Here is a 57126-nt window from a genome sequence, read left to right on the forward strand (position 1 = left end):
TCACTTATGCCTAAAATAGTACCTGCGTGGGACATCTGTACTCTCCATTAAATGATTCTTCGCAAAATCAGTTTAATGAATGCGGGTGTCCCCCGTTAATGATGAAGAGCCTAGCGCGGCCCGAAGGATGAGCCTCACCCACATACGGGCAAGGCTTAGAAGGGTTAAAACATACGTGTGTAAGAAAACATGGCGCTCCACGCTGTGTCAGAATCTGTGAGTGGGCTGTTTGCCATTCCATCACCATACCAGTTGTGAGCCAGCCCCAATCGCGTCATACCGCCAAGTGCAGGCATCGACACGCCAATACCTAGCTCGTAATTAATACTGTCCTCACCTTCGTAATAAGCGCGCGTAGAGGTGGCCTCATGGCTTTCTACGCCATAGTAATAATCAACATAGTTTTCGTCGCGGTAGTTAATCGCCACACTTGGTTCTACAACCAGTGGACCAAAACGCCAGCGGCGACTCATTCTCGCTTCAAGTTCATAACCCTCTGATTTGCCCAAGGTATCGACCAAGGCTTTCACATGAAAGTTGAGTTTGTCGACGTTAAAGCGCATGCCAACACCAAGATCAAGCGACATGTCTCGGTCATCCATTCCCGCAAAGACTTTACTGTCGCTTTCATCATAACCGGCAAACCGTGGTGAGATTAACGCGCTAAACGCGACATTGTGATAACGGGCAAAGGTGTAATCTACAAATGGGCCGTACACCCTAAGGTTTTTGCTTTGGTAGCCAATAATGGGGATGGGGACCACTCGATTATCGAAACCTTGGTAGATGTCTTGGCTAGTAGCAATGCCTACCCCCCATAGCCAACCTTCTGGGGGCTGAGTTGGCGGTGCTTCATTCGCCATCAATGGGGTGGATAGTGTGCCTGCAACCAGCGTTGCGGCGGCAAGAGAAATACGTCCTAATTTGAACAGGTGTTGCATACTGTGTCCTTGTGTAAGAAGAAACCGATAGGTCTGCTCACAGTACGTGTTAAAAGCTGTAATGGTTGTATAAATTTGTATCTTACAGGGCTAATTTGTAACCAACACCATATACAGACTGGATCACATCTTGCCCACCCAATGCAGATTCTAGTTTTACACGTAGGTTTTTAACATGATTATCCAGTGTGCGAAAACTGACGGTATGGTCGTCGCCGTAGGCTTGCTCCATTAACACATTTCGCGAAATGACTTTGCCAGCGCGGTGCATTAATACCGTTATCAGGTTAAATTCGACCGGTGTTAGTGCAATAAGATGCTCATTGACATAACAGGTTTGAGTTTGTGTATCGATGCGAATTGCGCCGCAATGAGTTGGACTTTGGGGCGCGGGCGATGCTTGGTCCAACCGGCGTAACATATTTTTCGCTCGCGCTGCGACTTCCCTGCCAACAAAGGGTTTACACACATAGTCATCCGCGCCCATTTCTAGCCCAATTAGCCTGTCTATATCATCAATTTTTGCCGTGACCATGATGATCAAGGCGTCAGAAATGGCTTTTATCTGCGGGAACAATACCTTGCCCGACTGCCCCGGCAGCATGAGGTCGAGTAGGATTAAATCGGGTTTGAACCAAGAGAGCGTGTCGATGACGTTGTTGCCATGGAAAACGGACTCTGTTTCGAAACCGGCTTCTTTCATATAGGCAGCGAGAATGCGCGCTATTTTTTCTTCATCTTCAACAATTAATACACGCTTCATCATGTTTTCCTCAATACTGGAAAGGTTATTTCCACTTTCAAACCACCTAATGCCGAGTGAGATAAGGTGATATTCCCCTGATGTGCATCAACAATATTTTTGCAGATCGCTAAGCCTAAACCTGCGCCACCCGAGTGGCGACTGCGAGATTGATCTTCTCTAATCAAGGGTTCTAGCAAAGCCATGGGGTCTAGCGTGGTGATGCCAGGAGCCGTGTCTTCTATAGTGAGGTGTACGGTGTGCTTTTCCTCGGTAATGGCGATGTTGACCTGCCCAGGCGCATCGGTATATTTCAGGGTGTTTTCAAACAAGTTAGTCAGAAGCTGAGTTAAACGCTGCTCATCGCCCTTGATCGTAATTCCGGCCAAACATTGCACGCTAACACGTAAACCCGCATCGGCAAATCGCGGTTGGTATTGGCTCACTAATTGGGCGATAAAATCGGTTAGGTTGAAGCTAGCAAAATGATACCGAAGCGCGCCAGCATCCGAGAGAGCAAGTTGATAGAGGTCGTCCACAAGCGCACGGAGTCGTTGAATTTCTTGGTCAATCGAGAGCAACGCTTCTTGGTTAAACTCTACAATACCGTCTTTTAGCATGTCTATCTCGCCGCGTAAAATAGTGAGTGGCGTACGTAGCTCGTGAGAAATATCAGCAAACCAACGGTGGCGGCTTTGCTGGTTGTGGTTGAGCGTAGCAGACAAGTGGTTCACATCCATCATCAAAGCACCGAGTTCATCTTTGCGAGTCACTTTGTCGTTAACTGAGTAATCGCCGGCTGAAAGGGTATGAAGCCGCTTTGCAATATGTTTAATCGGCCGAGTTACCATAAATGCAATAAGCAGTGATATTCCCAATGCGAGAAGTAACGATACTGCGAGTATTGGCAACAAAGGGCGAAGTGAGTCGAGTAGGTTGTGGTCATCAAATGGGTATCCGTTCAGCCAAACATTGATGTAACCAAGGGTATCGTTTTGCACGCGAATGGGCTGAGACAGGGTTGTTGCCTGTTCATTAAATGAAGCGCCAGCGAGCCGGTTATTCTGCGCATCAATAACTTGTGTATTGTTGAGTGTAAATTCCCAGTCGAACCGAGGTGGTGGTTCGGCGCGTTGGGGAAACACAGGAGGCAAAAATCGGTTACGCGCGTCTTTATTGGGCATACGAGAGAGCAGTTGAGTGAGCGCCGTGTCATCGAATTGCTGCCACGACCGAGGATCGCGTTGGTAGTGTTGTGAGATGACTCGCGCCATATGCTGGAGATGCTGTTGCATTATAGCTATGTTGCGTTGATGAGCACGGTGTTCAATATTGAGTTTGGTGAGTCCAAAAGTGAGAAACAACACCAACAATGTGAGAGTAAACAGTATCACTGCCAGTTTGATACTTATTGATAGACGCATGGAACCAACCTCAAAAAATAGCCACGTACTAGCTTACCGATAAATGTGAGAAAAGAGAGCTAATATCAAGCAGAATTTACAAAACTAGACAAATGTGATGTAGTCGCAAATGTGGCTATGAGTGGTGTGTACAAAGGACAAGCGACACTTTTTACCGCCAAACAATATGTAACTTTTGTGACATTCATGTATAATACGCGGCCCAGAACAACAGTGACTGAGTTTTCAGGAAATGGCAGCTACATTCAGAGTCGAGCAAATTAATTATCCATTCCCCGCTAAGCCCGCGGTGCTTTCTGATGCGCGTAAAGCCGCATTAAAATCTGAAATTAAAGCGTTGTTAAAAGCGCGTGATGCGGTCATGGTTGCCCACTATTACACCGACCCTGAAATTCAAGCGTTGGCTGAAGAAACCGGTGGTTGCGTGGCTGACTCTTTGGAAATGGCTCGCTTCGGACGTGACGCGAAAGAGCAAACCTTGCTGGTTGCTGGTGTGAAATTCATGGGTGAAACAGCAAAAATACTCAGCCCAGAAAAACGCGTGTTTATGCCGACCATGGAAGCCACCTGTTCGTTGGATTTAGGTTGCCCAGAAAAAGAATTCACCGAATTTTGTGATGCGCACCCAGATCACACAGTGGTGGTTTACGCCAATACTTCTGCAGCAGTAAAAGCGCGTGCTGATTGGGTGGTCACTTCTAGTATTGCGCTAGAGATTGTTGAACACCTAGACAGCCTAGGCAAACCGATTATTTGGGGGCCAGATCGTCATTTAGGTTCGTATATCGCGAAGAAAACGGGTGCCGACATGCTGATGTGGCAAGGTGAGTGTATTGTTCACGATGAATTTTCTGCACAAGCTTTGCAGGATATGAAAGCCTTGTATCCTGATGCAGCAGTACTCGTGCATCCTGAGTCGCCAGCCAGTGTAGTAGATATGGCCGATGCGGTTGGGTCGACAAGTCAGCTGATTGCCGCGTCGCAAACCATGTCGAACGAGATGTTTATTGTGGCAACTGACAAAGGCATTTTTTATAAAATGCAGCAGTTAACACCCAATAAAACCTTTATTGAAGCGCCCACGGCAGGTAATGGCGCCACATGTAAAAGTTGCGCGCACTGCCCATGGATGGCAATGAATGGTTTGGAAGCTATTCACAATGCGTTATTGGAAGATGCTGATAGTGCACAGCATGAAATCTTTGTCGGTGAGGAGTTACGTCAAAAAGCGATGATTCCGTTAAACCGCATGCTTGATTTCTCTGCGCAATTAAAAGCAAAGCAAGTCAGTAACGCTTAATAAATCGGCGAACAGGGCGTTTTTTTCTGTAATTGCTTGATTCAGAGCGCGGCATTCCCTACTATACGCGCGCTTGTTGATATCGCATCAACGACGAATTTCAGTTAATTGCTCCACGGCATTTAACTAAAAATTGGAGAGGTGGCTGAGTGGCTGAAGGCGCACGCCTGGAAAGTGTGTTTAGGTTAACCCCTAACGAGGGTTCGAATCCCTCTCTCTCCGCCAAATAAAACAACCCGCTTTTATGCGGGTTTTTTTATATCCGCGCTTCTTTGTTTTGAACATATTGCCGTTTGTTAGGCGCTATTCGCGATAAACATAACACCTACATATAAAGTCGTAATACTAATTGCTCATAGTATTTGAAATGATTTTTTTCTTAACTATTACACGCAATTACAAATTTGTGTCTATATTAATGTTAATTCATTGTTAATGTGTAGAGGTTCTGTGAATACATCCATTCTTCAAGCGCTGATTGTCGCTATTGTTGTTGTCATAGGTGGTTACTTCTCACTTCCTTTTTGGGCTGTAGCGATCACGTGTGCACTTATTTGTATCGCGTGGGGGTGGCTAAATCGCGCCGACGAAACTACTGCACACAAGGATGCTGATTCGCAAATCTCAGGGCACACCAGTGAACACGGCGAAAAGATCAGCCGAGCAGCAAGTGCAATTGCTATTGGTGGCGCTAATGTGTCGCACTTTATGGATAAACTCGCTGCAATGTTCAAGCAGCAAGTGGATAACGTAAAGGAGATTGCTGATCGTATTGCCTTGCTTGAAGAGGGCAACAAAGAACTTATCCACTACGCGAGCAGCGCACAAGAAAAAATGGCAGACGCTGATCATAAAACGCAGTTAAGTAACGAGCAGCTCAACACAATGCTGGGGCAACAAGCTGTACTTATAGAGCAAGTTGAAGACGCCAAAAGCCTATTAGGTAAATTAAACCAAAGCGCGGAGTCTATTGGTTCAATCACCACAACAATTAATCAATTAGCTGACCAAACAAACATGCTTGCCTTGAATGCCGCTATTGAAGCTGCGCGAGCCGGTGAGCAGGGGCGAGGCTTTGCCGTGGTAGCCGATGAAGTGCGAGACCTAGCCAAGAAAACGGCGGATGCCACGCAAGGGATTGACAATGTGTTGTCTGAAATAAACACCTGTAGTCGAAATTCGGTTGACGCAATTGAAAAGGTTGCGATGGCGAGTCAAGCAATGTCGGAGGTTGTTACCACCACCTCTGACATGATCCAGCAAAGCAGTGTAAGCTCAGCCGAAGCAACAGAAGCCATGTTACACATGCAAGACACGGTAAAAGTGCACAATGAAACGAATGGCGGTATTAGTACAAATGCGCTTCAGTTACACGAAAACACACGCTCGCTTGAATCTGATCTCAATGATGTGTCGGAAAAAGTCTTGGCCTTGAGCCACAGAACGGAAGATATTTTTAGGCAATTGCGGCATTTTGAATTGAGTAACCGCAATCGCCTTGTGCAGGATATTGCCCAACAAGCAGCAAGTAAAATTGGTCAGTTATTTGAGCAAGCGATTGCGCAGGGCACAATAACCGAGCAAGTCCTATTTGATTTTAATTACCAACCTGTACCCAATACTAATCCACAAAAATACCAAACGGGGTTTGATAGTTTTACCGACAAATCACTGCCCAGTATTCAAGAGCCCATTTTAGATGCTAACCATTTCATTATTTATGCTGGTGCAGTTGATCAAAACGGGTATTTCCCCACGCACAACAAAAAATTCAGTCATCCTATGACGGGCAATTACGAAAAAGATTTGGCGCAAAGTCGTACCAAGCGGATCTTCGACGATTACACGGGGTCTCGATGCGGCAAGAATACAGAAGCCTTTTTACTTCAAACTTATAAACGCGATACTGGTGAGGTGATGCACGACCTTTCTGCGCCTATTTATGTGCATAACAAGCATTGGGGCGGCTTTAGAATTGGTTACAAGGCCGAAGAGTAAACCGTTGCCAAGAGAGCCTGGTTTACTCGGCTATTTGGGCTATCCGTTGTTGTTTTTCCGTTAAGTGAGACTTTCCGCGCAAATAGTGTTGCCGAAACTGAATAAAGTAGGTGTTGAGATCTTCCGCTGCTTGGTTATCACCCGCCATTTTCAACACTTCTATGCCCACTTCAGCCGTACATAACTGGTAGTCGTGCGCGGCTTCTCTCAGCAAGTAATCTGAGTCTTGTGTGGGCGTAATACCCAATACCGGTAACGCGTGTAAATAAGGGCTTTTGGTAAACATCTTTCTTGCCTCTCGCCACGTGCCATCCAGAAAAATAAACAAGGGTGTTTTTTCATTCTGAGGCACCGTAGATATGCGCAAGTTTTCTTTTACGTAGTCATGCGGAAAAATAACAATGGGCTGATAGCGCGGGTTGTCTATCATGTTGAGTAGTGCTTGTGGCGGGTTGGTTCGCGACCAAGTCCACGCGTAGTTTTCTTCGGCTACGTCGGCAATTAAACGTCCCGTGTTACTAGGTTTGTAGCATTCACCTTTGTACATCAAGAAAGCGACGGCACTTTTCGCACTCGCCATTGGTTTTAAGTCACATAAACACGCATTTTCGGGTAAGAGGCACCCTTCACATCGAACGACTCTACTGCCTCTGGCATAAAAAGGGCGGGTAGATTGTGTTAATTCTTCCAGCCTCAGGGCCATGACTGCATTTTTCACTATTGGAAGGCCTACTTACTTGCGGGAGCGCTATTTTACCGACAGTTCGGGAATAAAGCGAAACAGTTTTATGAGCATAAAATTTTTAATGGTATATGGTTGAAATACCTTACAAAAAAATATTCAAAACAACTATTATTAACATTGTTTGAAAGAAATGCTCAGTGTCACAGGTCTTTTGGTTTAAGCGCGTTAATCAAGTGATGTGCGCCAATGAAAACAAAATTAGGTTGATAGAGGACTCATTATGAAACAAGTGAACAAATCTACAGTTGCCACTGCTTTGGGAGCGGTTGTTATTGGCGCCATGACCAGCACAGCAGCAAATGCCGCGGCTAATCCTTTTGAAATGACCCAACTCGAAGCTGGCTACATGCAAATTGTGTCAGAGGGTAATTGCGGCGGCGATAAAGCCGATAAAGAAGGCAAATGCGGCGGAGATAAAGCCAAAAAAGAAGCCAAATGCGGTGGCGAAAAGGCTGACAAAGAAGGGAAGTGTGGCGAAGGCAAATGTGGTGGTGACAAAGCCGAAAAAGAAGGGAAGTGCGGGGAAGGAAAATGCGGCGCAGAGAAAGACAAAGCCGACAAAGATAAAAAGGCTAAAAAAGAAGGCAAATGTGGCGAAGGTAAATGCGGTAGCCGTGCCTAAATGATGAGTGTTCGTTCTTCGCTCAGCGGCGCAGGCTTAGGTTTGCGCCGTGAAATGTTTGAACAGGTGCTACCACACCTCCCCGAAATGGTCGACTTTTGGGAAGTTGCGCCAGAAAACTGGATACCTTTGGGAGGGCGGTTTAAAAAGCAATTAAAGCAGTGCACGACTCAGGCACCCTTCACAACACACGGGTTGTCATTGTCAATTGGTAGCACCGATCCACTCGACCTACAGTTGGTTAAGTCGATAAAGCACTTTTTGGACGAGCATGACATTGGGTTGTATAGCGAACATTTAAGTTATTGTTCTGATCAAGGGCATATGTATGACCTTATGCCTATTTCTTTTACGGAAGAAGCCGTCAAGCACGTCGCCAAGCGAATTCGCACAGTACAAGATATTCTGGAGCGCCCGCTAGTACTGGAAAACGTGTCTTATTATCTTGCTCCTGGGCAAGCAATGTCGGAGTTAGATTTTATCAATGCAGTGCTTGCTGAGTCGGGTTGTCAGCTACTTCTTGATGTGAACAATGTTTACGTAAACAGTATTAATCACGGTTACAACGCAGCGCGCTTTATCAAAGGGCTACCTTCTGACCGAATTGTGTATGGTCACATTGCGGGGCATTTTGATGAAGCAGACGACTTAAAAGTGGATACCCATGGCGCTGATGTGATCGAGCCAGTGTGGGAGTTGTTAGCACTTGCTTATCAGCAACACGGCGTTTTTCCGACTTTGCTAGAAAGAGATTTTAATATTCCACCGATTCAAGAGCTATTGAAAGAAGTGGCGAAAATAAAACAGATCCAACAAGAGGCTTATCGTGAACAAGCCGTGGATAAGGGGATAGCCTGAATGCCCTTTAAACAGGTACAAGCTGCACTCGCGCAAGCGATTCGTCAACCCCACGAAACGACCTTAGCTGAGCCAGATGCTCGCCGCCGTCTGGCCGTATACCAAGATTTATTCTTTAACAATATCATGGGTTTTGTGAGTAATGGCTTTCCTGTTCTAAAGTCGCTTTATAGCACGCAAGATTGGCGAGCTTTAGTGCGGCAGTTTTTTGTTCATCATTCGTGCCGCACGCCTTATTTCGTTGAGATAAGCAAAGAGTTTGTCGAATTTCTGGCTAATGAATATGACATGACGGCAGCCGATCCTGTGTTTTTGGCTGAGTTGGCACATTATGAATACATTGAGCTTGATGTGAGTATTCGGCGTGCGTCGTTGCCAGATGATTTGCCGCCTTTTTGTACGACTCAACTGAAATCGGGCAACTGGCATTTTTCCCCTCTGGCTGATGTGGTGTCGTATGCTTATCCGGTGCATCAAATTAGCGAAGGGTTCCAGCCTACCGAGAGTACAGGGCAGTATTACTATTTAGTTTATCGCGATAGCCAAGATGACGTGCAGTTTATGCAATTGAACGCCATGACCGCCTATCTGGCGAATTATATGGAATGCGTAAGCCCTGCTGGTTTTCAAACCGTGTTAGATCACATTCAAGTAACTATGCCGAATATGGAGCTGACTGTGCTAACACAAGGCTTAAGTGAAACGTTCAGAGAATGGTCTGAACGTCATATTATTTATTATTCCGATCCTGACAAGCCTTGAACCAACGAGTTTCATAAAGATTCCTGAGCAATTAACCACCAATACGCTATGCTTCTGAGACTGTAGTTGGGTTTTTCCTTACAATCTCGACACGAAACAGTGAGAAGGGCTGTCAATCGAGACACGATTCGATTAACATTTACGGCTTAAAATTTTGACTTTTATGTGATGGGTAGTGCAGATGGCTGATCATGGTAATTTCAAAGAGAAGTACAATTGGTGGTACTTTTTGGGTTCGGTAGTAACCTTACTCGCCTTTCCACTTATGCACGTTATCCTCGGTTGGGTAACCTTCTATTTGTAACGCTCTGTCACAAGATGTAAGGAATAAGGTGTGACCGCAGAGTACATCAAATCAGTAGTAAAAACCGTGCCCGACTACCCCAAGCCGGGCATTATGTTCAGAGACGTAACCAGTGTATTGGAAGATCACAAAGCTTTCAGTAGTTGTATTGCGTTGTTTCTAGAGCATTACAAAGGCCAACAGTTCGATAAAGTTGTCGGTACAGAAGCAAGAGGCTTCTTGTTTGGTGCGCCGCTAGCAATCGAAATGGGTGTGGGCTTTGTGCCGGTAAGAAAGCCAAACAAATTGCCGCGTGAAGTGGTAAGCGAAAGCTATGAGCTTGAATACGGTACAGACACATTGCAAATTCACAAAGATGCCATCAAACCTGGCGAACGCGTGTTGTTGGTAGACGATTTATTGGCCACTGGCGGCACGATTGACGCATCAGCAAAGCTAATTCGTCAATTAGGCGGTATTGTTGAACATGCTGCTTTCGTTATTAACTTGCCTGAATTAAATGGTGAAAACAGACTCACCGCAGCCGGTATTACGTCTTATTCATTGTGCGAATTTGACGGCGAATAAGGATCATATCGCGCATGAGCTATCAGGTTCTCGCCAGAAAATGGCGTCCGGGAAAGTTCAGTGAATTAGTGGGGCAGGAACATGTAGTGACTGCCATCACCAATGCACTTGAAAATAATCGTCTTCATCATGCCTATTTATTTACCGGCACACGAGGTGTGGGTAAAACCACGATTGCGCGTATTTTTTCGAAGAGTTTGAACTGCGATGAAGGCATGGGTGCGAACCCTTGTGGCCAATGCAGTACATGCCAAGAAATCGAACAAGGTAACTATGTCGATTTACTCGAAATTGATGCGGCATCGCGCACTAAGGTGGAAGACACCCGAGAACTGCTCGACAACGTGCAGTACAAACCCACGCGAGGCCGATACAAAGTGTACCTTATCGATGAGGTACACATGTTGTCGAAGCACAGCTTCAACGCGTTATTAAAAACGCTGGAAGAGCCGCCTCCTCATGTGAAGTTCTTGCTAGCGACTACCGATCCACAAAAACTACCGATTACAATTTTGTCTCGCTGCCTGCAATTTAATTTAAAGACACTGTCGAGAGAGCAAATTGTTGGTCAGCTTACTCATATTCTTGAACAAGAAAGCATTCATTCAGAGCCACAAGCACTGAACTTGTTAGCACGCGCTGCTCAAGGCAGTATGCGTGATGCATTGAGTTTAACCGACCAAGCCATTGCCCAAGGCGATAACCAAGTAATCGCCAATATTGTTACTGATATGCTGGGTATGATGGACAGGCATCAGTTGCTCAAGTTGCTTAATGCCGTGGTTGAAAAGCAGCCCCAAGACGTACTTGCTATTGTTGAGTCGATGGCAGAACAGGCACCTGATTATGGCCAGGTATTGTCAGAAATTGCGAGCTTGTTGCACCAAATCGCGCTGACCCAATGGGTGCCCGATGCGTGTAAATTAGAAACTACGTCAGCCCGTGCGATTTATCAGTTATCGAAAAAGATTTCACCCGAGTTAGTGCAACTACTCTATCAAATTGCGTTAACTGGTAAAAAAGAATTACCGTATGCGGCTGATGGTCGAAGCGCGCTAGAAATGACGTTATTACGTATGGTGACGTTCGCACCATCTTCACCCATTAAAGATGGTGAAGCCGTGATCGTTCATCAAGCGTCACCGATCCACCATGTTACCTCAGGGGCTGATGTAACGAGTCAAACACCTTCAGCAGAACAAAAGCAGGCAGAAGCCGCAACTCAGCCTGTTGCCTCTGAGCCAACCGTTGTAGAAAGCTCTCTGCCAGAGCCAGAGCCAGAGCCAGAGCCAGAGCCAGAGCCAGAGCCAGAGCCAGAGCCAGAGCCAGAGCCAGAGCCAGAGCCAGAGCCAGAGCCAGAGCCAGAGCCTCATCAAAATATGTCTTATGATCAAGCGCCACCATCCTATGATGACGATGACGCTTATCACGAGCAGCAGGCCTTAATGCACGAACAAGCTGAACTTGAGCAACAAGCTAATGCTCAGCGGGTTCAGCATTATGGTGAGCCACAACATACGCCTGTGGCCCCACAAGCGACACCAGAACAGCAGCTTACGTCAACCCAAGATATGTTGGCGTTGCGTCAGCGCTTGAAGCGTGGTGCCGGGGAGGCGCCCGAGGCGAAAACAAAAAAGTCTGAAACGTCGGATTTTACTGACGTTTCACGATTTACCAAGCCTAAGCCACCCGTAACATCTAGCCAAGTTGAATCGACGCCAGAAGAGGTTGTCGAGCCGGCTAGTGTAAGGCCATCAACGTCGTCGACAGAGAGTCAGAGAGTTTCAGCTCTCGCGTCTAATACTGCTTCGCAACAAGCACCGATTACGCCGACTCAAAGTAGCAGCAATGATGAGCCACCACCTTGGGTGACAGAAGGGCCAATGGATGATTATTCTCAGGTACCTCAACACAAAGATTCATCCACACATCATGAGTTTGAGCGTGTTGCTGATACATCGGTAGGCATTGATGCACAAAATGCAAATAGCTCAGCACCACAAGCTCAAACTGAATACCGTGAGCCAAATGCGCAAGCACCTAGCCATCAAGCAGAGGATGAGCCAGCCGTAACGCAACAGGTTGATCACAGCGCGTTGCCAGCGTATCTAGAGAATGGCGACAAGTTATTATTTGCTAGTCAAATTGATGATTGGGCCGCCCTTGTTGAGCGCATGCCAGTAGCCGGTTTGTTGAAACAATTGGTGCTGCATTCAGCGTTTACTCGTGATGGCGACAACGTGCATTTAGAGCTCGACCCATCGCAGCAGCATTTGTTGAACGAGAGTACTCAAAAGCAGTTGGAATATGCATTGGTGGAAGTGCTAGGTGAAACGGTATCGTTGAGTGTTACTGTTGGAGAGCCAGCAGAAACGCCCTTTGGTTTGCAACAACAAGTGAACGCAATGAGAATGCAACATGCAAAAGATGTCTTGCAAACTGACGAAACGGTCATAAATATAATTCAAACCTTCGGCGCACAAGTGATCGACGGAACAATTCAACCCAGATAATGCGTCGGCATGTGAGCAAATGCGTTTACCTTGCTTTGCTATCGGTGAATTTTACACGATAATGCTCACATACCAGCAAATTTACAGTTAACAGAGAAGAGAGAATAGCCATGTTCAAAGGTGGAATGGGAAATATCATGAAGCAAGCGCAGCAAATGCAGGAGCGCATGCAACAGGCCCAAGAAGAACTCGCTAAAATGGAAGTCGTTGGTGAAGCTGGCGCAGGCATGGTGAAAGTCACCATGACATGTAACCACAACGTACGTCGCGTAGAGATTGACCCAAGCCTAATGGATGATGACGACAAAGACATGCTAGAAGATTTAGTTGCAGCAGCAATCAACGATGCAGCACGTCGCGTTCAAGAAACCAGCAAAGACAAAATGGGTTCTGTGACAGGCGGTATGCCACTACCTCCTGGCTTCAAAATGCCGTTTTAGTCTGAATCCCTTGTATTTATTGGTCTCTAGCCTCCCGCAAGTGCATGGGGTCAAATAGGGGGCAATAATTATCGCTAACAATTCAGCGATGATACGACATAAAAAAGCCCCCAGTAGTTGGAAATAGCCAACTACTGGGGGCTTTTTCTTATCAAGAGCTTTTTCGTTAATAGGCTTGTCCCAACATATCTGCCATCTTTTGGGCGTATTCTGGGTTATCTTTGGAAATCCATCGGCCATAAATTTTGCTAATCATATCCCAGTTCTTATGCCCCATTTGGGCTGCTAGCCAGGTGGCATCGCATCCAGCGGTGAGTAGCTGACTCGCAAATGTATGTCTTAATTGGTAAGGCGCACGATACGAAATGTTAGCTAGTGTCAAAACTGCTAAGTCAATATTTTTCGTGGTAGGTGGATATGCCAAAGACTTCCTAATCGCTGATGTTTTATCAGGTACTTTAAATTGCAAACGTAAGCTGCCGTTATGAATACTCACGCCTTTGGCTGATTTGATCGCATCTAGAACTTCTTCTGAATACTTCTTCATTACATGTATTTCCTATAATTACCTAAATGAACAAATATCGATTGAAAGGGCTTCAAGATTAGATATGAAGTAAGCTAGGGAAATAAGAAGGATTTTGCGAATAATTTTGTTAAGCAGAAATTTACAGCCGTAGCTTATGCCGATCAGGGTTTCTACTTCGATGTGCTTTCTACATTGCACCGATAGTGAGCTATAAGTTCTCCTTGATTTTGTTTAAATGAAAGTTTTCATGTCTTATTACATTTATTATAAGCCCAATATTTAGGTTGTTTTAATCGCCTAATTTCTTATTGGTATCCGCTTAAGTATAAATAAGTGAATTAAATCATGTGGTTAGTGGCTTTTCATGTGAGTGGCTACAGACCTGAAAGGTTTTTGGGTCGTTGATTGAGACGACTATTTATGAAATTAATATCAGGTATTTACTTGTTTTTTTGAAATTATGAAATTGATGTTGTAAGTTTTCTTTATTTGTTACAGAATTCGTGCCCTAAATCCAATCCAAATCGTGGTGAATACTTATGTCGCAACAAGATACCAATACTCTTAAAAATTTACGTGATGAAAACACAATTCAGGATCGTGCGCTTGTTGATGAATTAGCTGATGCAAAGAAAGAGATCAACGAACTCAAAATGCAGCTAATGTGGATGGAACGTCACTACGAATAACACTTAAATACGGCGTTTAATTGAGTGCTCTCAGGCATTTACGCTAAACCATAAAAGCCCGGTTTTTATCACCGGGCGTTTAAGTTGCTCAGGGGGTAATTGTGCATTGCTGTTTATGAGCAAGTCACCCAGCAGACATCAATTTAAGTACGGCGCTCCGCAAAGTTCTCACCAATAAATATTCGATTTGGGTTTCCCCGCTCAAGGCCCCAATGCTGTTGCCAGCGAGATTTTTCATTGGCATTGAGTTGTTCCTCTTTCAAATTCGCGAGTTTTTGCAGTAACAAGCCTACCGCTATCCGCTTGTTCGCATGCTGACTGCGCTCACTTTCTACTCGTACACTCACGCCTGTTGCGGTGTGGGTCGCGATAACGGCGGAGTCGGTAGTGTTAATATGTTGACCTCCAGCGCCTGAGGCACGACAAGTACGATAGGTAATGTCGCTATCAAATTGCCTTTCATCAAACTCATAGAGTCTTCCGTTGAAGAACCAATTTTTGCGCTTATGCTTAGGGCGGTGGCGACTCTGACAAATCCACAGCATGGAGCCTTGCCAATACTCGGCTACACGTTTCGCGGCTTTAGCGTTGCTTTTTGATTCAAGCTTAAGCAGTAGCGATTTGTAACAGCCATTGGCGTTTAGTACCGGCGTAGCTTCAACAATAGTTAATGCAATGCCGCTAGTGCGGCATTGTGCTTCTATTTTTCGAAGCGCTAGGCCTACGGCCTGACTGCTTTCTATGGGGCCTTGGCCCGATGAGAGTTGAAGTAAAATCACGACGAGCAGCTCCCGTTAGTTTTGAAAGTCAAAACCGGTTTTAGGCGCGCGACTAGCTCAATGAGCCCTGCATCAACCAAATCACTGATTATACTTTCACAGCTTTTATATGCTTGGGGCGCTTCGTCATACAGCAACTCTTTATTTCCGCAGATAACGCGGCTACCAAAGTCTGTACGATATAAATTTTCTCGTTTGTACTTGTGGCTGAGTCTTCCTTGGCATTCTCCGCGTTTCCACTTTCTACCCGCCCCGTGAGCGAGAGAGAGTAGATTTATCGTTACATGTTCAAAGGGCAAAGGCTTCACTAAAAAGCTGTAATCGCCACGAGAGCCGGGAATGACGACATAGCCCTTGTCGCTCGGTGTGGCGCCTTTTCGGTGTAGCCAGCCTTGGCTGCCGTTTATCACTTGCTGAGACACGACATTGTGGTTCACGTCGAGAATACATTGGCCTTTGGCTCGTAAAGCATCCATAAATCTCAATGCGATGAGTTCACGATTGAGTTCCGCCCAGCGTAAGGCTTCATCATGATGCTTTAGATAATCTACGCAAGCTGAATCCGTGTCGGCGAGTCCGTCGTGATTAAAGCGCGAAACCTGGTCTACCAAAATCGACTGGCCAAGCCCTCTTGAGCCTGAGTGCACAAGCAGTTGCACACGGCTTTTATCAAGCAGCAGTGTTTCAGCCGCATGTGTATCGTAGATTTCGTCGATGATTTGAAATTCAGCAAAGTGATTGCCGCCACCTATGGTTCCCAAGGCAATATCAAACTCGCACGTGCTTATTTGCTTGTCTGATTTTCTCCCTTCAACCAAAGTCTGCCAGCTATCATCTAGCGGTGCTTCAATATGCGTTAACCTTTTGGCCCATTTGTCGGCATTGACTTTAGACACTTTCATTGAGGTTTGCCAAAACGACATACCGCAACCAATATCATTGCCCACAAGGGCAGGGTAAAGCTTATTGGTTGAGAAAAACGCCGCACCTATCGGATAGCCTCGGCCGGGGTGCAAATCAGGCATGCCCGCCACGTATTTCATGCCGGGAAGTTCTGATGTTTTAATGAGTTGTTGAATTGCCAAGCCTTCTATCCACGTATCTTTAGACGCGATCAGGCTGACATTATCAGTAATGTGTTGGACGGATGTGCCCATAATACCAATTCCTTGCTCATTCAAAGAGCGATTGAAAAATGATGAAAAAGTAAATTGAATTGGCAGATCGGGTACTTGCAACGCGAAGTCACAAGCTTCGACGATAGCTTTGCAACAAAGCAATCAGTCTTATTGAAGGCTTTGGCTAGTTATCGAATAGACCTGCAAAGGTGTTGAACGAATAAGTCATTGTTTTTCTCCTTTGCTAATAGTGTGATAGTGAATAGGTGTTTGCTGTATTAAGCGAGCGCAGTCTATTTCCAGATTGTTCATAATGCAAGCAAAATTCGCGTCTTTGAGTTTTTGGTATCTGAGTAAGATTGCGATAAACTCTCACGACTTTTATAAAGCTATGGTCTTTATAAGCCCGAATTACGTGATGATGAGTACGATTTAAATGAAATATAGCCCCTTACTTTCTGAATTGATTGATGCGTTGACCTGTTTACCTGGCGTGGGTAACAAAAGTGCCCAACGCATGGCTTTTCATTTGCTGGAGCGTAATCGCAATGGTGCATTAGCCTTGAGTGCGGCGTTGCATAATGCAATGGAGCACATCAGTCATTGCCGCGAATGTCGTACTTTTACTGAACAGGATGTGTGTGATATTTGTCAGCACCCTGAACGCCAAGCAAGTGGGGTGATTTGTGTGGTGGAAAGCCCACAAGATGTGCTCGCTATCGAGCAAACCTCCAGTTACAAGGGCACTTACTTTGTGTTGATGGGGCATTTGTCACCCATTGACGGGATAGGGCCTGACGAGATCGGGCTGAACGAGTTGGAAACTCGCTTGAAGCAAGGCGAAGTGAGTGAGGTTATTCTTGCCACTAACCCCACTGTTGAAGGTGAGGCAACGGCACATTTTATTGCCCAAATGTGTCGTGGATTGTCTATTAACGCAACACGTATTGCTCATGGTGTACCTGTTGGAGGAGAGCTAGAATATATTGACGGGAATACTCTTACTCACGCGTTTTCTGGCCGTAGGCCCATTTAACCCTAAGTGGTCTCATCGGGCGTTGGTCTGCGCCCTTTTCATCCTCTCGCCCAGTTGGCCGGCCAAGGCTTGTATACATTCTCTACAATAACCTTACTTTCTGTGATTTTTTCTTCGCCTGCATCTTGAAAAGGCGATCGGGTGTCCTTACTTCGGTTTCTGAACATAATTCCATTTAACTAGGAGAATCTGGTTTATGGCTGAAGTAGCCCATCAAGAAACCCTTGGTTTTCAGACTGAAGTAAAACAACTACTTCAACTGATGATCCATTCTTTGTACTCAAACAAAGAAATCTTTTTACGTGAGTTGGTGTCAAACGCCGCTGACGCAGCGGATAAGTTGCGTTTCCGCGCGCTAGAAAATAACAGCTTGTACGAAAATGATGGCGAGCTGCACGTTAAAATTAGCACTGACAAAGACGCCGGCACACTAACAATTAATGATAATGGTATCGGTATGACTCGCGAAGAGGTGATTAATAACCTCGGTACTATCGCGAAGTCAGGCACAAAAGATTTCTTTAGCAAGTTGTCTGGCGATGCAGCGAAAGACTCTCAACTGATCGGTCAGTTTGGTGTGGGTTTCTACTCTGCATTTATCGTTGCCGACAAGGTTGTTGTTCGCACTCGCGCTGCCGGTGAAGACACCGCAAAAGGCGTAGAGTGGACCAGTGAAGGCGAAGGTGAATTTACCGTTGCTGATATCGACAAGCCAACCCGTGGCACCGAAATCGTGCTTCACATTCGCGACGACGAAAAAGAATACCTCGATGACTGGCGTATTCGTTCGATCATCAATAAATATTCTGATCACATCAGCATTCCCGTTCAAATGTGGAAAGACGAAGTTGCAGAGTCTGAAGGCCCTGATGGTGAGAAGATCCCTGGCCAGCCTGGCGAATGGGAAACCATCAACAAGGCAACAGCGTTGTGGACACGTGATAAGTCTGACATCAGCGAAGACGAATACAAAGAGTTCTACAAGCATATCTCTCACGACTACGCTGATCCATTAAGTTGGGCGCATAACCGTGTTGAAGGTAAGAACGAATACACCAGCTTGCTTTATGTTCCTAGCAAAGCGCCGTTCGATATGTGGAATCGCGACCAAAAACACGGTTTGAAACTGTATGTACAGCGCGTATTTATTATGGATGACGCTGAGCAGTTTATGCCTACTTACTTGCGCTTCGTGAAAGGTTTGTTGGATTCCAACGACTTACCATTGAACGTATCGCGTGAAATTTTACAAGATAACAAAGTCACTCAAGCATTGCGCCAAGGCTGTACTAAGCGCGTATTGCAAATGCTTGAGCGCATGGCGAAAAACGATGCCGAGAAATACCAATCGTTTTGGGCTGAGTTCGGCAATGTGTTGAAAGAAGGTCCGGCTGAAGACTTCGCGAACAAAGAAAAGATTGCTGGCTTACTGCGTTTTGCTTCTACGCACAACGACAGCGATGTACAGAATGTATCGCTGGCCGATTACATCGAGCGCATGAAAGAAGGTCAGGATAAGATCTATTTCGTTACTGCTGATAGCTATCAAGCTGCGAAGAACAGCCCGCACTTGGAAATCTTCCGCAAGAAAGGCATTGAAGTGTTGTTGATGGGTGAGCGCATTGACGAGTGGTTGATGTCTCATTTAACTGACTTCAACGAGAAGCAGTTCCAGTCTATTGCTCGTGCCGACGTCGACCTCAGCGATATGGATGACGAAGAAACCAAGAAAGCACAAGAAGAAGCGGAAAAAGAAGTAGCGGGTGTGCTTGAGCGCGCGAAAACAGCCCTAGGCGACAAAGTTATCGACGTGAAATTCACTCATCGCTTGACCGATTCTCCTGCGTGTATTGTTGCTGACGACAATGGCATGACAACGCAAATGATGAAGTTAATGCAAGCTGCGGGTCAGGAAGTGCCAGAAGTGAAATACCAGTTTGAACTCAACCCTGAGCATCAATTGGTAAAAGTACTGGCAGATTTACAAGATGAAGACACATTTAAACAGTGGACTGAAGTCTTGTTTGACCAGGCGGCATTGTCGGAGCAAGGTAGCTTGAAAGATCCGGCTAGCTTTGTGCGAAATATGAACAGCTTGCTAATGTCTTTGGCGAAATAAGCCAAATTTTCTCTAGTTGTATTACTAAAACGGGCCTTATGGCCCGTTTTTTATTTCAGTAATTAGTAAATGTCGACTTAAAGCATAAAAAGCTATTAAATTAAATAAGTTACAGAAATAGTAATCATTGATAAAAATAATTCCTCAGTAAAATTAAGGTTAATGATTGTACGGTGGTACAAAAACTATACGCTATTAGTCTTAAGCTTATTCATTAAGGGTTGCTTATACTTGTTTAACCCTGTGGGAATGTGTAAAGTGCCGTCAGAGATAAATTAAAGCGGAGAACGCAAATATGCGAATCATACTTCTTGGCGCACCCGGTGCAGGTAAGGGTACTCAAGCGCAGTTTTTAATGGGGAAATACGGTATTCCTCAGATTTCTACTGGTGACATGCTGCGTTCAGCAATTAAAGCCGGCACAGAAATGGGTTTGGCGGCTAAAAAGGTCATGGACGAAGGTAAATTGGTTTCCGACGAAATCATCATCGGTCTGGTTAAAGAGCGTATTGCTCAAGACGACTGTAAAGATGGTTTCTTACTAGACGGTTTCCCTCGCACTATTCCTCAAGCTGACGCGATGAAGGAAGCGGGTATTCAAGTTGACCATTGTATCGAGTTCGACGTGCCAGACGACGTGATTGTTGAGCGTATGGGCGGTCGTCGTGTACACCCAGCTTCAGGCCGTGTATATCACGTGGTTTACAATCCACCTAAAGTGGAAGGTAAAGACAACGAAACGGGTGAAGACCTTGTTATCCGTGATGACGACAAAGAAGAAACCGTGCGTAAGCGTTTAGGCGTTTATCATGAGCAAACTAAGCCATTGGTTGATTATTACAGCGCAGAAGCAGAGTCAGGTAATTGTGCATATCACAAGCTTGACGGCACACAGCCTGTTGACCAAGTGAGTGAGCAGCTTGGTGCATTGTTAGGCTAAGCTTAACGAAAAGATTTCTAAAAAAAGCCGCATTTTAATGCGGTTTTTTTGTGCCTGAAATTCCCTTAGCGATAGGGGAGTACGGTGAATTCAGTTATAGTGATTGCACAACTAAAATATGGAGATATATATGCTAGCGGTAACAGCCATTTACGCCAGTTTACTTGGGTTACTTTTTTTGGGTTTATCGATCAATGTAATTCGCTTTCGCAGGCGCGACCAAGTGGGCATTGGGGTAGGAGATTCGGCCGACCTTGCCAGAGCGACAAGAGTACACGGTAACTTTAGTGAATACGTGCCTTTATTGTTGATTTTGCTTGGTGTACTAGAACTCAATATTGCTGCAGATTGGCCTATACATCTAGGCGGCGCTCTCATTTTATTGGGGCGGGTATTTCACGCAATCGGCTTGGGCAAAAGTGAAGGGGTATCGAAAGAACGCGTCACCGGCATGATGCTCACCTTTGCTGCATTATTGTTTTTGAGTTTATACAACCTCTTTATTGTGATTATGGGCGCGATACTGTGAGTGCGCTAAGTGCCCTTATTACACCAGCTTGTCTAATCGACAAGCAGGTGTTCAAACGCAATGTTGCGCGAGTAAAAAACCATGTGCAAAACACCGGTTTAGCTTTTCGACCCCATGTCAAAACTCTGAAAAGTTTGTCTGCGGCGGAATATTACGCACCGGTCGGTACGCCCATTACCGTGTCGACCTTAAAAGAAGCAGCGGTGTTTGCGTCTGCTGGCTATCAAGACATTCTATACGCCGTTGGTATTACGCCGAATAAGTTTCCACTTATCGACTCGCTACGACAACGTGCTCATCAATTTACAGTGAGTGTAGACAGTCTCGATGGCGCACAAGCGCTAGTAGAGTTTGCTGAAGAATTACGTCAGCCTCTCAACGTGGTGTTAGAAGTTGACGTTGATGATCATCGTGCCGGCATCGCGCCACATGGCGATGACTTACTGCAGTGTGCAGCACTATTGAGCCAAGCTCCCACATTGCATTTTAGAGGCATTATGGCCCATGCAGGGGCCTCTTATGGATGCTTTTCACCACAAGCTAAGCAGGAAATGGCGCAGCAAGAATGCGACCAAGCGTCGTTAGCCGCTCAGCGATTACGTGATGCGGGATTCGACTGTGAACTGGTGTCTGTTGGCTCTACGCCCACAGTGTTGGCCGACAATATCCAATATGGATTAGTGACCGAGTTACGGGCAGGGGTTTATACCACTTTCGACTGCGTTATGGCCGGATTAGGTGTTTGCAATGTATCCGATATCGCTATGTCGGTACTGACTACGGTTATCGGCCATCAAAAAACAAAAGGCTGGGTATTGGTCGATGCTGGTTGGATGGGCCTTTCGAGAGATCAAGGTACAGCAAGTCATATGACAGATTGTGGTTACGGATTAGTGTGTAATGCCCAAGGTGAATTATTGGATGGGTGGTATGTAAAAAGCACGAATCAGGAACATGGTGTGATATGTCATCGCGATGGACTCGCGCCCGATGATGCTTTTGCCTTCGGCACTCAGTTGCGTATTTTACCGATACATGCGTGTTCTACTGGAGCGCAATACGAGCAGTACGCTGTTGTAAACAACGAACAACACGTTGAGGACGTGTGGTCGAGAGTGAATGGGTGGTAGTGCTTATGTACTATTGCGGTGATTCAATGAGATATTAATCGGCAATAAAAAACCCCGAGCATGCTCGGGGTTTTCTTTGTTATGTCATTACGCTTTTATTATTTTTATTTAGTCAGGCGCTTACGGTTCGCGAAACCGATGAATCCTAGTATTGCGCCGAAAATAGCGAGTACGCCAGGCTCAGAGACTTTCGGAGTGTCAGGCTCTGTATATACATAAGTAATTTTTACGTTAGCTGCTGCACTGGTAGAAAACTGTGTGATCAGGTTACCCGCGCCTGTTCCTGTAGAGCTGCCTGTTGCAGTTAGCGTTGTTGAGATAGTGCCAGAACCGATAAACTGACTCAACACACTCGCTGAAGTAATTGTGTTAGTTTTTGTTAGTGTATTTGAAAGCGACGTATAAGTTGCACCCGAGGTGCCTCCAAAATCGATACTGCCGTCGAAAGCACTAGCGTTGAAAACTTCGTCGATCTCTGGAACAGCGATAACTAAGCTGTCGCCTGTTGATGTGCTAAGCTCAAGAGTTGCACCTAACGTCAATGTGACTATGGTTGCCGACCCGTCCATGCTTTCTGCTAAGGCAGACCCAGAAACAGAGCCTTGAAGTTCAAAAATAATTGAGGTTAGCGTTAATGTGCCACCCAAATCATCGAATTGGTCAACAGTTACCGATTGGCTGTAGTTGGTTGTTGTTGTAGATATTGAAGCTGTTTTTACAATTGTTCCTGCGTTTGCGCTGGCGGCGAAGAGAGAAACAGCTGCAAGGATAAATAATTTTTTTAGCATGTTCGCGTTCCATTTTGAAAATGACAATAACACTTGGCATTAAGCAGACATTGTGCCATTTTTTAATTCATTGTATTTGTTGTGTTTTTTTGTGGCGTTGAGCCGTTGTGTAAAAAAAACTGACAAAGATCACAAAGGTTTTTTATTTCAGAGTTGAATTTGTTTTTAATTCACGGTGTTATAGGCAAGCCTGTATTCGTTGTTGAGAAGTTTTGTGAGCATCCTAAAACACGTATTTTTTGTTCTGGTACTTGTGTCATGCACTACTAGTGCAAATCAACCTTTATTAGTCTTTACTGAATCTTCACCCCCGTATCAGACCCTCGAAAATGGCAAGGTTGCAGGGCTTGCCACGGACAAAGTGAAACGTTTAGTCGAGCTGGCAAAGCTGGAAGCCGATTTTTTTATGTACCCGTGGGCTCGTGCTGAATTTAGTGTTTCGCGTTCCACTCGCGCCTTGATTTATTCAATTGCGAAAACCCCAGAGCGAATTGATAAGTTTCATTGGATCATGCCAGTTGCAGAGTTTAATTTGGCCTTTATTACTTTGGCGTCCAACAAACCAATTGTGTTAGAAAGCTGGGACGATTTAAAACACTACAGCGTGGCGGTACAGCGTGGTGACATTGGTGAGCGCTGGCTGAATAAACAAGGTCTTGTCGAAGGTGACGGTTATCTAAGTTGTGCCGATATTCAATGTTCTTGGTATTATTTACTTAGCGGCAAAGTTGATATGATCATTGAAGATCCTAATTTGGTGGGAGAGATGACGCGTAATGTCGGTTTGACCCCAGAGCAAGTAAAAACGGTGAAAGTGATCCCTGATTTGTCGGTAGTAGGGTATCTCGCAGCCAATCGAGATATGGACGTGGCTCTGCTTAATCGGTTGAAAAACGCTGCCAAGCAGATGACAAAAGCGCAATAAAAAGCCGATTTCACACGAGGTAAAATCGGCTTGAGGATGACGTTATTTCGCGATTATTTACTGTGACGCTCACGTAATACTGAAATTACGTCTGACATCGACATATCGCTGGCTTGCAACAATACCGTTAAATGGTAAAGCAAGTCTGCCGCTTCGTTTTTCAACTCTTCTTTGTCGTGCACAGTGGCTGCCAATGCGGTTTCTACGCCTTCTTCACCCACTTTTTGCGCTATACGCTTAATCCCTTTCGCGTAAAGGCTGGCGGTGTAGCTGCTCTCAGGATCAGCACTTTTACGCGCTGCGAGTACGCGCTCTAAGTCAGCAAGAAAGGTGAAATCAGAGGTTTGGCCTTGTGACCAACAGCTTTCTGTTCCCGTGTGGCAGGTTGGGCCATTAGGATGAGCAAGCACAAGGATAGAGTCGTTATCGCAGTCACTGCTGATATCGACCAAATCTAAGGTGTTACCTGAGGTTTCGCCTTTGGTCCATAAACGAGATTTAGAGCGGCTGAAAAAAGTCACTTGTTTGGTCGACAGGGTTTTTTCTACGGCGTCTGCGTTCATGTAGCCTTGCATTAACACCTTGCCGGTTACGGCATCTTGTACCGTGGCAGGCAGTAAACCGTCCATTTTATCCCACGCTAATTGTGCGAGAGTTTCTGTTGTAATTTGCATGATTTATCTCTTATGCGTTTGTATGACGAACGCGCATGGGAATGCCAGCGTCAGACAAAAATGATTTGAGTTCCTGCATATCAATAATGCCTTTGTGGAACACTGAGGCGGCGAGCGCACCATCGACATCTGCGCGTTTAAACACGCTTTCAAAGTGAGCAATTTCACCCGCACCGCCTGAAGCAATAAGCGGCACATCACACACAGCGCGAACTGCAGCGAGTTGGTCAATGTCGTAGCCTTTACGCACACCGTCTTGGTTCATACAGTTCAGTACAATTTCGCCTGCACCGCGTTGCTGTACTTCTTTGATCCAATCCAAGGTTTGCCAACTGGTTTGTTGGGTACGCGACTCATCACCGGTAAACTTATACACTTCGTATTGACCGTTATCTTTGTTGTAGAAACTGTCGATACCAATCACCACACACTGTTGGCCATACACGTCGTGTAGTTCATTGATGAGATCTGGGTTAGTAAGAGCAGGGGAGTTAATCGAGATTTTATCCGCGCCCATCTCTAAGATGCGTCCCGCATCTTCTACCGACTTAATGCCGCCTGCAACGCAGAAAGGAATATCGATGACTTGGGCAATACGGCTCACCCAACTTTTATCGACTACGCGCTGGTCTGAACTGGCGGTAATATCATAAAAAACCAGTTCATCTGCGCCCGCTTTAGCGTATTGCTCCGCTAAGGGCACAATGTCGCCAATGATTTCGTGGTTGCGAAATTGCACGCCTTTTACCACTTTACCATCACGAACGTCTAAACAAGGGATTATCCGTTTTGCCAGCATGCGATTGCCTCCTCAACGGTGAATTTTCCTTCCAATAACGCACGGCCCAAAATCACGCCTTGTACACCGGAAGGGCGCAATGCACTAATATCGTCTAAGCCACCAATGCCGCCGGAGGCTTGCCACGCAACTGCAGGGAATTTCGCTGACACTTCGCGGTACATGGCTTCGTTGGCGCCTTGTAGCGTACCGTCGCGAGAAATATCGGTACACAGTACGTGTTTCGCATCTACCTGGGCAAAGTCTTCTAGTACGGCTTCTAGGCTTACACCAGAGTTTTCTTGCCATCCGTGGGTGGCGATCATCTTGTTGCCTTGTTCGTCAATGTTCACATCAAGGGCAAGCACAATGCGTTCGTTGCCGTAGGTTTTCACCCACTGTTTCACCATTTCAGGCTGCTTAACGGCTAATGAACCGATAACTACACGGCTTACGCCTAATTCTAGTAATTGGGCCACTTCGGCTTCAGAGCGAATACCACCGCCTGCTTGAAATTGCATGCGTTTGGTATCTACCATGCTTTGGATGAGTGATAACTGGCGTTTACTGGTGTCTTTCGCGCCGGTTAAATCCACAATGTGTAACCACTCAGCGCCTTGGTCAGCATAACTGTGTACCACGTCGACTGGGTCGAGCTGATACTGGGTTTTTTGTTCGTAATCACCCTGATATAAGCGCACTACCGCGCCATCAATTAAGTCGATTGCTGGAATGATCATTTAGAGTTCCACAAAATTAGTTAGCAGTTGCGCGCCGGCTTCACCAGAGCGTTCTGGGTGAAATTGCACACCGAAAAAGTTGTTGTATTGCAGGGCGGCGGAAAAACGCTGGCCGTAATCACAACTCGCAAGGGTATTTTCATATTCAGGCACGGCAAAGCTGTGTACAAAATAGAAATATGTGCCGGCTGGAATACCTTTAAATAGCGAGTCTTGATGTGCGGGTGTGACCGTGTTCCAGCCCATATGTGGTAAGCGACGCTCGCCCACTTGCATACGGCCAACATGGCCTGGCATCAGGTTCAAGCAATCGATTTTACCGTCACGGCTCTCATCAGAGCTTTCTACCATCAACTGCATGCCCAAACACACGCCTAACACAGGTTGTGTAAGCGATTGAATCGTGGATACCAGCGACTTGGCATTAATGCTTTTCATTGCCGCTGATGCTGTGCCTACGCCGGGTAGGAACACTTTGTCAGCAGATTTAATCACTTGGGTATCATCAGACACTTCAACCTGCACACCTAAGCGCTCTAACGCAAAACGTACTGAAGAGATATTGGCACAGCCAGTATTCACAATAACGATTTTTTGGCTCACTAGAGTGCTCCTTTACTGCTTGGTAAGTCGTTGCCTTTAATAGTAATGGCTTGACGCAGTGCGCGGCCAAATACTTTAAACAAGCTCTCTACTTGGTGGTGAGCATTACCTTCACTGGTACTCAAGTGCAAAGACAAGCCCATGCTTTGTGCCAGTGAATAGAAAAAGTGCGGCACCATTTCGGTGGCCATTTCACCCACTTGATCACGGCTGAAATCTGCTTCGAATTTCAAATGTGGGCGATTGGAAATATCCATGATGCACTCGGCGCGGCATTCATCCATTGGTAAAGCAAACCCAAATCGGCCGATACCACGCTTGTTTCCCAGTGCTTTCTTCAGCGCTTCACCCAGTGCCAGTGCAGTATCTTCCACACTGTGGTGATCGTCGATGTGTAAGTCGCCATCTACCGTAACTTGCATTTCAAAACCACCGTGCGTGGCAATTTGATCTAGCATGTGGTCGAAAAAGCCCAATCCAGTTTGGATTGTGGATTTTGCAGTGGAATCTAAATCAACGCGCACACGAATATCGGTTTCAGAGGTGGTACGTACCACTTCAGCAATGCGCGCGCTCGACAATAAGGTTTTGGCTATCGCTAGCCAGTTATTGTCTTTTGGGTCATAGCGAAGGCCTCGAATACCCATGTTTTCAGCCAATTGCATATCGGTTTCACGATCGCCAATCACATATGAGCGGGCAAAGTCTACTTTGCCTTGTTGTAGATAATCTTTCACAAGGCCCAGTTTAGGCTTGCGGCAACTACAGTTGTCTTCATCAAAGTGTGGGCAAATAAGCACATCATCAAAACGTACGCCTTGAGAAGTGAAAATAGCCATCATGGCATCATGAGGTTTGTCAAAATCAGCCTGCGGGAAGCTGTCGGTGCCTAAGCCGTCTTGGTTCGACACCATGACTAAGCGAAAACCCGCTGCTTGCAATTGCAATAGCACAGGAATGACATTTGGCTCGAAGGCGAGCTTTTCGAGAGTATCGAGCTGCTTGTCAATCGGCGGCTCTTCAACCAAGGTGCCATCGCGATCGATAAATAAAATAGGTTGCTGACTCATGTTCAGGCTCCCGTATTAGCTAAAAATGCATCGATAAGGCTAAGTAGGCGAGCATTTTGCTCTTCGTTTCCTACGGTTGCGCGTAAACAATGCTGAAGATTGAGTTGTTTAGATTGGTCGCGAATTAACATGCCTTCTGATACCAGATACTGCATTAACTCGTTGGATTTTTCATAACGGAACAAAACGAAGTTTGCTCGTGTATCACCAATAAGTTCAAACCCAGGTTTGCTGGCTAGCGCGCTGGCCAATAATACTTTTTGTTGGTTGATAAAGGCCACTTGGCTTTCAACCAGTACGCGCTTTTCTGGGCTGAGCGCCTGTGCTGCAATTTGTGCCACAGGCTCAGGGATAGGGTATGGGGCAATAACCTTCATTAACGCACCAATAATTTCCGGCGACGCCAATGTGAAGCCACAGCGAAGTCCTGCCAACGCAAAGGCTTTCGACAAAGTACGCAACACCACAAGGTTGGGGTAGTTATCAAATTCATTCGCCCATGTGGTTGTGGGGTCAAATTCAATATAAGCTTCGTCGAGTACCACAATGGCTGAATCGTGGAAGTGTTCCAATACTGCGATCACGTCTTCGCGTTTAACCGGCGTACCGGTTGGATTATTTGGCGCACAAATAAATACCAGGTTCACATCATCGTGGGCGCAGATGGCTGGTACATCTAGATTGAAATCGGGCAATAATGGCGCGCGTTCCACACCAATATCACAGGTTTCAGCACTAATGGCGTACATGCCGTATGTGGGTGGGCAAATCAAAATTTTATCTTCACCCGGTGTACAGAATGTGCGGATCAAAAGCTCAATGCCTTCATCAGCTCCACGAGTGACAATGAGTTGAGATTTGTCTACTTGTGCATAACGCGCATAGCCATTTACCACCTCATCGGGTTGGCAAGAAGGGTAGCGATTAAAATGGTTGCTATCGATGTCATAGTCGTTGGCATAAGGCGACTCGTTGGCGTTGAGCCAATCCTGACCACCAGAAAACAAGCGCCGAGCCGATTCATAGGGCTTTAGTGGCACCAAATTGGCGTTAATTAATTTATCTGCCAGACTCATTTTTTATCCTTACTGACATCAATAGAAGCAAGTTTTTGCATGCGAAGTGCTACCGCATTTTCGTGGGCATCAAGGCCTTCAGCCTGAGCTAACGTCATAATTGCGGGGCCGAGATTACGCATGCCATCAGCACTTAATTCTTGAACCGTGTAACGGCGCATAAAATCGAGTAAACCTAAACTTGAGTAGTTTTTCGCGTAGCCATATGTGGGTAACACGTGGTTGGTGCCTGAGGCATAATCTCCCGCCGATTCGGGGGACCAAGCGCCTAAAAATATCGAACCTGCGTATTTTATTTTGGGCAGATAATCGCGCGCATCATCAATTTGCACTATTAAATGCTCGGGCGCGTATTGATTGCTCACAGTGATAGCTTGCTCGATAGAATCGGCCAGAATGTATCGGGCATGTTCCATCGCTTGGCTAGCAATACTGGTACGTGAAAGCTCAGCTAACTGACGACTCACCTCAGCTTTGGTTTGTGCAATTAATTCAGCACTGTTACTGACCAAAATGGCCTGTGAATCTGGGCCGTGTTCCGCCTGCGAAAGTAAGTCCGAGGCGACATATGCTGGATCGGCGTTGCCGTCTGCAAGTACAAGCACTTCAGAAGGGCCGGCAGGCATATCAATGGCCGCGCCATCAGGGCGTTGACTCACTTGCTGCTTCGCTTCAGTAACAAAGCTATTGCCTGGACCAAAGATCTTATCAACTTTAGCAATACTTTCGGTACCAAAAGCCATTGCCGCAATGGCTTGCGCGCCGCCGCAAAGGTAAATTTCTTCAATCCCACACAAACTGGCTGCGTAGGCAATTTCAGGAGCAATTTCTGCATTTTGGTTGGGGGGCGTGCATAAGACTTTGCGTTCACACCCTGCCACTAACGCGGGTACACCCAGCATCATCACAGTTGAGGGAAGCGGTGCGCTGCCTCCTGGAATGTACAAGCCAACGGCGTCTAACGCAGTAAAACGCTGCTCACAAACCACACCAGGAGTAGTGGTAATGCGAATATCTTGAGGTTGTTGGGCTTCGTGGAATTGTTTAACGTTGTTAAACGCCACTTGAATCGCCGCTTTTACCTCTTCACTCACTCGACTGGCTAACTCATCACGCTTTTCAATAGTTAGCGGTAATGCGGTTAACGACGCACAGTCAAAGCGCTGAGTGAACGACAACACCGCCGCGTCACCGTTTTCGAGCACATTGCTCAGTATATCGGCGACGGTATTGCGCAACGCTTCAGCTTGGGCCATCGCTGGACGGGCCAAACTTTGCGTTTGCTCAGATGGCGTGAGAGAAGACCAATTGATCATCGACGTGCTCACAATCATTACCCCATCATTTTTTCGATAGGTAGAACAAGGATTGAACTACAACCCAATGCCTTTAATTTTTCCATGGTTTCCCAGAACAAGTTTTCTGCGCTCACGACGTGCACGGCAACCGTATCGTCATTACCCGCGAGAGGCAGCACAGTTGGGTTTTCCGCACCGGGAAGTAGGCTTTTAACTTGCTCTAAATAGGCTTTAGGAGCGTGTAGCATGATGTACTTGCTTTCTTTGGCCTGCATTACGCCATCAATACGAGGTACCAAACGGTTAATGAGCGCTTGCTTTTCGTCGTCGAGTTCACCGTCAGCACGTTGAATTAATACGGCTTTAGAACGGAAGATCACTTCTTCTTCTTGTAGACCGTTCGCTTCAAGCGTGGCGCCTGTTGACACTAAGTCACAAATGGCGTCAGCAACACCCGCGCGAGGAGCTACTTCGACAGAACCGGTTAGCATAACGGCTTTCGCATTGACGTTGTTTTCTTTAAAGAAACGCTCCAACAAATAAGGGTAGGTTGTAGCAACCTTCTTACCTTCTAGTGACGTGACGTTTTGATAGTCAAACTCGTTAGGTACGGCAATTGACAAGCGGCAACCGCCGTAGTCTAAGCGGCGTAGTACTTCAAAATCTGATGCCTTGTTAGCGGCTTGGCGCTCTAGCATTTTTTCTTCTAGCTCGTTTTCGCCAATGAAGCCTAAGTCAACAACGCCATCCATGACCAAGCCTGGAATGTCATCATCACGAACGCGCAATAAATCGATAGGCTGATTAGTGGAGTGGGCGATCAGCAAACGGTCACGAATCTGTAGTTTAATGCCAATGGCTTTGAGAAGGGCGATGCTGTCATCGCTTAGACGACCTGATTTTTGAATCGCAATTCGCAGTCTTTTGCTGTCACTCATGGTGAAATCCTCTGTATATCCTGAATTTATTTTGGCGCTTAAAACGAAAAACCCCCGGAAGTTTCCTTCCGGGGGTCGAGAATTTTTTTCTGCGCCACTGGAAGGAAACAATAACCTTCCAGCACGAACCTGAAAGGTTATGCTCTATGATGGTGGTGATGGTTTAAAGCGCAGTTCAACATTGTTTAGTAATCTTTAATTTTTTCGACGCGCAAACAGTAGCCAATTGCGGTGCCATTTGCAACCCCTTTTATTGAAATGAATACACATTCACTACAAAAGAATAATTATAAGCTATGACGAATTAATCAATGACGTGAGGATTTTTTTACAGGCGAGAGTGCACATGTGTAAATCAGTACATTTTATCTACAACTGGCCGATAACAAGGTAAGATAGCTGAAAATCCGCAATATCGAGGAGGCGTTATGTACAATGACTTGTTGTTTCCGATCTTGCCTCGAGAAGGCAAAGTGCCGATAAAGTCGGACAATAAAATCACCAGTATTATCAAAGAAGGAAAGGCCAAAGGCTTGAGCGAAGAAGAGCGAGAAGCTCATGCTGAAGAACGCCGTGTTGATGAAAAGCATCAGTATCATCAAGACGGAGAAGACAAGCCCAGCGACGAGCGCTCGCAACAACGTAAGCAGGACGAAAAACCTCAACAGCACGCCACAGTGCCTGATGTTGAAGCCGAGGTTGAAGTATATGATGAGCATGGTGAATTACATGACCATCACGAGGCGTCAGATGACGATGAGGGTAAACCCCATCTTGATGTTTACATTTAGTGCTCTAGGCAAGCGGATGCCCTTCTGTCATTTTGGATAATTGCGTCATACCCACTGATGCGTGATGTTACTCGTCTTACCAGTCATGTTATTCGTCTGCAAAGTACAATGAAGTGTTAGTCTTCTGTAAAGGTCAAACTTTATACTAGCGCCACTTGTCGCTTCCTATTTAAGCGACACCACGTATTTTTCTCATTTAGTTTTATAAAGAGTGCTTCATTAATGTTAAGAAATCTCTCAATTGGCTTTCGCTCTGCGTTGGCTTTTGGTGTTATTGGTGTGTTAGTGGTCATTGTCGGGGTTACAGGCCTTTACAGTCAAAGCCAGCTGGCAAATGAATTTAATCTTATTGTTGATCACCGTTCTCCCGCCCTCACAGCAATTAAAGAAATAGAAACACAGTTTTTTAAACTTAGGTTAGAAAACGCCAATATTTTGCAGGCTCCCGAGCAATCCCGCTCCGGTTTTATGGCGAAGTATGGTGAAGCTCAAACGCAACTTGACCATGCGCTATCTGTCATGACATCTCTGGCTCAAGCAGAGCAAGCTAAAAAGCTCATTGGGTTAATTAGTAAAGATATTGACGCTTTTTATCGAATTCAAAAGCAGCAAGTTGCATTTTTAGCACAAGGGCATAATGACCAAGCCAACGCAATGCAAAACGGTGAAATGAAAAAGCTCAGAGAAGGCGCAGCTGAGTTAATCGATGACCTCCAAAATTTTCAAATTCAGCGCATTAATGACAGTAAAACAACTGCGAAAAATGTAATCACACGTTCTCAGTGGGTGATCACTGCAATTTTGTTGCTAGCCGTGGTTTGTGTCGTGGTGTTTGCCTCTGTGTTTACCCGTATGTTAGTGGGGCCAATGACAGTTGTGGTTAAGGCCGCAGAAGGTATTGCCCGAGGTGAGTTAAATCAGGTGATTCACGATAATGCTAAAGACGAAACCGGCGTGATGCTGCGCACGTTAGATAGTATGCAAACCTTGTTGCGTGAAACGATCAGTGAGATCCAAGGTTCGGCGCGTCAGCTGGCTCGCACAGCCGAAGAGCTCAGTGTTGTGACCAATCATTCTACGCACAGTATTGATTCTCAAAACCAGCAACTAGAACAAGCTGCATCGGCCATCACTGAGTTAACGTCTTCAATTGAAGAAGTGGCGCGCAATGCTGATGAGACCTCTAACGACGCAGGAGACAGCGACGCGTTAGCGATAGAAGGGCATCAAAAATTTGAGAATAGCAGCAATATGGTGTCGGGTTTGTTGAAAGAGCTAGAATCAAACGTATCGGGTTTAGATACTTTGGCAGGCAATATCAAGAAAATTGGCTCGGTGTTAGATGTGATACGTGAAATTGCGGAACAAACCAACCTGTTAGCTTTGAACGCAGCAATTGAAGCCGCCAGAGCGGGAGAGTCGGGTCGGGGGTTTGCGGTTGTTGCCGATGAAGTGCGTGCGTTGGCTAGACGTACACAAGAATCTACCGAAGAAATTGAACAAATGATTCAAGTGCTTCAGGCCGGAAGTAGTGAAATGGTGGCGTCGATCGACAAGAGTTTCAACGCAGCTAAAAATACCCAAAGTGTTGCGCAAGAAGCTGGCGAAGCGTTAATTCAAATTAGTGCGTCGATCAGCCGTATTAAAGACAAAACCTTTACTGTGGCAACGGCAACTGAAGAACAAGCTCAGGTGTCTAAAGAGGTCGATCACAACATCCTTAAAATTAAAGAGCTGTCGACGGATATTGCCGCTGGAGCAAACCAAACGCGGATGTCGAGCGCAGAGCTTGCGAAGTTGGCAGAGACAATGCGCTCAGTCGCAGACCGCTTTACAGTATAACCACGTTCTCGTTCAAAGAGGGCGTAGAGGTACAGGCGTGGTTGGTCTTAAATAACCCGCCATTCGCAGACTATGCCCTTGAGATTGCCACTGATACATCAATATCGCGATGTATCAGTGAGTCATTTTTAGTTTTTCACTTTGCACTTCTGTTTACTCAATTGGGTGTAACGCCAAAGTAGCATTGTTGTTTCGAGCGGGTTTTGGCATTATGTCGACACTCAAAGCGCGTTTTTTCTTCTTTTTCTTCACAAACGCATACGAAACAGGTATTTACGGTGCTCATGCACATAAGCAAAACACCAATTTCCGTCTACAACGTACGAACGACAACCAAAAAATGTAGTCACCGGAAGCCCTCGGGTGGTTTTGCCTTCTCACTGACCGATTTCTTTTTAATACTTTTTAGGATCCATTATGGAAAAAATCGTCATTGTTGGAGGAGGTGCTGGTGGCCTTGAGCTAGTAACGCGCCTAAGCAAAACTTTGGGTAAGAAGAAGCTTGCTCATATTACCTTGATTGACCGCAGCCGCACGCATGTGTGGAAGCCGTTGCTACATGAAGTGGCGGCTGGTGTGATCGATAAAAACTCCGATGGCGTGGACTACCGCATGCATGCAAGTCGTCATAAGTACGATTTTAGACTGGGTAACATGCGCGAAATCGACAATGAGAACAAGCGGGTCGTACTCGATCCACTTTACGACGACGAAGGCGAATTATTGTTGCCTGAACGAACCATTGAATATGATTATCTGGTATTGGCGATCGGCAGTGTGAGCAACGATTTTGGCACGCCAGGGGTGAGTGAACATTGTTATTTTCTCGACTCCTTGAACCAAGCCGAACGTTTTCATAAAGCGTTACTCAATCAGTTGTTAAAGATTAATCAGCAAGACGACAAACAAGCGTTACATGTGGCGATTGTTGGCGGCGGTGCAACCGGTACCGAGTTGGCGGCTGAACTTCACCATGTCGCGAACCTCGCCAGAGCCTATGGCATGCCCGATATGTCAGCAGACCGATTAAAGGTGTCGATTATTGAAGCTGGGCAAACTATTTTACCCGCTTTGCCACCTCGAATTGCAGCCTCTGCTCGCCGCGCCTTGACCAAGTTGGGCATTAAGGTGATGGAAGGAACCATGGTGGCAAGTGCCAATAAAAATGGTTTTGTGACCAAAGGTGAAGAACAAATTGACGCCGACTTGATGGTCTGGGCCGCAGGGGTGAAAGCGCCAGATTTCATTCGTGACCAAGGTGTATTTGATGTAAATCGTGCCAATCAAATTTTGGTCAATGAATTTATGCAAAGCACGATTGATGACAACATTTACGCGATTGGCGATTGTTGTGGTTTTAAGCAACCCGACGGTAATTGGGTACCGCCTCGCGCACAGTCTGCTCACCAAATGGCATCGACTGTAGCAGAAAACATTCGCAACCGTTTTGCTGGCAAACCTCAAAAGGCTTATCACTATACCGACTACGGCTCACTGGTTCATTTAAGCCGATACAGTACAGTGGGTAGTCTGATGGGGAAACTGGTTAATAGCAGTATGTTTGTTGAAGGGCGGTTAGCGCGATTGGTGTATGTATCTTTGTACAATATGCATCAATTTGCGGTACACGGTTACTTAAAGGGCATGTTGATATTGTTTACCCGCAAGGTCAGTAATATTGTAGGGCCTAAACTCAAGCTGCATTAATGTAAGTGTGGTTTAATGAAGTGCGCGACTAAGGTGTTGCCTTGGCCGCGCGCAATCTATTAAATGCTGGTGTTGTGTGGCGTGTTTTCCAGCGTGCCTTGGGCATGAAACGCACTGAGTGTTTTTAATGCTAATAAAAATACATCGGCAGAGCTATCGCCATCGACGTTTTTGACTACAGTGACGGCTCTTGCGTGTTCTTCACACAAAATTGTCATAGTAATTCCTCCCATACTACCGCCAGAATGCATCACTGCGTGGGGCATTGCGTTCATTAAAGCGAGAGCCTCGGCGTTGTTTTTGTATTTATCGCGCTGGCGATAATCGTCAAAACCGATCTTCCATCCAATACCAAAGCTCACGGTTTCGCCAGAATTTAATGTGGCCGGTGTGAACATGGCTTCTACCGAGAGAGGGTTGAGGTAATGGCCATCTAAATGGGCAACTGCAAATCGCGTAATGTCAGAGGGCGTTGAAATAAAACCGCCACCGGCCCATTTGTAGCTGTGGTCAGTTTGCGGTGAATTATACAGTTTACCCTCGTACACGCTGTAAGGTCGGACGCGTTTTTCAATAAGCGTGTATTGGTCGTCAAAGGCGGTATGGGTGAGTTTCAGTGGCTCGAAGACTTCTTGTTCGATAATTTGGCGAAAATCCCGTTGTGCGTCAGCACCTTCCATTCCTGCACTCACTAATGTCCAGCCAAAGGTAGAATAACTGTGATCAGTGCCCGGCTCAAACAGTAAGTCATCGTCTTTGAACAGGTTTAAACTACTACTGATATCACTATATGTTTTGTTGAGCAAAAACTCATCGGCGCCGTCTTTGTAGTGGCGCACCCCCGCGGTATGTGAAGCTAACTGTCGCAGAGACAGGGGAGCGTGTTTACTCGGCCATTCAGGAACGTAATCAGTAATCGGCTTGTCGAGGTCTAGTTTCCCTTGATCGTACAAACGCATCATGCCGGCCGCGGCGATTAGCTTAGACACACTGCCAATACGCAATTTGTGTTCTGGCGTCATTGCAACCTGGTTTTCGATATCGGCATACCCAAATCCCTCGGCAAAGACCACACCGGTTTTGTCTGCTACGGCAACGCTAATTCCCGGCACGGTGGGCGAAGAAACGGCTTGTTCAAACCAGTTTTCAACGTCGGAAACCGATACTTGCCCGGCGCACGCTGCGCCTGACAATAAGACAGACGAAAAGCAAAGTGAGTGAAATGTCTTAGCAAGACTTATTTTTTTCATTATGGTTTTAGTTTTTCTTTTAAATTAAAGGTTTGAACTGAAGGAACGGCTTTCTGCCCACTGGTTTTCACATTTCCACCAATCACGTATAGCGTATCCTGAATGACCACAGATTTATTGTGACGACTGGCTTGGTAGCCCCAATCGAGTTTCTGCCATGTTTGCGTAGGAAAGTGATAGGCAAAATGGTCAGTGAGCTGATCATAGTTCCCCATGACTAGGAGATAATCCTGCCAAACAACACAGGAGTTTGCACTGATAGCCGTCGGAGATTCTGGTAGTCTCAACCAATGACCTAACTGAGGATCAAACATATCAAGGGTGGAAAACTGCTTTTTTTGCTCCGCGTTATAGCCACCAACCACATACAGTTTGTTTTGATAAGACACCGCACACGTTTGCTTGGCATCTAACATCGGTGGATTAGCGCTCCAATGGGCATTGTCAATCGTAAAGCTCAAATTCATGGTCGTGGTCATTGGTCGACCGGATGCCACGAGGTCGCCGCCGACTAAGTAAATATCGCGATTAAGCTTAGCCGAAGTCACAAGTCTGCTGGCAAAGGGCATCGGCTTAGTGGTAGACACTTCATGGGTTTTGGTATCAAACACTTCAACCGTTACTACGTTTTCTGCATGTCGAAGTTCGGGGTTATAGTGAATACCACCAAATATGTAGATGCGTCCTTGGTCATATTGGGCAGTGGAATAACGGCGGGGTATCACGACGTTGTCGAGTACCTGATGCTGGCCAGTGATGGTATCGAATATTTCAATGTCGCCACGTGCCATTAACCCCATTGCTGAACCACCGATAACGTAGATGTAACGGCCGTCAGTGACGGCGGCATGACCGTAGCGTGGTGTGGTTAGTTCAAATTGGGTATTCACTGTTGGCGCGGGTGGGGTAGATGAGCAGGCGCTGAGTAATACAACGATGACAAGTGTGAAATAGGCTCGCAATTTCATGGTGACATTCCTCGATAAAAAAAGAGGGCGTTCCTCGCCCTCTACGTTTATTTACAGTGGTGAAGATTATTGTAGCTGAGTGACGGTGTAACCGTGCTTGGTTAACATATCGATTAGGCCATCTTTACCGGGAATATGCATAGAGCCTACCAACACAAATTCAGTTTCCGGGGTTTGCAAAAACGCGAGTAAATCCGGTAACCAGTTTTTGTTGCGGTTGATCAGCAAATCATCAAATACTTTGGGATAGTCTTTGGCAAAGTCTTCCATGCCAATTTTATACAAACCTTGCATATCGCCTGCACGCCAAAATGCACGCATTTGATTAATCATTGAAGGCAAGTCTTCGAGGTCATCAAGTGTATAATTAATCATGGCATCTTCTTCGCCTTCACCCATGGTGGCGATGAAATTCAATTGTTCTTCTGGAGTTTCAAACCAAGCAATTTTTTTACCTGCCTGTTTTCCTTTAGCATAGTAAAATGCATCAACACCTTCGCTTGTCAGCCCCATGCGCTGCATTTCAATCACACTCAATGTCACGCTCAAGAGTGAAGGTTTGAACGTCATTAAATGTTGCAACGGTACACCGCGACTATCTAAATGTGTTTTTACGCGAGCAAGGGTGGCTTCTGACAAGGTTTTAGCCAGAGTCGTTCCGTCTTGATAGGTTAACACTGCCATAGATTGTTGCTGGAATGCCGGCGACTGAATTGCGGCAATGTCAGTTTCAAATACCAAAGTATCGGCATTTTCAAACGCCGTGTTATAAGCTTCTGGTAGTGGATAGTCAGTTTGGCTCAGTACGTGAAGCGTACCACCAAGATAGAGTGTGGTGTCGTCTTTGGTAACTTTCCAGACTGAGGCGCTTTGCGCCGCAACAGAGAAAACTAAGCACGCAGAACCTAACAGCGCGGCAGTTTTAGGGAAGAACTTCTTCATAGCGTATCCTTGTATATATCAATCCTGTCAAAAGTTGTGAACCTTAATGCATTGAACGCAATAAGATTTCACAATCCGGTTGCTCAATGTAACGGTTATCGTTCTCACTCGCAATCTTCAAAATCATCTAATTCATTATGCTTGTTGATAAATTGTTAACAGTTGGGCTGGTGGAATCGAAAGACTCGGGTATACTGCCGTCAATAATCGGTTAGTTTAGCGACAGTCAGGTCAATCGCAGTTCATGAATCTTGTGAGGCAACACCCTTTTTTGTCTTGTATCGCCCTATTTTGGCTCGTTCTGATAGGGCTATTACCCAATACGATAACACTATTGACTGAGTACGGTTCGTTTGCCTTGTTGGGTGTGGTTGGAGCGGTATTTGCGAATGCGACTGGAGCAGGTGGTGGCGTTGTTTTTGTGCCATTTTTTAACCAGTTGGGCTTTGCACCTGAAACTATTGTGGGCACCAGCTTCGCGATTCAATGCTGTGGTATGACTGCTGGTGCGTTAACGTGGCGGCGGTATGCGCAACGTCATCACGCCTCCGATGATAACTGGATGCCTTTGAAGCAGGCCGTGACCTATACATTACCCGCTTCGTTTGCTGGCATTTGGGCTGTGCAGTATCTCGCTCCGCAATTTAGTGTGTATCCGTTTATTGTTCAGGTAATAGAACACCTCCACCTTGGTTTTGGTGTGTTTTCTATCATTCTGGCTATGGCAATATTTGCCTCGTTGCTTTTGATCGACAAACTCACCTTTTGCCACTCGCTGTCAAAGGCTGACAAACTTGCTTTGCCCCTTGTTGGTTTTGTGGGAGGAGTTATTACTGCTTGGCTGTCAGTGGGAGTGGGTGAGCTGGTGGCTGTGTATCTTATTATTCGTGGTTTTAATGTAACCATGTCGATTGCTGCTGCTGTGATTGTGTCTGCGTTTTCAGTGTGGTCTGCCATTGCTTATCACGGCGTTGTGGTACAGAGCGTGGTGTGGCAGGTGGTGCTATTTGCCGGAGTAGGGGCAATTGTTGGGGGCATACTGGCAAAGCGCGTAGTACTTATTTTTTCGCCTAAACACCTGAAAATGTTTTTTGCTGCTTGGGTGTTGGTGCTGGGGGTGAGTGGCTTACCGATATTTTCGGTATGAGTTAATCAGACAAATTGCCCCATCTATCTAACACAATGATCTAAACCTCATTCAGTGTGCTACAAAAGAGTATGGTTTACTGTATTTAGGTCGTTATGTCTGCGTTACATTTTCAGCCCCATTCTCCTTACACCCTTACACAACCTGCATGGAGTAAAAACGCGGTTATTTACCAAGTGAATACTCGCCAGTTTAGTGAAAGCGGCACATTTGAAGGTGTAACCAAAAAGCTCGACCATATTCAATCAATGGGGGCAGATATACTGTGGCTGATGCCTATCCACCCTATAGGTGAGCACAACCGCAAAGGTGAGTTAGGTAGCCCTTATTCGGTCAAAGATTATTTGGGCATCAACCCTGAGTTCGGTAATGAAGCCGATTTTGAGGCCTTGGTACATGCCGCGCATCAACGGGGATTGAAAGTCATTATAGATTGGGTACCAAACCACAGCGCGTGGGACAACCCCTTGGTCGAACAGCATCCTGATTGGTATGCCAAAGACTACAAGGGGGATTTTAGGCCTTCGCCGTGGTGGGATTGGAGCGACATCATCGAGTTTGACTACAACATACCTGCGCTGCGTGAATACATGGTCAATGCGCTACGGTACTGGGTAGAGCGCTTTGACATTGATGGATTTCGTTGTGATGTGGCGGGCTACGTGCCGAATGACTTTTGGGAGCAAGCACGCGCTTCCCTCGACGCAATAAAACCTGTTTTTATGCTTGCCGAATGGGAAAACCGCGATCTGCACGAAAAAGCCTTTAACATGACCTACGCGTGGAGCTGGAACGAAACTCTACACGATATCGCGCAAGGTCTAGCCCCTTTGGACCGTTTGCGCAAATACTACTCGTGGAATGAGCGAGCCTGGCCACAATCAGCTTATCGCATGACCTTTGTGAGTAATCATGACAAAAATGCGTGGGATGGTACTCAACGAGAGCAGTTTGGCGAGGCGCTCGAAGCGGCGATTGTGTTGTCGGTACTCGGCGAGGGAATGCCGCTTATTCACAACGGTCAAGAAGCGGGTGAGTCAAAGCGGTTGGCGTTTTTCGAACGCGATCCCATTGAGTGGCAGCCTCATCCTATTGGCGACCTATACCGCAGCCTTATCAGTATCAAGAAGCGCTACTCGGCATTGTGGAACGGCCCTTACGGGGCCACTATGATTCAAGTGCCCAACAGCTTGCCTCAACAGGTATTTAGTTTTGTTCGACAGCAAAATCAGCACAAGATATTTGTGGTACTCAATTTTTCAGCGTTGGCTTGCGACGTGAGTTTCGAGCAGGAGCTTTATCACGGCCAGTTCCACGACGCGTTTACTCAACAGGTGTTAAATCTTGCCCAAGGGAGTGTGTTGACCATGCCTTCTTGGGGATATCGCGTGTTAATTGAGCAGCAAGACTGAACGGGAATACAGATTTGCACACAAGAGGCTAATTGGTTCGCCCATTTGTGATTATTTTTGGCATAATAGACGGCTTTTACACGACCTAGAGTTTTCATGCCAACAGTCTCGAATGTTTTTGCTGATAATGGTTCACTTGCTCAAGCCATTCCGGGGTTCAAGCCTCGTCAGGCCCAAACTGAAATGGCCCTTGCCGTAGAAAAAGCAATCGATAAATGCCACAGTCTGATCGTTGAGGCGGGCACTGGCACAGGTAAAACATTTGCGTACTTAGCACCTGTGTTTACCAATAAAGGCAAAGCGATTGTGTCTACGGGCACAAAAAACCTGCAAGAACAGTTGTTTCATCGTGATTTACCTGTCGTTAAAAAAGCCCTAAAAAGCAATCGTAAAACCACCTTGTTAAAGGGCCGATCTAACTATCTGTGTTTGCACCGGCTAGGGCAGCATGGCGGTAACTCAACATTGGTCGAAAAAGACGTGTTGAACGAATTAGTTACCGTGAAAACCTGGGCCAACACCACTAATACTGGGGATATGGGCGAGCTTAAAACATTGCCAGAGGACGCTAAAGTATTGCCAATGGTGACGTCGACCGTGGATAATTGCCTTGGTCGAGATTGCCCTGATTATGAAGAATGCTATTTAGTTAAAGCCCGGCGCAAAGCACTCGACGCAGATATTGTTGTGGTGAATCACCACTTGTTTTTTGCCGATATGGCGCTGCGTGACACCGGCTTTGGCGAGCTGATCCCAGAAGCTGATACGTTAATCTTTGACGAAGCCCATCAAATTCCAGATATTGCCAGTGAATATTTCGGAGAGAACTTGTCGACGCGGCAAATTCAAGACTTGTGTAAAGATATCAACCTTCTATTTCGCACGGTATTGAAAGACGTGGCCCAGCTTGACAAAGCGGCTGAAAAAACACGCCTTCTGGCAGCCGATTTGCGACTCATGTTCCCCGACACTCCGCAAAAAGGTAACTGGTTAGAAGAGCTGGAGCGTGAGCAGATCCAGACCCAACTGAATAAATTAGATGATGCCATTGGTGTGTTGCAAGATGTGGCGAAAATTCATCTCAACCGCGATAAAGAATTAGACACTATTTATACCCGTATTGTGGAATGTAGAGAAAAGCTCGCAATGTTTATGAACCCCGAAGCAGAAGGGGTGAGCTTGTGGTACGAGACCACACCACGTCATTTGGTTTTGCATTTAACTCCGCTCTCGATAGCAAAGCGCTTTCGCAACTTTGTGAAGAACCCTCAGCGGGGTTGGGTGTTTACCTCGGCTACCCTAATGGTTGATGGCGGTTTTACGCATTTTCAGCGTCGCATGGGGTTAGAAGATGCCAAAACACTCAGCTTGGGGAGCCCATTCGATTACGAACAGCAAGCGATATTGTGTGTGCCGAGGTTTATCCCAGAACCGAATAGTTTTGCAATGCGAGAAACGCTACTCAATACGGCTAAACGCTTGATCAAAGCAAGTCATGGGCGCTGTTTCTTGCTGTTTACTTCTCATGCCATGATGAATGAAATTGCCGGTAAGTTGGAAGACGCAGTGCCAAATCCCTTATTGGTGCAAGGCTCAACATCAAAGCAAGAACTGCTTAGCCAATATCTCAAGCGCAAAGATGCGGTGTTGCTGGGCACTGGCGCATTTTGGGAAGGGGTCGACGTTCGGGGAAATGATTTGGTTTGTGTGTTGATAGACAAATTGCCTTTCGCTTCACCTGATGACCCTTTGTTACAGGCGCGCATTGAAGATTGTAAAAAGCGCGGAGCCAACCCTTTTGCTGCGATTCAAATTCCGCAAGCCGTGATAACCTTAAAGCAAGGCGCAGGACGATTGATCCGAGATCCTTCAGATAAGGGCGTACTGGTCATTTGTGACAACCGTTTAGTGACGAAACCCTACGCGAAAACATTTTTGTCTAGCTTGCCACCCATGCACCGCACACGTGACTTGGATAAAGTGGAAGCCTTTCTACAAGATATACCCTTGGATTAACAGGACACCCTATGAATTTATTGGTGATTGATACAGCAACAGAAGCGTGTTCTGTTGCGTTAACCTACAACGACAGTACTTTTGTGCGATACGAAGTGTGCCCTCAGGAGCACAGTCAAAAGCTATTACCTATGGTCGATGCTGTGATGCAGGAAGCGGGCGTGACCTTGGCTCAACTCGACGGGTTAGGTTTTGGTCGTGGCCCAGGGAGTTTTACTGGGGTACGTATTGCGACAGGTATGATTCAAGGCCTGGCATTGGGGTCAAATTTGTTGGTAGCTGGTATCAGCACGCTGCAGGCGATGGCGCAGCAACAAATTGAACAACACGGTGCTAGCTGTGTTGCCGTAGCTATAGATGCGCGAATGAACGAGGTTTATTTTGCTGTTTATGAAGCAAAAGACGGTAAGGCGGCTTTGCTGGTAGAAGAGCAAGTGTGCCCGCCCGATGTGGCCGCAGCCCATTGCAATGGCTGTGAGATAGACAGTTTCGCAGGGACGGGTTGGGAAGCTTATGCGCCATTAACAGCATTGCTTGAAGGGCGGTCGGTTGTGGTGTCTTTCCCGCAGGCCAAATATATGTTGCCATTGGCTCAGGCGGCCTTTGCGGCAGGCGAAGCAAAATCGGTGAACGACATTCAACCTGTGTATTTACGCGACACAGTGACATGGAAGAAGTTACCGGGTCGAGAGTAGCGGGTTCTGACGAATACAAACAATGGCTTGATTCTTGCTTTTTTGCTTATATACAAGTTGAGTTTTCGTTAATTCACTGTGTATTACTTCTTTAAGTCGTTGAGTTACATTTAATGCGAGATAGCGAGTGGATATAGACGGCCGCTTACCATCACAAAATGTCACCTTACCTGTGGGGCGTCAGCAACCGCAGCAGTCGCCTGCGCGTGTTGAAAAGCAGACTGAGAAAGACGCACAAACCCAACCCACCTTGTTGCCAAAAGTGGGCGAGGATGGCAGTGAACAAACGTACACGCAAGCGTTTGCTCAAGCTGAAAATTATCAACAATCTACCATTTATGACCAACCTCAAGGCAAAGCTCAAGGCGCTGTAGACGCGTACACCAGCTTTGAAAAATCTACGCAACGAGACCATCTGCGTGATTTGATTGGCGTCGACATATACGCTTGACGCCCTCACTGTGCGATGATCGTGCTTGGCTTTTATTCGGTATAAACTCATACTAAGTATTGTTTATTCAGGTAGGGTTAAGTTTACAACTGCTATCTATGATGATGAAAAAGTTGTACGCCTAACCGAGTAACCATTTAACAAGGACAGATATGAAATTACGTGCATTTATTATTCTTGGGGTACTCGCCCTTTCTGGCTGCGCAATGGTACCTGACGAAATTAGCGTACCTGACAATGAATCGTTAGTGTCTTATTCTCAAGCCGTAACAGGTGGTGATGGTGTTAAAGGTAAAACTGCCCGTTGGGGTGGGATTATCGTAGCCGTTGAGAATAAACCGCAAAAGACGTTTGTTGAAGTGGTTAACTTTCCGTTGAATCATTATGGCAAGCCCAAGTCGTCATCAGAGGAAACGATAGGTCGTTTCAAAGTCGAAATTGATGGCTTTTTAGACCCCATTATTTTTGAAAAAGGCCGTTTAGTCACTTTTATCGGTAGTGTACAAACACCCTTGGCGGGTATGATTGGCGAACAGCCATACATGTACCCTAGTATAAAAGTGAAAGACTACTACCTGTGGCGAAAAGACAATACTTACGATGGCTTCCCGCCAATGTTCTTTGATTATCGCATGGGCTGGTATTCTGCGTGGCATCCGTATTATCGCCCCTACCTATGGTCATATCATCAGCAGTATCGCGTGGTGCGATCAAGAAACAACAATCGGAACAACTACCGCCCATCAAGAGACATTAATCAAGGGCAGCCGAAACAGCCGCGAAGTGTACCTGCGTCCCGTACAAACAAGAATAACCTCAGAGCAAAAGAGCGTTAATTCATTTAAGTGATTGGCAGCGGTCACCACAAAGCCAGTATGATCAACACTTCGTTGGTCTTCTGGCTTTATTTATTGCCGTAAGCGGCTTGTTCTTGCCGCTCGGGTGGCAATATTGTGATAAAGGCCGGCAAAATAATGCAGGGTAGGTATGTTTCAAAAAACGTATGATTTAGGCTATATCGAAATTGCTAGTGTGCAAAACGTGGACACAGTTGCAGCAGATCGGCCCGTGATTATCGGTCTTCATGGGTATTTGGATAATGCGGAAAGTTGGTCTTCATTACAGCCTTATTTTAATGGTCATCAATTTGTTGCAATTGATTGGCCTGGACATGGCTTGTCGGGGCATCGTCCCCAGGGCGCACATTATCATCAATTAGACTATATTTACGACTTGAGGGCGCTAATCGAGTCGCAAAAGTGGCAGCAAGTGTGGCTTGTGGGCCATTCGATGGGAGGCATTCTAGCAACCTTGTATGCCAGTGTTTACGATGATCTACTTGGTGTTGTGTCGGTTGACGCATGTGGTCCTTTTACTGGAGACGTTGAAACGTCATCAGAACAAATTAGGCACGCTATTGCGTCTCGCAGAAAAGTCGAAGGCGCGAGTGCGCGTTCGGTAGTGCTTGCTAGTGCAGTAAAAGCGCGTTGTTTGCATTCGGATATGTCACCCAACATCGCAGAACCTATATTAATACGTAATATAGATTTTAGTGATAATACTTGTGGAGTGTGGCGCAGTGATTTGCGCTTGCGCACCCAATCAATGTTGCGACTAACGGAAGAGCAAGCGCAGCATTTGATGCAATCTATTAACGTGAGCCTATGCTTTATCCTCGCTGAAAACAGCGCGTTAGGTATGGTTGAACGTTTTTACGTCAGAGAAAAGTGGTGGAAAAATAAGCGGTTAATCAAGATGAGTGGCGGTCACCACCTCCATATGGAAAATCCTGAAGCTGTAGCAAAAATAATTCGCGATTTTGTTGAACAAATGTAAACAGTAACATTTATCTTTGCTGGCGCATCCTATACTATACGCAAGTAATCAGACCAGTTATTGAAGTTGCGTAAAACATAAGCGCAATTCATACATTAACAAAATAAAAACGACAATGTGATCGGAGGGTTTGTGGAAAAAACCTGGCTCAAGCAATACGACCCCAGCGTTTCAGCAGAGATAGATGCGGACCGCTATGCTTCAATTGTAGATATCTTCGAACAGTCTATCGAAAAATACGCGGACAAGACCGCTTACATCAATATGGGTCAGACCATGACCTTTAACGAGCTAGACGTGCAGTCACGTCAGTTCGCTGCGTATCTTCAAAATAGTGGGCTTCAACGCGGAGACGCCGTTGCGGTGATGATGCCCAACTTGCTGCAATACCCTGTAGCCATGTTCGGAATATTACGTGCAGGCCTAGTGGTGGTGAATGTTAACCCGCTCTACACCGCACGAGAGCTGAAGCATCAATTAAATGATGCGAACGTGAAAACCATTGTTATTGTCGAAAATTTCGCAAGTACGCTAGCTTCAATCATCAAAGAGACTAACGTTCAACATGTACTGTTAACGCAACTCGGCGACATGCTACCCGCACCTAAACGTTGGGTAGTGAACATGGTGGTGAAGCATGTGAAAAAGATGGTCCCTGCATTTGAATTGCCAGGTGCCAAGCGTTTTATGGATGCACTAAAAGAAGGGGCGAAATGCACCTTCGATCGTCCTGAGGTTACGGGTGAAGACTTAGCCTTTTTACAATACACCGGTGGTACAACGGGTGTGTCTAAAGGAGCAATGTTAACTCACCGCAATATGATTGCTAACCTTGAGCAAGTTTCAGGTATTTTGGCGATTGTGGTTGAGCCTGGTAAAGATTTAGTCGTCACCGCTTTACCGCTTTATCATATCTTTGCCTTACTGGCTAACTGCTTACTATTTTTGAAGTTTGGTTGCCCTAACTTACTGATCACCAACCCTCGTGACATGCCGGGCTTTGTTAATGAACTTAGCAAATACCCCTTTGCCATATTACCTGGAGTGAACACACTGTTTAACGGGTTGCTGAATACTTCTGGGTTTGCAGAACTAGACTTTAGCAACTTCAAATTCGGTTTAGGCGGCGGTATGGCCGTGCAGCGCCCTGTTGCAGAAAAGTGGCAGAAGGTTACGGGTACGGTATTGCTAGAAGGCTACGGGTTGACAGAATGTTCACCTGTAGTGGCGGTGAATCCTCCCCATCTCGAAGCCTATAAAGGATCGATTGGTTTACCGGTTCCCTCTACCGACATTATGCTACTCGATGATGACGGCAACGAAGTAGCTCTTGGTGAGCCGGGTGAATTGTGGGTAAAAGGCCCACAAGTTATGAAAGGGTATTTGAATCGCCAAGAAGCCACAGATGAAATATTGAAAGACGGGTGGTTAGCCACCGGTGATATCGCAGTAGCGGATGAAGACGGATATTTCTATATTGTTGATCGCAAAAAAGATATGATCTTGGTATCGGGCTTTAACGTGTTCCCGAACGAGATTGAAGAAGTGGCAGCAATGCATGAGAGCGTGCTTGAAGCCGCGGCGATTGGTGTGCCTCATGAAGTCAGCGGTGAAGTGGTCAAACTCTTTGTTGTGCGAAAAGATGATACACTTACCGCAGAAGCTGTGATCACGCATTGCCGTAGTCACCTGACCGGATATAAAGTGCCCAAGCACGTTGTGTTTAAAGACGAATTGCCGAAAACCAACGTGGGTAAAATTTTACGCAGAGAACTACGCGACTAAGTTTTACCAAGGCACCAGAATTGGAGAGCAGCCGGCATTTGCCGGCTTCGTTCGTTTATGGATTATATTTTTGTAAAAAGTCATCAAGCACTTGCTGACGTCTGCGCGCGCGCTGCGCAAAAAGACGCCGTTGCGTTAGATACTGAGTTTGTGCGCACCCGCACTCTCACTCCCCAGTTGGGCTTGTTGCAGTTATTTGATGGTGATCAGCTGGTCTTAATTGACCCTCTGGCTATTGATGATATGCAGCCGCTCATCGACTTACTGGTTGATGAAAGCACTATGAAGGTGCTGCACTCATGCTCAGAAGACTTAGAAACGTTATTGACGGCCTTCGGTGTATTACCTACTCCGGTATTCGATACACAGTTTGCCGCGAGTGTGTTGGGGTTAGGCGCGACCATGGGCTATGCCCGGTTGATCGAAACCTTGTTGTCAGTGTCGTTAGAAAAAGGTGAAAGCCGCACCGACTGGCTCGCCCGTCCGTTAACCGACAATCAATGCCGCTATGCCGCCGACGATGTACTGTATTTGCTTCCGGCTTACGACATATTGAAACAACAAATTGATGAAGCCGATAAGCTGGACTGGGTGGTGAGTGAAGTTGCTGTACTCGGTGAGAAAAAACGCGCACAAATGCCGGTGGATTTTGCCTACTTGCAAATAAAAAACAACTGGCGGTTATCGAGCGAAAAGTTAACCGTGTTGCAAGCCCTAGCGGCTTGGCGATTACAGCGCGCCCGAGATAAAGACCTCGCGTTAAATTTTGTGTTTAGAGAAAGTCATTTGTACGAGGTGGCCAACCGTTTACCTAATAGCAAGTCGGCTTTGTCTAAAGTGCACAGCGTAACGCCACAAGAATTACGCATGAATGGCGACACTGTGCTAAAGCTGGTTGACGAAGCACTGACGCAATTTGCCAATGTACCCGAAGCACAGCGGTTACCTCGAGTTAAGCGACTTATCGATGTGCCAGAATACAAACAGTATTTGTCTCAAATAAAACAGTTGGTTGACACAATTGCACAGCAAAATAATGTTGCTGCTGAAGTGGTGGCGTCGAAAAAGCAGATCAATCAGCTATTGAAATGGTGGTGGTTTGAACAAGACGAAACCCGCGTGCAGGGCTTAACACCCGATCTTCTGACAGGGTGGAGAGCAGCGCTTTTTACTCAACCGCTGCATGACATTTTAGGCGAGCCGCCAACAGAATTTAAATAGGAACACCATGTTAGTTGCTGTATATAAAACGCGAAAAAAACAAGGCATGTACTTGTACGTCAATAAAAAAGACGATTTTTCATCGGTACCCGACGTGCTTAGAAAACAGTTTGGTACGCCCGAATTAGTGATGATGTTACCACTGGATAAGCGCGCAACGTTGGGCTTGGTTGACAAAACCAAGTTAGTTGAAGCGTTGGCTGAACAAGGCTTTTATTTGCAGATGCCTCCAAAAGAAGATGACCTTCTGGTAGAGCACAGAACGTCGTTAGGTTTGTCACCGAATCCCGATAAGCGTTAAATGATGAAAATATGGTTGTCACTGGTAGGCGGTGCGTTATTAAGCCTACAGTCTTACTCTTTGTTCGCAGAAGAAAAATCGGAAGCAGGATTTCGTGCTTATTTACAAACTCTGAGCGCGGAAGCGAAAGAGCAGGGCTTTGACGAAAGCTTTGTTTCAGAGGTGCTGACGGGCGTGGAGTATCGCGCCACCGTTGTCAAAGCAGATAAAAATCAACCTGAGCGTAAGATAACGTTAGACTCATACCTAGCGACCCGCGTGCCCGATTGGAAAGTAAAACAAGCGGTAGACCTCACCGAACAGCACAAGGCGTTACTCGACAAAATAGGCGAAGAATACGGGGTACAACCACGATTTATTGTCGCGTTGTGGGGCAACGAATCTAACTTTGGTAAGATTCAAGGCAACTTCTCAGTGTTGTCAGCGCTTGCGTCCTTGGCTTATGAAGGCCGTCGAGAATCGCTGTTTAAAAAGAACTTCTTTGCCGCTTTAACCATTCTGAAAGAAGGCCATATTAGCCCTGAAAAACTCAAAGGTTCTTGGGCTGGTGCAATGGGGCAAAGTCAGTTTATGCCCGTGTCATTCTTACATTACGCTGTGGACTATGACGGCGACGGTCGCAAAGATATTTGGTCTACGCCCGCCGACGTTTTTGCTTCAATTGCTAACTTTCTTGCTTCCGAAGGGTGGGACAATAACGGCACATGGGGCCGCCAAGTATCAATTCCTGAGACCTTTGATAGCAGCGTAAGTGGCCTGTCAAAGCAGCATTATGTTTCTTTGTCTGAGTGGCAGAACAAAGGCGTACGCCGATACAATGGCACCGATTTGCCCACAAATAACATTAATGCGTCATTGATTATGCCTGATGGTCCGAAAGGGCGTGTTTATCTGGTGTATAATAACTTTCATACATTGATGAAATGGAATCGTTCATCGTATTTTGGTGTAGCGGTTGGCTACTTATCTGATCGCATTAAACGAGGCTACTAGTGACCTATCGTCATCATACTCATCAAGCACAACCCATTGACTTGCCCACCGGCAAGGCGGTGTGTGTTGGGCGTAATTATTTAGACCACATTCAAGAGCTCAATAACGATGTGCCAACCGAAGCATTGTTGTTCATTAAGCCAACAACGGCCATGTGTGACATGCATCAGGCCGTTGCTATCCCAACGCACTTGGGTGAATGCCACAATGAGCTTGAACTGGCGTTATTGATTCAATCTCCGTTGACTAAGGCCAGTGCTGAAGACGCACTAAATGCTGTGTGGGGCGTAGGTATGGCGCTAGATTTAACACTGCGCGACGTGCAATCTCAATTAAAAGCCAAAGGCCATCCCTGGGAGCGTGCTAAGGCATTCGATCGCAGTTGTCCTACTTCGGGGTTTATCCCTTTATCTGAGGTGGAAGATATCACCAATATTGATTTTACGTTAAGCGTCAACGGCAAAATTCAGCAACAAGGCAATAGTCAATTGATGATACGCAATATGGTGAGTTTGTTAGTTGAAATATCTGAGCAGTTTACCTTGATGCCCGGCGATATCGTGTTAACTGGCACGCCCAAAGGGGTGGGGCCGTTGCAAGTCGGTGACGAGCTAACAGCCACACTCAGCGACAAAATGTCGGTGTGTACGAACGTGGTTGAAGCGTTATGAATTTCTGGGAATCTAAGTCGTTACAAGAGATGAACGACAAAGAGTGGGAAATGCTATGTGATGGCTGTGGTAAATGCTGTTTGCATAAGTTTATCGACGACGATGACGCCGAAGACTCAACGCACACCGACTATATTCGTGAGGGTGAGCAAATACACTACACCAAAATTGTTTGTGACTTACTCAACACAAAATCATGTGAATGCACGCGTTACACTGAGCGTACAGAGTTGGTACCAGAGTGCGTGAAGCTGACCAAAGACAATTTAAAAGATATCTTTTTTATGCCGCCTAGTTGCACCTACCGACGTTTATACGAAGGAAAGGGCATTCCGAGCTGGCACCCATTGCTCAATAAAGGCAAAAAATCTGCGATGCACAAACAGGGGATGTCAGTAAGAGGCAAGACCGTATTTGAACACCAAGTAGACCTTGATGACTTTGAAGACTACATAGTGATGTGGCCTCTAGAGGACATCGACTAACTCCTCGATTAGCAAATGCGCCGCTTAACTACAGCGGTGCCTGCTATTTTGTCGTGCCAGCCTTGTTTTTTCTTATCGTAAATAATCCAAATAAACCCAGCACCCAGCGGTAGTAAAGCAACGTAATAGCTCAGGTAGCGCACAATACATTGCCGTGTTGTGAGTTTGTTCCCCGTTCTAATATCAACCAATATCATACCCAATAGCATTTTGCCGGGTGTGGCTGAACGATAAACCCAAAAAATGACCACGGCACAAGCGGGAGCAAGGTACTGCACTAAAATATCAACGGCGGTGTTAGCGTTATGAGAAGCCATAAAGTAGGGCTTGCCGTAAATAGCAAACATGATCGGCACGGTGAATAACATGACAAAAAATGAGTCGATCAAAAACGCAAAAAAGCGGGGAACAAAGCCTGCGAAGTGATATTCAGTCATAGTTAAAGTCGATCCTAAGGTGTGAGAGACGGCAAGTTGAGCACATACTGTAGCGTAAGACGATGGTATACCGACACAGGGCTAACACCCAACACCCTTGCGCCGAGTTTATCAGCAATGCGATTACTGGCGATATTGTCGGGTTCTATCAGCAAACTCAATTGTGCGACTGGCGTGAATAGCTGTATTGAGCGACAAAACTCACGACACATTATAAACCCCAGCCCTTGGTTGGCGCAGTGTGGCACTACCCAATATCCTAAGTTATAAACGTGGCTGAGTTCAGGAACGTGGGTGATGCATATCATGCCGAGGCACTGTTCCTGATGCATTAGCAAATAATACACGCCTTTGCCAATAGTGCGTTGAGCTTGCATGTACTGACACGTACGCTTGGCTGATTGAATAGTGGCAGGGCAGGCGTCGGCATACATACGCGGTAATACGCTGTTTAGTGCACGCGAGGCTGCGTTGACAAGTGGGTATAGATACTGTGTGTTGATACTTTGCAGGTAACAAGCCCCAACAGATGTTCGGATGGGGCCTATGCTATTTGGCAGGGCGTAAAATGATTGACTCAAAAAGGCTTTTTATCAATCAGTCGGCAAAGGAATACTACCGCGAATGTAATGAAGTACAGTGCAAATATCACACTCATCCATTCGGCCATTCCCATTGACAAAAACTGCCATGAATCTTCAAGGCAATCGCCTTTGGCTTCGAATACCCACGGTAACCACTCGTGTAACGGTGCCCAGCTCGGGAAGTTGGGCACAATTTCGCAAAATGAAAAAAACGGGTTGGTTGAGTGAATAATATCAACATGCTCACGAGCAACCAGAAACCCTCGTGCGGCGGAATACGCCCATAAGGCGAAGCCAAGTAGGCGGGTTACTCCGTTGTTGGCAATGAGCACCAACAGGCCGGCCAGCACAATGCCATACATGGCAGTACGTTGGTATATACACATGATGCATGGCAACAGACCCATGCCATATTGGAAGTATAATGCGGCAACTTCCAGTGCCAAAGCGGTAGCAAAGAGCACAACCCAACTTGATTTGCGCTCGGCCGCCTGGCTAATCCAACTTACAACTGACATACGTTTCCCGGTTATTAATTAATGACTTGCTGCCGCTTCGACACCAACACCCGAGTGATGTTCAATCAAATGCATGTTGTAAAGCCAATCTGTTAAATCGGCAAGGCCGAAGTAAGTCATGGCTAAACCGACAATCGTTAATACAATGGTGTATGGCAGTGCCATTACAACCATTCTTCCGTAAGACAATCGCAACAATGGCGCAATGGCTGACGTGAGCAAGAACAAGAAGGCAGCTTGTCCGTTTGGCGTAGCAACAGAAGGCAAGTTTGTACCTGTATTAATGGCAACCGCTAGCATGTCGAATTCATCGCGTGTAATACGGCCTTCGAGTAATGCTGTGGTCACTTCTGTAATATATACCGAACCAACAAATACGTTATCCGACACCATCGACAACAAGCCGTTGGCGATGTAGAACATCACGAGTTGAGTTTCGCCTTCAAACGTCAATACCCACTCGATAACCGGCTGGAATAAGCCTTGGTCGATAATTACGGCCACAACACCAAAGAACACACACAATAGCGCAGTAAACGGTAGGGCCTCTTCAAACGCTTTACCAATGGCGTGTTCTTCAATAACACCACTCATAGACGTCGCAAGCACAATAACAGACAAGCCGATAAGGCCAACCGCAGCAAAATGGCCTGCAAGACCAACAACCAGCCATACGCCAATTAGCGCTTGTACGGCTAGGCGCGCAGTGTCACGAATTGTGCGATCTTTGTCCATGTGGGTTTCGTAATCGACCAAAATAGCATGCACAACGTCAGGGAGCTTCGCGCCGTAACCAAATACTTTGGTTTTTTCGAGTAGTATGGTAGTGGCTAAACCTGCAAAAAACACAGGAATGGTAATGGGCGACATGCGTAAAAAGAACTCGATAAAGTTCCAGTCAGCTTTATCGGCAATAATTAGGTTCTGTGGTTCGCCAACCATGGTCATTACGCCACCGAGCGCGGTACCTACCGCAGAGTGCATCATTAAGTTGCGCAGAAAGGCACGAAAGTCTTCTAAGTCGTCACGACCCGGCACGTGGTCATCTGAGGTGTGGTCGTGATCGCTGTGAAATTCTTTACCCGACGCGACTTTGTGGTAAATGGTATAAAAACCAAGCCCCACCGCAATAATTACGGCAACTACCGTTAATGCGTCGAGGAATGCAGACAAGAACGCCGAAGCAATGATGAAAGCCAGCGACAACACCATTTTGTTCCGCACCCGAATAACGAGCTTGGTGAACAAGAACAGCAGCAGGTCTTTCATAAAGTAGATACCCGCTACCATGAACACCAATAACAAGAGAACGTCTAGGTTCACTTCAATTTCATGCAGCATGTGGTCAGGCGACGTCATGCCGATAAACATGGCTTCGATTAGTAATAGCCCACCGGGTTGAAGCGGGTAGCATTTCAATGCCATTGCGAGTGTGAAAATAAACTCGATGACCAAAACCCATCCCGCTATGTACGGATTAACGAAATGGAACAGCAATGGGTTCAAGACAAGGAAAGCAAGAATCGTTTGCTTGTACCACTCTGGGGCGTGGCCTAAAAAGTTTTTGTACACTGCCATTGGCATAGAAGTTTGCATGGATAACTATCCTTTTACATCGTCGGCGTTAATCGCATTTGTGTTTATTGTATTTACCACAAATGGCTGAAAATCATCAGCTTAATTTGGGTCGCTTTACTACCTGAATGTCCAGTTGGCGGACTTTATCTGGCCCAGACTAACTCAAATTTTAAAAATGCGGAAGCCTGCTTAGTTTAAGTTTTAAACGATTAGGCATGCAAAACGCATAATTTTTCGTTAAAACTTGAGTTTTTGTTGTCCAAACCGCATTACCTGTGTGTTGGTATTGCCAAAGGACAGCCGCGTAGCCAAAAGCTGCGACTACAAAATGAGCATCAAATGACTCCGTTAATTGGCCTGTGTGTCGACGATTTAGGGTCTGACGTTATTAACAATTTGATGCTAAAAAAGTTGCATGGTTAAACGGGCATGTCACAACAACGCTAATAGTGTAGACCCCTGTTTATCGGTTGTGTATGTCATTTCTATGATAATAATGCTATTTGCGAAATAAATACGGGGAATAATAGCTAATTGTCGGATTATTTAATTTGTTAATGAAAAATCGTCTGGTACAATCAGTTTGAAAATAACAATAACCTGCATGCGAGTGAGTTATGATTTACAAGGCGCAGAGCCCAGCAGGGTTTGCCGAAGAATATATTGTGGAGTCAATTTGGAGTGGGCGTTTCCCTCCTGGCACCATTTTACCGGCTGAACGAGAATTGTCAGAGTTAATCGGCGTGACTCGTACGACATTACGTGAAGTATTACAGCGTCTTGCTCGCGATGGTTGGCTAACAATCCAACACGGCAAGCCCACAAAAGTGAACAACTTCTGGGAAACCTGTGGGTTGAATATCCTGTCTACATTGGCTCGACTAGACCAAGAAGGCATTCCTGAGTTGGTCGACAACTTGTTAGCGGCGCGAACCAATTTGAGTGCGGTGTTCATCCGTGGTGCTATTCGTCACAACGCCGAAGAAGCGATTGCAGTGATCAGCCGTTACAAAGATATTGAACAAGACGGCAAAGCTTATGCCGAGTTTGATTATCGTTTGAATCACGACCTAGCCCTTGCCTCAGGTAACAAAGTGTTTGTACTCATGATGAACGGGTTTCGCGATTTGTATTCTCGTATCGGAGGGTTCTTCTTTTCTCATGAATCCTCGCGTCGCGTGGCAGACGAATATTACGAGAATTTATTAAATGCCGCCAAAGAAGGTCAATACGACGCGGTCGCAGATATTATCCGTCAATATGGTGTTGAATCTGGCAAAGTGTGGTTGCAAGTAAGAGAGTCTATGCCTACGGACATTGTCGACTAATTCATCCCTTCATCGAATTATTCAAAAGCACGCAAATTAAGCGTGCTTTTTTCGTTTTTAGTATGCGCTTTCTAATTCTTTTGCATAGCATGATATTAGTCACAGAGGAGATTCATTATGTCAGCTACAGACGATATCAAAGCAAAAATTAACGAAGCCGAAGAGTTTGCACGCAAAATTTGGTTGGCGGGATTGGGGGCCTATGGCAAAAGTGTGGATGAAGCACAAGGCCGCTACGAAAAATTGAGTGCTGATGCATCAAAGATGTTTGAAGATTTGGTTACTAAAGGCGAGAGCATTGAGGGGGATGCGAAAACCAAGGTAAAAGAAGCCACTTCAGAAGTTGAAACTCGCGTTGCCGACGTGCGCCGCAAGTTGGGCTTAGATGCAGACCCTGCCGATCAAAAAATTGAAGAGTTGTCAGCCAAGGTTGATGCGTTAACTGAAGCGGTTGCCAAACTTGCTGCTGCACAAAAGTAAATGAACATAACGCAGGCGTAATGCCTGCGTAGTTTTATTCAAGCCGTCAGGAGGAGTGTGAGATGACAGCGAAAAATTCGACTAGTAAGTCGGCTTCACCCGTTACTGCCTTGTTTGACGCAGGTCTCGGTTTTGTGGCGTCACAAACAGAATTTGTGAAGGCTCAGCTCGATACATTGAAGTCGCGCTCAAGTGAGACGATAGATGACCTAGCTGCACGTGGTGAAGCGGTTGATGCACAAATTAAACAGTCTTTGGCATTTAGCCCGACAAAAGGGATGACAGCGTTTTTTGATTGGTTGCCGTCTTTCAACACTAAAGCACAAGCACGAGAGCAACAGTTGGCAGTGTTGTCGACAAAAATTGATTTATTAATTGAGCAAGTGGCTCTGCTAGCCGCAAAAAAAGCGAAAAAGCAGGAAGCGCCAGCTAAAAAAACGACAACCCGTCGTAAAACAACAACCACGGCGAAAAAGACTACCACAACGCCCAGAAAGCGAACGTCAGCTGCAAAGTCCACGTCGACGGCAGGGTCATCAACGGCCGGTGATGAAGCGAAAAGCGAATAACTACGCGAGTTAGTCGCCCGCTTTCTGTATGTCTGCTTTAGTAGGCCGAATTCGCTTAGCTAAAAGTGCAAAGAGAGGCAATAAAAGCGCAACCCCTAAGGTGACGTTTAATGCCATATAATGGTTGGGTGAGCGATAAATCCA

The 57126-nt window shown here is 46.1% G+C and carries 59 protein-coding genes, 1 tRNA gene and 1 other annotated feature (1 of these 61 only partly in view); of the genes, 36 read left to right on the plus strand and 24 right to left on the minus strand.

What is annotated here, in order from left to right:
* Positions 1-164 precede the first annotated feature (164 nt).
* The 3 genes from ACXAH6_RS12075 to ACXAH6_RS12085 all read right to left on the minus strand — a co-directional run bounded on the left by ACXAH6_RS12075 (position 165) and on the right by ACXAH6_RS12085 (position 3107).
* Entirely contained in the window at positions 165-941 is a 777-nt protein-coding gene (locus ACXAH6_RS12075; RefSeq protein WP_474877159.1) for a MipA/OmpV family protein, read from the minus strand.
* A gap of 82 nt (positions 942-1023) precedes the next feature.
* A complete protein-coding gene (locus ACXAH6_RS12080) occupies positions 1024-1707 on the minus strand; it encodes a response regulator (RefSeq protein ID WP_474877161.1) in 684 nt (227 codons plus the stop codon).
* Positions 1704-3107, minus strand: a complete 1404-nt coding sequence (locus ACXAH6_RS12085; protein WP_474877162.1) for an ATP-binding protein — start codon at positions 3105-3107, stop codon at positions 1704-1706. The genes ACXAH6_RS12080 and ACXAH6_RS12085 overlap by 4 nt, the downstream gene beginning before the upstream one ends.
* A gap of 232 nt (positions 3108-3339) precedes the next feature.
* Here ACXAH6_RS12085 and nadA point away from each other — a divergent pair, with 232 nt between their 5' ends.
* The 3 genes from nadA (at position 3340) to ACXAH6_RS12100 (ending at position 6405) form a co-directional block, all read left to right on the plus strand.
* Entirely contained in the window at positions 3340-4407 is a 1068-nt protein-coding gene (gene nadA, locus ACXAH6_RS12090) for a quinolinate synthase NadA (RefSeq protein WP_474877164.1), read from the plus strand.
* 135 nt (positions 4408-4542) lie between these two features.
* Positions 4543-4632 (plus strand) — tRNA-Ser (locus ACXAH6_RS12095).
* 225 nt (positions 4633-4857) lie between these two features.
* Positions 4858-6405: a methyl-accepting chemotaxis protein gene (locus ACXAH6_RS12100; protein WP_474877165.1), complete on the plus strand. Its 1548-nt coding sequence runs from the start codon at positions 4858-4860 to the stop codon at positions 6403-6405.
* 22 nt (positions 6406-6427) lie between these two features.
* Here the strand turns inward: ACXAH6_RS12100 and ACXAH6_RS12105 are convergent, their stop codons facing one another.
* The gene (locus tag ACXAH6_RS12105) at positions 6428-7108 is read right to left on the minus strand and encodes a tRNA-uridine aminocarboxypropyltransferase (RefSeq protein ID WP_474877335.1); all 681 of its coding nucleotides are present in this window, start codon (positions 7106-7108) and stop codon (positions 6428-6430) included.
* Positions 7109-7370: 262 nt separating this feature from the next.
* Between ACXAH6_RS12105 and ACXAH6_RS12110 the strand changes: the two genes are divergently transcribed.
* The 7 genes from ACXAH6_RS12110 to ACXAH6_RS12140 all read left to right on the plus strand — a co-directional run bounded on the left by ACXAH6_RS12110 (position 7371) and on the right by ACXAH6_RS12140 (position 13216).
* Entirely contained in the window at positions 7371-7772 is a 402-nt protein-coding gene (locus ACXAH6_RS12110; protein WP_474877167.1) for an HvfA family oxazolone/thioamide-modified RiPP metallophore, read from the plus strand.
* Positions 7773-8630 carry an HvfB family MNIO-type RiPP peptide maturase gene (locus tag ACXAH6_RS12115; RefSeq protein ID WP_474877168.1) on the plus strand — a complete coding sequence of 286 codons (858 nt, stop codon included), beginning with the start codon at positions 7773-7775 and terminating at the stop codon, positions 8628-8630.
* On the plus strand, positions 8631-9392 hold the full coding sequence (locus ACXAH6_RS12120; RefSeq protein ID WP_474877170.1) for an HvfC family RiPP maturation protein: 762 nt from the start codon (positions 8631-8633) through the stop codon (positions 9390-9392).
* Between the two features lie 181 nt (positions 9393-9573).
* On the plus strand, positions 9574-9696 hold the full coding sequence (locus ACXAH6_RS12125; RefSeq protein WP_474877171.1) for a hypothetical protein: 123 nt from the start codon (positions 9574-9576) through the stop codon (positions 9694-9696).
* A 30-nt stretch (positions 9697-9726) separates the two neighbouring features.
* Positions 9727-10263: an adenine phosphoribosyltransferase gene (gene apt / locus ACXAH6_RS12130; protein ID WP_474877174.1), complete on the plus strand. Its 537-nt coding sequence runs from the start codon at positions 9727-9729 to the stop codon at positions 10261-10263.
* Between the two features lie 14 nt (positions 10264-10277).
* Entirely contained in the window at positions 10278-12776 is a 2499-nt protein-coding gene (dnaX, locus tag ACXAH6_RS12135) for a DNA polymerase III subunit gamma/tau (protein ID WP_474877175.1), read from the plus strand.
* Positions 12777-12886: 110 nt separating this feature from the next.
* Positions 12887-13216, plus strand: coding sequence for a YbaB/EbfC family nucleoid-associated protein (locus tag ACXAH6_RS12140; RefSeq protein ID WP_474877177.1), 330 nt, complete (start codon positions 12887-12889; stop codon positions 13214-13216).
* Between the two features lie 166 nt (positions 13217-13382).
* On the opposite strand, the gene ACXAH6_RS12145 is transcribed toward ACXAH6_RS12140, so the two are convergent.
* A complete protein-coding gene (locus ACXAH6_RS12145; RefSeq protein WP_474877179.1) occupies positions 13383-13763 on the minus strand; it encodes a tyrosine-type recombinase/integrase in 381 nt (126 codons plus the stop codon).
* Positions 13764-14284: 521 nt separating this feature from the next.
* On the opposite strand from ACXAH6_RS12145, the gene ACXAH6_RS12150 reads away from it, so the two are divergent.
* Positions 14285-14434, plus strand: a complete 150-nt coding sequence (locus ACXAH6_RS12150; protein ID WP_474877181.1) for a hypothetical protein — start codon at positions 14285-14287, stop codon at positions 14432-14434.
* A gap of 143 nt (positions 14435-14577) precedes the next feature.
* Here ACXAH6_RS12150 and prfH read toward each other — a convergent pair whose 3' ends face one another.
* Positions 14578-15213, minus strand: a complete 636-nt coding sequence (gene prfH, locus ACXAH6_RS12155) for a peptide chain release factor H (RefSeq protein WP_474877183.1) — start codon at positions 15211-15213, stop codon at positions 14578-14580.
* Positions 15210-16370 carry an RNA ligase RtcB family protein gene (locus ACXAH6_RS12160; RefSeq protein WP_474877185.1) on the minus strand — a complete coding sequence of 387 codons (1161 nt, stop codon included), beginning with the start codon at positions 16368-16370 and terminating at the stop codon, positions 15210-15212. Before ACXAH6_RS12160 ends, prfH begins: the two co-directional genes overlap by 4 nt.
* Before the next feature lie 397 nt (positions 16371-16767).
* Here ACXAH6_RS12160 and recR point away from each other — a divergent pair, with 397 nt between their 5' ends.
* The 5 genes from recR (at position 16768) to ACXAH6_RS12185 (ending at position 22085) form a co-directional block, all read left to right on the plus strand.
* Entirely contained in the window at positions 16768-17367 is a 600-nt protein-coding gene (recR, locus tag ACXAH6_RS12165) for a recombination mediator RecR (protein ID WP_474877186.1), read from the plus strand.
* A gap of 196 nt (positions 17368-17563) precedes the next feature.
* Positions 17564-19486, plus strand: coding sequence for a molecular chaperone HtpG (gene htpG / locus ACXAH6_RS12170; protein ID WP_474877188.1), 1923 nt, complete (start codon positions 17564-17566; stop codon positions 19484-19486).
* Between the two features lie 295 nt (positions 19487-19781).
* A complete protein-coding gene (gene adk / locus ACXAH6_RS12175; protein WP_474877189.1) occupies positions 19782-20426 on the plus strand; it encodes an adenylate kinase in 645 nt (214 codons plus the stop codon).
* 130 nt (positions 20427-20556) lie between these two features.
* A complete protein-coding gene (locus ACXAH6_RS12180) occupies positions 20557-20955 on the plus strand; it encodes an MAPEG family protein (RefSeq protein ID WP_474877191.1) in 399 nt (132 codons plus the stop codon).
* Positions 20952-22085 carry an alanine racemase gene (locus tag ACXAH6_RS12185; RefSeq protein WP_474877192.1) on the plus strand — a complete coding sequence of 378 codons (1134 nt, stop codon included), beginning with the start codon at positions 20952-20954 and terminating at the stop codon, positions 22083-22085. Before ACXAH6_RS12180 ends, ACXAH6_RS12185 begins: the two co-directional genes overlap by 4 nt.
* A 104-nt stretch (positions 22086-22189) precedes the next feature.
* Here ACXAH6_RS12185 and ACXAH6_RS12190 read toward each other — a convergent pair whose 3' ends face one another.
* Positions 22190-22873, minus strand: a complete 684-nt coding sequence (locus ACXAH6_RS12190; protein WP_474877193.1) for a choice-of-anchor E domain-containing protein — start codon at positions 22871-22873, stop codon at positions 22190-22192.
* 361 nt (positions 22874-23234) lie between these two features.
* Here ACXAH6_RS12190 and ACXAH6_RS12195 point away from each other — a divergent pair, with 361 nt between their 5' ends.
* Positions 23235-23798: a substrate-binding periplasmic protein gene (locus ACXAH6_RS12195; RefSeq protein WP_474877195.1), complete on the plus strand. Its 564-nt coding sequence runs from the start codon at positions 23235-23237 to the stop codon at positions 23796-23798.
* Positions 23799-23851: 53 nt separating this feature from the next.
* Here ACXAH6_RS12195 and hisIE read toward each other — a convergent pair whose 3' ends face one another.
* Genes hisIE through hisG form a run of 8 tightly spaced genes read right to left on the minus strand, consistent with a single transcriptional unit; the run spans position 23852 to position 30975 of the window.
* The gene (gene hisIE / locus ACXAH6_RS12200) at positions 23852-24472 is read right to left on the minus strand and encodes a bifunctional phosphoribosyl-AMP cyclohydrolase/phosphoribosyl-ATP diphosphatase HisIE (protein WP_474877197.1); all 621 of its coding nucleotides are present in this window, start codon (positions 24470-24472) and stop codon (positions 23852-23854) included.
* A 10-nt stretch (positions 24473-24482) separates the two neighbouring features.
* Positions 24483-25271: an imidazole glycerol phosphate synthase subunit HisF gene (gene hisF / locus ACXAH6_RS12205; RefSeq protein ID WP_474877198.1), complete on the minus strand. Its 789-nt coding sequence runs from the start codon at positions 25269-25271 to the stop codon at positions 24483-24485.
* Complete coding sequence (hisA, locus tag ACXAH6_RS12210) at positions 25253-25990, minus strand: 1-(5-phosphoribosyl)-5-[(5-phosphoribosylamino)methylideneamino]imidazole-4-carboxamide isomerase (protein WP_474877200.1); 738 nt, start codon at positions 25988-25990, stop codon at positions 25253-25255. The genes hisF and hisA overlap by 19 nt, the downstream gene beginning before the upstream one ends.
* A complete protein-coding gene (hisH, locus tag ACXAH6_RS12215) occupies positions 25991-26593 on the minus strand; it encodes an imidazole glycerol phosphate synthase subunit HisH (protein WP_474877201.1) in 603 nt (200 codons plus the stop codon).
* Complete coding sequence (gene hisB / locus ACXAH6_RS12220) at positions 26593-27663, minus strand: bifunctional histidinol-phosphatase/imidazoleglycerol-phosphate dehydratase HisB (RefSeq protein WP_474877203.1); 1071 nt, start codon at positions 27661-27663, stop codon at positions 26593-26595. Before hisB ends, hisH begins: the two co-directional genes overlap by 1 nt.
* Positions 27664-27665: 2 nt before the next feature.
* Positions 27666-28739 (minus strand): histidinol-phosphate transaminase, encoded by a 1074-nt coding sequence (gene hisC / locus ACXAH6_RS12225; RefSeq protein WP_474877205.1) that lies wholly within the window; start codon positions 28737-28739, stop codon positions 27666-27668.
* Entirely contained in the window at positions 28736-30055 is a 1320-nt protein-coding gene (gene hisD, locus ACXAH6_RS12230; protein WP_474877206.1) for a histidinol dehydrogenase, read from the minus strand. The genes hisC and hisD overlap by 4 nt, the downstream gene beginning before the upstream one ends.
* Before the next feature lie 17 nt (positions 30056-30072).
* A complete protein-coding gene (hisG, locus tag ACXAH6_RS12235; protein ID WP_474877208.1) occupies positions 30073-30975 on the minus strand; it encodes an ATP phosphoribosyltransferase in 903 nt (300 codons plus the stop codon).
* Positions 30976-31021: 46 nt separating this feature from the next.
* Positions 31022-31137: a sequence feature (His leader region), on the minus strand.
* Between the two features lie 266 nt (positions 31138-31403).
* Here hisG and ACXAH6_RS12240 point away from each other — a divergent pair.
* The 3 genes from ACXAH6_RS12240 to ACXAH6_RS12250 all read left to right on the plus strand — a co-directional run bounded on the left by ACXAH6_RS12240 (position 31404) and on the right by ACXAH6_RS12250 (position 35315).
* On the plus strand, positions 31404-31766 hold the full coding sequence (locus tag ACXAH6_RS12240; protein ID WP_474877210.1) for a hypothetical protein: 363 nt from the start codon (positions 31404-31406) through the stop codon (positions 31764-31766).
* Between the two features lie 222 nt (positions 31767-31988).
* The gene (locus ACXAH6_RS12245) at positions 31989-33608 is read left to right on the plus strand and encodes a methyl-accepting chemotaxis protein (RefSeq protein WP_474877212.1); all 1620 of its coding nucleotides are present in this window, start codon (positions 31989-31991) and stop codon (positions 33606-33608) included.
* Positions 33609-34025: 417 nt separating this feature from the next.
* Positions 34026-35315 (plus strand): NAD(P)/FAD-dependent oxidoreductase, encoded by a 1290-nt coding sequence (locus ACXAH6_RS12250; RefSeq protein ID WP_474877213.1) that lies wholly within the window; start codon positions 34026-34028, stop codon positions 35313-35315.
* Between the two features lie 59 nt (positions 35316-35374).
* On the opposite strand, the gene ACXAH6_RS12255 is transcribed toward ACXAH6_RS12250, so the two are convergent.
* The 3 genes from ACXAH6_RS12255 to ACXAH6_RS12265 all read right to left on the minus strand — a co-directional run bounded on the left by ACXAH6_RS12255 (position 35375) and on the right by ACXAH6_RS12265 (position 38475).
* Positions 35375-36565, minus strand: a complete 1191-nt coding sequence (locus tag ACXAH6_RS12255) for a serine hydrolase domain-containing protein (protein ID WP_474877215.1) — start codon at positions 36563-36565, stop codon at positions 35375-35377.
* Entirely contained in the window at positions 36565-37533 is a 969-nt protein-coding gene (locus tag ACXAH6_RS12260; protein ID WP_474877217.1) for a Kelch repeat-containing protein, read from the minus strand. The genes ACXAH6_RS12255 and ACXAH6_RS12260 overlap by 1 nt, the downstream gene beginning before the upstream one ends.
* A gap of 66 nt (positions 37534-37599) precedes the next feature.
* A complete protein-coding gene (locus ACXAH6_RS12265; protein ID WP_474877218.1) occupies positions 37600-38475 on the minus strand; it encodes a TraB/GumN family protein in 876 nt (291 codons plus the stop codon).
* 244 nt (positions 38476-38719) lie between these two features.
* Here ACXAH6_RS12265 and ACXAH6_RS12270 point away from each other — a divergent pair, with 244 nt between their 5' ends.
* From ACXAH6_RS12270 to ACXAH6_RS12330, 13 genes are all read left to right on the plus strand, one after another.
* A complete protein-coding gene (locus ACXAH6_RS12270; protein ID WP_474877219.1) occupies positions 38720-39622 on the plus strand; it encodes a sulfite exporter TauE/SafE family protein in 903 nt (300 codons plus the stop codon).
* Positions 39623-39717: 95 nt separating this feature from the next.
* Positions 39718-41034 carry an alpha-amylase family glycosyl hydrolase gene (locus tag ACXAH6_RS12275; RefSeq protein ID WP_474877221.1) on the plus strand — a complete coding sequence of 439 codons (1317 nt, stop codon included), beginning with the start codon at positions 39718-39720 and terminating at the stop codon, positions 41032-41034.
* A gap of 96 nt (positions 41035-41130) precedes the next feature.
* Positions 41131-43050 (plus strand): ATP-dependent DNA helicase, encoded by a 1920-nt coding sequence (locus ACXAH6_RS12280; protein ID WP_474877222.1) that lies wholly within the window; start codon positions 41131-41133, stop codon positions 43048-43050.
* Positions 43051-43061: 11 nt separating this feature from the next.
* Complete coding sequence (gene tsaB, locus ACXAH6_RS12285; protein WP_474877223.1) at positions 43062-43745, plus strand: tRNA (adenosine(37)-N6)-threonylcarbamoyltransferase complex dimerization subunit type 1 TsaB; 684 nt, start codon at positions 43062-43064, stop codon at positions 43743-43745.
* Between the two features lie 127 nt (positions 43746-43872).
* Positions 43873-44196 carry a hypothetical protein gene (locus ACXAH6_RS12290; protein WP_474877225.1) on the plus strand — a complete coding sequence of 108 codons (324 nt, stop codon included), beginning with the start codon at positions 43873-43875 and terminating at the stop codon, positions 44194-44196.
* A 152-nt stretch (positions 44197-44348) separates the two neighbouring features.
* Positions 44349-45032: a Slp family lipoprotein gene (locus tag ACXAH6_RS12295; protein WP_474877226.1), complete on the plus strand. Its 684-nt coding sequence runs from the start codon at positions 44349-44351 to the stop codon at positions 45030-45032.
* 151 nt (positions 45033-45183) lie between these two features.
* Positions 45184-46032, plus strand: coding sequence for an alpha/beta fold hydrolase (locus ACXAH6_RS12300; RefSeq protein ID WP_474877228.1), 849 nt, complete (start codon positions 45184-45186; stop codon positions 46030-46032).
* A gap of 132 nt (positions 46033-46164) precedes the next feature.
* Positions 46165-47817, plus strand: a complete 1653-nt coding sequence (gene fadD, locus ACXAH6_RS12305) for a long-chain-fatty-acid--CoA ligase FadD (RefSeq protein WP_474877230.1) — start codon at positions 46165-46167, stop codon at positions 47815-47817.
* A gap of 57 nt (positions 47818-47874) precedes the next feature.
* Positions 47875-49038 carry a ribonuclease D gene (gene rnd / locus ACXAH6_RS12310; protein ID WP_474877231.1) on the plus strand — a complete coding sequence of 388 codons (1164 nt, stop codon included), beginning with the start codon at positions 47875-47877 and terminating at the stop codon, positions 49036-49038.
* A gap of 7 nt (positions 49039-49045) precedes the next feature.
* Positions 49046-49339: a YcgL domain-containing protein gene (locus tag ACXAH6_RS12315; RefSeq protein ID WP_474877232.1), complete on the plus strand. Its 294-nt coding sequence runs from the start codon at positions 49046-49048 to the stop codon at positions 49337-49339.
* Between the two features lie 3 nt (positions 49340-49342).
* Positions 49343-50332: a lytic murein transglycosylase gene (locus tag ACXAH6_RS12320; protein WP_474877337.1), complete on the plus strand. Its 990-nt coding sequence runs from the start codon at positions 49343-49345 to the stop codon at positions 50330-50332.
* On the plus strand, positions 50332-51003 hold the full coding sequence (locus tag ACXAH6_RS12325; protein ID WP_474877234.1) for a fumarylacetoacetate hydrolase family protein: 672 nt from the start codon (positions 50332-50334) through the stop codon (positions 51001-51003). Before ACXAH6_RS12320 ends, ACXAH6_RS12325 begins: the two co-directional genes overlap by 1 nt.
* Positions 51000-51488, plus strand: coding sequence for a YcgN family cysteine cluster protein (locus ACXAH6_RS12330; protein WP_474877235.1), 489 nt, complete (start codon positions 51000-51002; stop codon positions 51486-51488). Before ACXAH6_RS12325 ends, ACXAH6_RS12330 begins: the two co-directional genes overlap by 4 nt.
* Positions 51489-51496: 8 nt before the next feature.
* Here ACXAH6_RS12330 and ACXAH6_RS12335 read toward each other — a convergent pair whose 3' ends face one another.
* From ACXAH6_RS12335 to nhaB, 4 genes are read right to left on the minus strand one after another with little or no spacing between them, the layout of a single operon-like run.
* Complete coding sequence (locus ACXAH6_RS12335) at positions 51497-51925, minus strand: RDD family protein (protein WP_474877236.1); 429 nt, start codon at positions 51923-51925, stop codon at positions 51497-51499.
* A 14-nt stretch (positions 51926-51939) separates the two neighbouring features.
* A complete protein-coding gene (locus ACXAH6_RS12340; RefSeq protein ID WP_474877238.1) occupies positions 51940-52506 on the minus strand; it encodes a GNAT family N-acetyltransferase in 567 nt (188 codons plus the stop codon).
* Positions 52503-53027: a disulfide bond formation protein DsbB gene (dsbB, locus tag ACXAH6_RS12345; protein ID WP_474877239.1), complete on the minus strand. Its 525-nt coding sequence runs from the start codon at positions 53025-53027 to the stop codon at positions 52503-52505. Before dsbB ends, ACXAH6_RS12340 begins: the two co-directional genes overlap by 4 nt.
* 18 nt (positions 53028-53045) lie before the next feature.
* On the minus strand, positions 53046-54623 hold the full coding sequence (gene nhaB, locus ACXAH6_RS12350) for a sodium/proton antiporter NhaB (RefSeq protein WP_474877241.1): 1578 nt from the start codon (positions 54621-54623) through the stop codon (positions 53046-53048).
* A gap of 599 nt (positions 54624-55222) precedes the next feature.
* Between nhaB and fadR the strand changes: the two genes are divergently transcribed.
* The 3 genes from fadR (at position 55223) to ACXAH6_RS12365 (ending at position 56982) form a co-directional block, all read left to right on the plus strand.
* Complete coding sequence (gene fadR, locus ACXAH6_RS12355) at positions 55223-55933, plus strand: fatty acid metabolism transcriptional regulator FadR (RefSeq protein WP_474877242.1); 711 nt, start codon at positions 55223-55225, stop codon at positions 55931-55933.
* Positions 55934-56050: 117 nt separating this feature from the next.
* Positions 56051-56413, plus strand: a complete 363-nt coding sequence (locus ACXAH6_RS12360; RefSeq protein WP_474877244.1) for a phasin-related domain-containing protein — start codon at positions 56051-56053, stop codon at positions 56411-56413.
* A gap of 62 nt (positions 56414-56475) precedes the next feature.
* The gene (locus ACXAH6_RS12365) at positions 56476-56982 is read left to right on the plus strand and encodes a hypothetical protein (RefSeq protein ID WP_474877246.1); all 507 of its coding nucleotides are present in this window, start codon (positions 56476-56478) and stop codon (positions 56980-56982) included.
* Between the two features lie 9 nt (positions 56983-56991).
* On the opposite strand, the gene ACXAH6_RS12370 is transcribed toward ACXAH6_RS12365, so the two are convergent.
* Positions 56992-57126, minus strand: partial view of a hypothetical protein gene (locus ACXAH6_RS12370; RefSeq protein WP_474877247.1) — the final stretch only. The gene runs 174 nt beyond the window's last position; only the last 135 of its 309 coding nucleotides appear in the window; its start codon lies beyond the right edge, outside the window; it ends in the stop codon at positions 56992-56994.

The organism is Alteromonas sp. ABE4_545, assembly GCF_056161325.1.

Coding starts and splice junctions, on each gene's coding strand:
- ACXAH6_RS12075 (WP_474877159.1), bottom strand. CDS start 941: ATGCAACACCTGTTCAAATTAGGACGTATTTCTCTTGCCGCCGCAACG.
- ACXAH6_RS12080 (WP_474877161.1), bottom strand. CDS start 1,707: ATGATGAAGCGTGTATTAATTGTTGAAGATGAAGAAAAAATAGCGCGC.
- ACXAH6_RS12085 (WP_474877162.1), bottom strand. CDS start 3,107: ATGCGTCTATCAATAAGTATCAAACTGGCAGTGATACTGTTTACTCTC.
- nadA (WP_474877164.1), top strand. CDS start 3,340: ATGGCAGCTACATTCAGAGTCGAGCAAATTAATTATCCATTCCCCGCT.
- ACXAH6_RS12105 (WP_474877335.1), bottom strand. CDS start 7,108: ATGGCCCTGAGGCTGGAAGAATTAACACAATCTACCCGCCCTTTTTAT.
- ACXAH6_RS12110 (WP_474877167.1), top strand. CDS start 7,371: ATGAAACAAGTGAACAAATCTACAGTTGCCACTGCTTTGGGAGCGGTT.
- ACXAH6_RS12115 (WP_474877168.1), top strand. CDS start 7,773: ATGATGAGTGTTCGTTCTTCGCTCAGCGGCGCAGGCTTAGGTTTGCGC.
- ACXAH6_RS12120 (WP_474877170.1), top strand. CDS start 8,631: ATGCCCTTTAAACAGGTACAAGCTGCACTCGCGCAAGCGATTCGTCAA.
- ACXAH6_RS12125 (WP_474877171.1), top strand. CDS start 9,574: ATGGCTGATCATGGTAATTTCAAAGAGAAGTACAATTGGTGGTACTTT.
- dnaX (WP_474877175.1), top strand. CDS start 10,278: ATGAGCTATCAGGTTCTCGCCAGAAAATGGCGTCCGGGAAAGTTCAGT.
- ACXAH6_RS12140 (WP_474877177.1), top strand. CDS start 12,887: ATGTTCAAAGGTGGAATGGGAAATATCATGAAGCAAGCGCAGCAAATG.
- ACXAH6_RS12145 (WP_474877179.1), bottom strand. CDS start 13,763: ATGAAGAAGTATTCAGAAGAAGTTCTAGATGCGATCAAATCAGCCAAA.
- ACXAH6_RS12150 (WP_474877181.1), top strand. CDS start 14,285: ATGTCGCAACAAGATACCAATACTCTTAAAAATTTACGTGATGAAAAC.
- ACXAH6_RS12160 (WP_474877185.1), bottom strand. CDS start 16,370: ATGGGCACATCCGTCCAACACATTACTGATAATGTCAGCCTGATCGCG.
- recR (WP_474877186.1), top strand. CDS start 16,768: ATGAAATATAGCCCCTTACTTTCTGAATTGATTGATGCGTTGACCTGT.
- htpG (WP_474877188.1), top strand. CDS start 17,564: ATGGCTGAAGTAGCCCATCAAGAAACCCTTGGTTTTCAGACTGAAGTA.
- adk (WP_474877189.1), top strand. CDS start 19,782: ATGCGAATCATACTTCTTGGCGCACCCGGTGCAGGTAAGGGTACTCAA.
- ACXAH6_RS12180 (WP_474877191.1), top strand. CDS start 20,557: ATGCTAGCGGTAACAGCCATTTACGCCAGTTTACTTGGGTTACTTTTT.
- ACXAH6_RS12190 (WP_474877193.1), bottom strand. CDS start 22,873: ATGCTAAAAAAATTATTTATCCTTGCAGCTGTTTCTCTCTTCGCCGCC.
- hisIE (WP_474877197.1), bottom strand. CDS start 24,472: ATGCAAATTACAACAGAAACTCTCGCACAATTAGCGTGGGATAAAATG.
- hisF (WP_474877198.1), bottom strand. CDS start 25,271: ATGCTGGCAAAACGGATAATCCCTTGTTTAGACGTTCGTGATGGTAAA.
- hisA (WP_474877200.1), bottom strand. CDS start 25,990: ATGATCATTCCAGCAATCGACTTAATTGATGGCGCGGTAGTGCGCTTA.
- hisB (WP_474877203.1), bottom strand. CDS start 27,663: ATGAGTCAGCAACCTATTTTATTTATCGATCGCGATGGCACCTTGGTT.
- hisC (WP_474877205.1), bottom strand. CDS start 28,739: ATGAGTCTGGCAGATAAATTAATTAACGCCAATTTGGTGCCACTAAAG.
- hisD (WP_474877206.1), bottom strand. CDS start 30,055: ATGATCAATTGGTCTTCTCTCACGCCATCTGAGCAAACGCAAAGTTTG.
- hisG (WP_474877208.1), bottom strand. CDS start 30,975: ATGAGTGACAGCAAAAGACTGCGAATTGCGATTCAAAAATCAGGTCGT.
- ACXAH6_RS12240 (WP_474877210.1), top strand. CDS start 31,404: ATGTACAATGACTTGTTGTTTCCGATCTTGCCTCGAGAAGGCAAAGTG.
- ACXAH6_RS12245 (WP_474877212.1), top strand. CDS start 31,989: ATGTTAAGAAATCTCTCAATTGGCTTTCGCTCTGCGTTGGCTTTTGGT.
- ACXAH6_RS12250 (WP_474877213.1), top strand. CDS start 34,026: ATGGAAAAAATCGTCATTGTTGGAGGAGGTGCTGGTGGCCTTGAGCTA.
- ACXAH6_RS12255 (WP_474877215.1), bottom strand. CDS start 36,565: ATGAAAAAAATAAGTCTTGCTAAGACATTTCACTCACTTTGCTTTTCG.
- ACXAH6_RS12260 (WP_474877217.1), bottom strand. CDS start 37,533: ATGAAATTGCGAGCCTATTTCACACTTGTCATCGTTGTATTACTCAGC.
- ACXAH6_RS12265 (WP_474877218.1), bottom strand. CDS start 38,475: ATGAAGAAGTTCTTCCCTAAAACTGCCGCGCTGTTAGGTTCTGCGTGC.
- ACXAH6_RS12270 (WP_474877219.1), top strand. CDS start 38,720: ATGAATCTTGTGAGGCAACACCCTTTTTTGTCTTGTATCGCCCTATTT.
- ACXAH6_RS12275 (WP_474877221.1), top strand. CDS start 39,718: ATGTCTGCGTTACATTTTCAGCCCCATTCTCCTTACACCCTTACACAA.
- ACXAH6_RS12280 (WP_474877222.1), top strand. CDS start 41,131: ATGCCAACAGTCTCGAATGTTTTTGCTGATAATGGTTCACTTGCTCAA.
- tsaB (WP_474877223.1), top strand. CDS start 43,062: ATGAATTTATTGGTGATTGATACAGCAACAGAAGCGTGTTCTGTTGCG.
- ACXAH6_RS12295 (WP_474877226.1), top strand. CDS start 44,349: ATGAAATTACGTGCATTTATTATTCTTGGGGTACTCGCCCTTTCTGGC.
- ACXAH6_RS12300 (WP_474877228.1), top strand. CDS start 45,184: ATGTTTCAAAAAACGTATGATTTAGGCTATATCGAAATTGCTAGTGTG.
- rnd (WP_474877231.1), top strand. CDS start 47,875: ATGGATTATATTTTTGTAAAAAGTCATCAAGCACTTGCTGACGTCTGC.
- ACXAH6_RS12315 (WP_474877232.1), top strand. CDS start 49,046: ATGTTAGTTGCTGTATATAAAACGCGAAAAAAACAAGGCATGTACTTG.
- ACXAH6_RS12320 (WP_474877337.1), top strand. CDS start 49,343: ATGAAAATATGGTTGTCACTGGTAGGCGGTGCGTTATTAAGCCTACAG.
- ACXAH6_RS12330 (WP_474877235.1), top strand. CDS start 51,000: ATGAATTTCTGGGAATCTAAGTCGTTACAAGAGATGAACGACAAAGAG.
- ACXAH6_RS12335 (WP_474877236.1), bottom strand. CDS start 51,925: ATGACTGAATATCACTTCGCAGGCTTTGTTCCCCGCTTTTTTGCGTTT.
- dsbB (WP_474877239.1), bottom strand. CDS start 53,027: ATGTCAGTTGTAAGTTGGATTAGCCAGGCGGCCGAGCGCAAATCAAGT.
- nhaB (WP_474877241.1), bottom strand. CDS start 54,623: ATGCAAACTTCTATGCCAATGGCAGTGTACAAAAACTTTTTAGGCCAC.
- fadR (WP_474877242.1), top strand. CDS start 55,223: ATGATTTACAAGGCGCAGAGCCCAGCAGGGTTTGCCGAAGAATATATT.
- ACXAH6_RS12360 (WP_474877244.1), top strand. CDS start 56,051: ATGTCAGCTACAGACGATATCAAAGCAAAAATTAACGAAGCCGAAGAG.
- ACXAH6_RS12365 (WP_474877246.1), top strand. CDS start 56,476: ATGACAGCGAAAAATTCGACTAGTAAGTCGGCTTCACCCGTTACTGCC.